This is a genomic window from Xanthomonas sp. NCPPB 4467 (assembly GCF_041475665.2).
GTDB classification, from domain to species: Bacteria; Pseudomonadota; Gammaproteobacteria; order Xanthomonadales; family Xanthomonadaceae; genus Xanthomonas; species Xanthomonas dyei.
In genome coordinates this window covers 344,571-401,179 of sequence record NZ_CM191260.1, presented here as the reverse complement: position 1 = coordinate 401,179, position 56,609 = coordinate 344,571, and the positions used below count along the sequence as shown (strand labels likewise).

The 56,609-nt window shown below is 64.3% G+C and carries 49 protein-coding genes, 2 other RNA genes and 1 pseudogene (1 of these 52 only partly in view); 23 read left to right on the top strand and 29 right to left on the bottom strand.

Translation table 11 applies throughout. The features are described 5' to 3' along the window. On the top strand, positions 1–330 hold the 3' end of the coding sequence (hrpB, locus tag ACCQ06_RS01655) for an ATP-dependent helicase HrpB (RefSeq protein WP_316689947.1). 2,172 nt of this gene lie to the left of the window's left edge; only the last 330 of its 2,502 coding nucleotides appear in the window; the start codon falls outside the window, past its left edge; its stop codon occupies positions 328–330. Between the two features lie 212 nt (positions 331–542). Continuing rightward, positions 543–974 carry a hypothetical protein gene (locus tag ACCQ06_RS01650; protein ID WP_316689946.1) on the top strand — a complete coding sequence of 144 codons (432 nt, stop codon included), beginning with the start codon at positions 543–545 and terminating at the stop codon, positions 972–974. A 402-nt stretch (positions 975–1,376) separates the two neighbouring features. Here the strand turns inward: ACCQ06_RS01650 and ACCQ06_RS01645 are convergent, their stop codons facing one another. Together ACCQ06_RS01645 and ACCQ06_RS01640 are read right to left on the bottom strand one after the other, a co-directional pair. Further along, positions 1,377–1,952, bottom strand: a complete 576-nt coding sequence (locus tag ACCQ06_RS01645) for a pseudouridine synthase (protein ID WP_228324930.1) — start codon at positions 1,950–1,952, stop codon at positions 1,377–1,379. A gap of 322 nt (positions 1,953–2,274) precedes the next feature. Further along, complete coding sequence (locus ACCQ06_RS01640) at positions 2,275–3,129, bottom strand: class I SAM-dependent methyltransferase (RefSeq protein ID WP_316689945.1); 855 nt, start codon at positions 3,127–3,129, stop codon at positions 2,275–2,277. 233 nt (positions 3,130–3,362) lie between these two features. Here ACCQ06_RS01640 and ACCQ06_RS01635 point away from each other — a divergent pair, with 233 nt between their 5' ends. The 4 genes from ACCQ06_RS01635 (at position 3,363) to ACCQ06_RS01620 (ending at position 6,919) form a co-directional block, all read left to right on the top strand. Next, positions 3,363–4,331, top strand: a complete 969-nt coding sequence (locus ACCQ06_RS01635) for an aldo/keto reductase (RefSeq protein ID WP_316689944.1) — start codon at positions 3,363–3,365, stop codon at positions 4,329–4,331. A 105-nt stretch (positions 4,332–4,436) separates the two neighbouring features. After that, positions 4,437–5,465, top strand: coding sequence for an NADPH-dependent curcumin/dihydrocurcumin reductase (gene curA / locus ACCQ06_RS01630; protein WP_316689943.1), 1,029 nt, complete (start codon positions 4,437–4,439; stop codon positions 5,463–5,465). A 62-nt stretch (positions 5,466–5,527) separates the two neighbouring features. Next, positions 5,528–6,331, top strand: coding sequence for a 2,5-didehydrogluconate reductase DkgB (gene dkgB / locus ACCQ06_RS01625; protein WP_228324927.1), 804 nt, complete (start codon positions 5,528–5,530; stop codon positions 6,329–6,331). A 285-nt stretch (positions 6,332–6,616) separates the two neighbouring features. Next, a complete protein-coding gene (locus ACCQ06_RS01620) occupies positions 6,617–6,919 on the top strand; it encodes a hypothetical protein (protein WP_228324926.1) in 303 nt (100 codons plus the stop codon). Between the two features lie 409 nt (positions 6,920–7,328). Here the strand turns inward: ACCQ06_RS01620 and ACCQ06_RS01615 are convergent, their stop codons facing one another. Then, on the bottom strand, positions 7,329–7,745 hold the full coding sequence (locus ACCQ06_RS01615; protein ID WP_104615279.1) for a hypothetical protein: 417 nt from the start codon (positions 7,743–7,745) through the stop codon (positions 7,329–7,331). A gap of 219 nt (positions 7,746–7,964) precedes the next feature. Between ACCQ06_RS01615 and ACCQ06_RS01610 the strand changes: the two are divergent. Beyond that, a pseudogene (locus ACCQ06_RS01610) lies at positions 7,965–8,767 on the top strand (DUF2884 family protein). A 407-nt stretch (positions 8,768–9,174) separates the two neighbouring features. Here ACCQ06_RS01610 and ACCQ06_RS01605 read toward each other — a convergent pair. From ACCQ06_RS01605 to ACCQ06_RS01580, 6 genes are all read right to left on the bottom strand, one after another. Continuing rightward, positions 9,175–10,206, bottom strand: a complete 1,032-nt coding sequence (locus ACCQ06_RS01605; protein ID WP_228324924.1) for an alpha/beta hydrolase — start codon at positions 10,204–10,206, stop codon at positions 9,175–9,177. A gap of 19 nt (positions 10,207–10,225) precedes the next feature. Then, positions 10,226–10,654 (bottom strand): organic hydroperoxide resistance protein, encoded by a 429-nt coding sequence (locus ACCQ06_RS01600; RefSeq protein WP_055853607.1) that lies wholly within the window; start codon positions 10,652–10,654, stop codon positions 10,226–10,228. Positions 10,655–10,753: 99 nt separating this feature from the next. Next, positions 10,754–11,215: a MarR family winged helix-turn-helix transcriptional regulator gene (locus ACCQ06_RS01595; protein ID WP_055853609.1), complete on the bottom strand. Its 462-nt coding sequence runs from the start codon at positions 11,213–11,215 to the stop codon at positions 10,754–10,756. 101 nt (positions 11,216–11,316) lie between these two features. Further along, positions 11,317–11,472, bottom strand: coding sequence for a hypothetical protein (locus ACCQ06_RS01590; protein ID WP_316689942.1), 156 nt, complete (start codon positions 11,470–11,472; stop codon positions 11,317–11,319). Between the two features lie 223 nt (positions 11,473–11,695). Next, positions 11,696–12,790, bottom strand: coding sequence for a cell division protein ZapE (zapE, locus tag ACCQ06_RS01585; protein WP_104615282.1), 1,095 nt, complete (start codon positions 12,788–12,790; stop codon positions 11,696–11,698). Positions 12,791–12,868: 78 nt separating this feature from the next. Then, the gene (locus tag ACCQ06_RS01580) at positions 12,869–13,531 is read right to left on the bottom strand and encodes an alpha/beta hydrolase (protein ID WP_316689941.1); all 663 of its coding nucleotides are present in this window, start codon (positions 13,529–13,531) and stop codon (positions 12,869–12,871) included. A 66-nt stretch (positions 13,532–13,597) separates the two neighbouring features. Here ACCQ06_RS01580 and ACCQ06_RS01575 point away from each other — a divergent pair, with 66 nt between their 5' ends. Further along, positions 13,598–14,473: an EamA family transporter gene (locus tag ACCQ06_RS01575; RefSeq protein WP_228324923.1), complete on the top strand. Its 876-nt coding sequence runs from the start codon at positions 13,598–13,600 to the stop codon at positions 14,471–14,473. A 382-nt stretch (positions 14,474–14,855) separates the two neighbouring features. Further along, positions 14,856–16,244: a hypothetical protein gene (locus tag ACCQ06_RS01570; RefSeq protein WP_316689940.1), complete on the top strand. Its 1,389-nt coding sequence runs from the start codon at positions 14,856–14,858 to the stop codon at positions 16,242–16,244. Between the two features lie 165 nt (positions 16,245–16,409). On the opposite strand, the gene ACCQ06_RS01565 is transcribed toward ACCQ06_RS01570, so the two are convergent. Continuing rightward, positions 16,410–17,735, bottom strand: coding sequence for a GTP-binding protein (locus ACCQ06_RS01565; RefSeq protein WP_104615285.1), 1,326 nt, complete (start codon positions 17,733–17,735; stop codon positions 16,410–16,412). A gap of 61 nt (positions 17,736–17,796) precedes the next feature. On the opposite strand from ACCQ06_RS01565, the gene ACCQ06_RS01560 reads away from it, so the two are divergent. Then, positions 17,797–18,183: a MerC family mercury resistance protein gene (locus ACCQ06_RS01560; RefSeq protein WP_228324921.1), complete on the top strand. Its 387-nt coding sequence runs from the start codon at positions 17,797–17,799 to the stop codon at positions 18,181–18,183. A 289-nt stretch (positions 18,184–18,472) separates the two neighbouring features. Here the strand turns inward: ACCQ06_RS01560 and ACCQ06_RS01555 are convergent, their stop codons facing one another. The 3 genes from ACCQ06_RS01555 to ACCQ06_RS01545 all read right to left on the bottom strand — a co-directional run bounded on the left by ACCQ06_RS01555 (position 18,473) and on the right by ACCQ06_RS01545 (position 21,147). Then, positions 18,473–20,191, bottom strand: coding sequence for an ExeM/NucH family extracellular endonuclease (locus tag ACCQ06_RS01555; RefSeq protein WP_316689939.1), 1,719 nt, complete (start codon positions 20,189–20,191; stop codon positions 18,473–18,475). Between the two features lie 300 nt (positions 20,192–20,491). Next, positions 20,492–20,567: non-coding RNA, sX9 sRNA (locus tag ACCQ06_RS01550), on the bottom strand. 61 nt (positions 20,568–20,628) lie between these two features. After that, entirely contained in the window at positions 20,629–21,147 is a 519-nt protein-coding gene (locus tag ACCQ06_RS01545; RefSeq protein ID WP_316689938.1) for a c-type cytochrome, read from the bottom strand. A 281-nt stretch (positions 21,148–21,428) separates the two neighbouring features. Between ACCQ06_RS01545 and ACCQ06_RS01540 the strand changes: the two genes are divergently transcribed. Genes ACCQ06_RS01540 through ACCQ06_RS01525 form a run of 4 tightly spaced genes read left to right on the top strand, consistent with a single transcriptional unit; the run spans position 21,429 to position 24,367 of the window. Continuing rightward, a complete protein-coding gene (locus ACCQ06_RS01540) occupies positions 21,429–22,073 on the top strand; it encodes a DUF4198 domain-containing protein (protein ID WP_104615289.1) in 645 nt (214 codons plus the stop codon). A 37-nt stretch (positions 22,074–22,110) separates the two neighbouring features. Beyond that, entirely contained in the window at positions 22,111–22,422 is a 312-nt protein-coding gene (locus tag ACCQ06_RS01535; protein WP_316689937.1) for a DUF3649 domain-containing protein, read from the top strand. Beyond that, complete coding sequence (locus ACCQ06_RS01530; RefSeq protein ID WP_228324916.1) at positions 22,419–24,035, top strand: PepSY-associated TM helix domain-containing protein; 1,617 nt, start codon at positions 22,419–22,421, stop codon at positions 24,033–24,035. The genes ACCQ06_RS01535 and ACCQ06_RS01530 overlap by 4 nt, the downstream gene beginning before the upstream one ends. Then, positions 24,032–24,367 carry a DUF3325 domain-containing protein gene (locus tag ACCQ06_RS01525; protein WP_228324915.1) on the top strand — a complete coding sequence of 112 codons (336 nt, stop codon included), beginning with the start codon at positions 24,032–24,034 and terminating at the stop codon, positions 24,365–24,367. Before ACCQ06_RS01530 ends, ACCQ06_RS01525 begins: the two co-directional genes overlap by 4 nt. 201 nt (positions 24,368–24,568) lie before the next feature. Here ACCQ06_RS01525 and ACCQ06_RS01520 read toward each other — a convergent pair whose 3' ends face one another. The 3 genes from ACCQ06_RS01520 to ACCQ06_RS01510 all read right to left on the bottom strand — a co-directional run bounded on the left by ACCQ06_RS01520 (position 24,569) and on the right by ACCQ06_RS01510 (position 26,172). After that, positions 24,569–25,096, bottom strand: coding sequence for an RES family NAD+ phosphorylase (locus tag ACCQ06_RS01520; RefSeq protein ID WP_104615293.1), 528 nt, complete (start codon positions 25,094–25,096; stop codon positions 24,569–24,571). Further along, positions 25,093–25,467, bottom strand: coding sequence for a hypothetical protein (locus ACCQ06_RS01515; RefSeq protein ID WP_039424385.1), 375 nt, complete (start codon positions 25,465–25,467; stop codon positions 25,093–25,095). Before ACCQ06_RS01515 ends, ACCQ06_RS01520 begins: the two co-directional genes overlap by 4 nt. An 87-nt stretch (positions 25,468–25,554) precedes the next feature. Next, on the bottom strand, positions 25,555–26,172 hold the full coding sequence (locus ACCQ06_RS01510; RefSeq protein ID WP_082473618.1) for a TetR/AcrR family transcriptional regulator: 618 nt from the start codon (positions 26,170–26,172) through the stop codon (positions 25,555–25,557). A gap of 129 nt (positions 26,173–26,301) precedes the next feature. Here ACCQ06_RS01510 and ACCQ06_RS01505 point away from each other — a divergent pair, with 129 nt between their 5' ends. The 4 genes from ACCQ06_RS01505 to ACCQ06_RS01490 all read left to right on the top strand — a co-directional run bounded on the left by ACCQ06_RS01505 (position 26,302) and on the right by ACCQ06_RS01490 (position 33,529). Continuing rightward, the gene (locus tag ACCQ06_RS01505; protein ID WP_104615295.1) at positions 26,302–27,465 is read left to right on the top strand and encodes an isovaleryl-CoA dehydrogenase; all 1,164 of its coding nucleotides are present in this window, start codon (positions 26,302–26,304) and stop codon (positions 27,463–27,465) included. 10 nt (positions 27,466–27,475) lie between these two features. Beyond that, positions 27,476–29,086 carry a carboxyl transferase domain-containing protein gene (locus ACCQ06_RS01500; protein ID WP_228324914.1) on the top strand — a complete coding sequence of 537 codons (1,611 nt, stop codon included), beginning with the start codon at positions 27,476–27,478 and terminating at the stop codon, positions 29,084–29,086. Positions 29,087–29,311: 225 nt separating this feature from the next. Continuing rightward, a complete protein-coding gene (locus ACCQ06_RS01495; protein WP_228324913.1) occupies positions 29,312–31,339 on the top strand; it encodes an acetyl/propionyl/methylcrotonyl-CoA carboxylase subunit alpha in 2,028 nt (675 codons plus the stop codon). 102 nt (positions 31,340–31,441) lie between these two features. Further along, positions 31,442–33,529, top strand: coding sequence for a S9 family peptidase (locus ACCQ06_RS01490; protein WP_228324912.1), 2,088 nt, complete (start codon positions 31,442–31,444; stop codon positions 33,527–33,529). 219 nt (positions 33,530–33,748) lie between these two features. On the opposite strand, the gene ACCQ06_RS01485 is transcribed toward ACCQ06_RS01490, so the two are convergent. Further along, positions 33,749–34,939: a putative peptide maturation dehydrogenase gene (locus ACCQ06_RS01485; RefSeq protein ID WP_228324911.1), complete on the bottom strand. Its 1,191-nt coding sequence runs from the start codon at positions 34,937–34,939 to the stop codon at positions 33,749–33,751. A gap of 89 nt (positions 34,940–35,028) precedes the next feature. Here ACCQ06_RS01485 and ACCQ06_RS01480 point away from each other — a divergent pair, with 89 nt between their 5' ends. Beyond that, on the top strand, positions 35,029–35,367 hold the full coding sequence (locus ACCQ06_RS01480; protein WP_104615300.1) for an NHLP-related RiPP peptide: 339 nt from the start codon (positions 35,029–35,031) through the stop codon (positions 35,365–35,367). Here ACCQ06_RS01480 and ACCQ06_RS01475 read toward each other — a convergent pair. The 4 genes from ACCQ06_RS01475 to aceB all read right to left on the bottom strand — a co-directional run bounded on the left by ACCQ06_RS01475 (position 35,307) and on the right by aceB (position 42,312). Then, on the bottom strand, positions 35,307–37,967 hold the full coding sequence (locus tag ACCQ06_RS01475) for a putative peptide modification system cyclase (RefSeq protein ID WP_316689936.1): 2,661 nt from the start codon (positions 37,965–37,967) through the stop codon (positions 35,307–35,309). The genes ACCQ06_RS01480 and ACCQ06_RS01475 overlap by 61 nt on opposite strands. A gap of 3 nt (positions 37,968–37,970) precedes the next feature. Beyond that, positions 37,971–39,038, bottom strand: coding sequence for a GGDEF domain-containing protein (locus ACCQ06_RS01470; RefSeq protein ID WP_316689935.1), 1,068 nt, complete (start codon positions 39,036–39,038; stop codon positions 37,971–37,973). A gap of 193 nt (positions 39,039–39,231) precedes the next feature. Continuing rightward, complete coding sequence (aceA, locus tag ACCQ06_RS01465; protein WP_228324908.1) at positions 39,232–40,527, bottom strand: isocitrate lyase; 1,296 nt, start codon at positions 40,525–40,527, stop codon at positions 39,232–39,234. Positions 40,528–40,695: 168 nt separating this feature from the next. After that, the gene (gene aceB, locus ACCQ06_RS01460) at positions 40,696–42,312 is read right to left on the bottom strand and encodes a malate synthase A (protein WP_228324907.1); all 1,617 of its coding nucleotides are present in this window, start codon (positions 42,310–42,312) and stop codon (positions 40,696–40,698) included. Between the two features lie 118 nt (positions 42,313–42,430). Here aceB and ACCQ06_RS01455 point away from each other — a divergent pair, with 118 nt between their 5' ends. After that, positions 42,431–43,387, top strand: a complete 957-nt coding sequence (locus ACCQ06_RS01455; RefSeq protein ID WP_228324906.1) for a LysR family transcriptional regulator — start codon at positions 42,431–42,433, stop codon at positions 43,385–43,387. A 279-nt stretch (positions 43,388–43,666) separates the two neighbouring features. Here the strand turns inward: ACCQ06_RS01455 and ACCQ06_RS01450 are convergent, their stop codons facing one another. After that, positions 43,667–44,299, bottom strand: a complete 633-nt coding sequence (locus ACCQ06_RS01450; RefSeq protein ID WP_228324905.1) for a TetR/AcrR family transcriptional regulator — start codon at positions 44,297–44,299, stop codon at positions 43,667–43,669. A 100-nt stretch (positions 44,300–44,399) separates the two neighbouring features. Here ACCQ06_RS01450 and ACCQ06_RS01445 point away from each other — a divergent pair, with 100 nt between their 5' ends. Beyond that, positions 44,400–45,479 (top strand): MBL fold metallo-hydrolase, encoded by a 1,080-nt coding sequence (locus ACCQ06_RS01445; protein ID WP_104615313.1) that lies wholly within the window; start codon positions 44,400–44,402, stop codon positions 45,477–45,479. A 12-nt stretch (positions 45,480–45,491) separates the two neighbouring features. Here ACCQ06_RS01445 and ACCQ06_RS01440 read toward each other — a convergent pair. Next, a non-coding RNA gene (locus tag ACCQ06_RS01440) (sX9 sRNA) lies at positions 45,492–45,567 on the bottom strand. Between the two features lie 464 nt (positions 45,568–46,031). Between ACCQ06_RS01440 and xopN the strand changes: the two genes are divergently transcribed. Continuing rightward, on the top strand, positions 46,032–48,185 hold the full coding sequence (xopN, locus tag ACCQ06_RS01435) for a type III secretion system effector XopN (RefSeq protein ID WP_228324932.1): 2,154 nt from the start codon (positions 46,032–46,034) through the stop codon (positions 48,183–48,185). A gap of 93 nt (positions 48,186–48,278) precedes the next feature. On the opposite strand, the gene ACCQ06_RS01430 is transcribed toward xopN, so the two are convergent. The 6 genes from ACCQ06_RS01430 to arfB all read right to left on the bottom strand — a co-directional run bounded on the left by ACCQ06_RS01430 (position 48,279) and on the right by arfB (position 55,754). After that, positions 48,279–50,447, bottom strand: a complete 2,169-nt coding sequence (locus ACCQ06_RS01430; protein ID WP_316689934.1) for a M3 family metallopeptidase — start codon at positions 50,445–50,447, stop codon at positions 48,279–48,281. 228 nt (positions 50,448–50,675) lie between these two features. After that, a complete protein-coding gene (dcp, locus tag ACCQ06_RS01425) occupies positions 50,676–52,856 on the bottom strand; it encodes a peptidyl-dipeptidase Dcp (protein ID WP_228324903.1) in 2,181 nt (726 codons plus the stop codon). Between the two features lie 253 nt (positions 52,857–53,109). Then, positions 53,110–54,120: an isoaspartyl peptidase/L-asparaginase family protein gene (locus ACCQ06_RS01420; RefSeq protein ID WP_228324902.1), complete on the bottom strand. Its 1,011-nt coding sequence runs from the start codon at positions 54,118–54,120 to the stop codon at positions 53,110–53,112. 178 nt (positions 54,121–54,298) lie between these two features. After that, the gene (locus tag ACCQ06_RS01415) at positions 54,299–54,568 is read right to left on the bottom strand and encodes a hypothetical protein (protein ID WP_115561431.1); all 270 of its coding nucleotides are present in this window, start codon (positions 54,566–54,568) and stop codon (positions 54,299–54,301) included. A gap of 122 nt (positions 54,569–54,690) precedes the next feature. Continuing rightward, positions 54,691–55,320, bottom strand: coding sequence for a lysophosphatidylcholine acyltransferase (locus ACCQ06_RS01410; RefSeq protein ID WP_104617211.1), 630 nt, complete (start codon positions 55,318–55,320; stop codon positions 54,691–54,693). A gap of 2 nt (positions 55,321–55,322) precedes the next feature. Beyond that, positions 55,323–55,754, bottom strand: coding sequence for an alternative ribosome rescue aminoacyl-tRNA hydrolase ArfB (gene arfB / locus ACCQ06_RS01405; protein WP_011257289.1), 432 nt, complete (start codon positions 55,752–55,754; stop codon positions 55,323–55,325). A 57-nt stretch (positions 55,755–55,811) separates the two neighbouring features. Here arfB and ACCQ06_RS01400 point away from each other — a divergent pair, with 57 nt between their 5' ends. Next, a complete protein-coding gene (locus tag ACCQ06_RS01400) occupies positions 55,812–56,387 on the top strand; it encodes a DUF2059 domain-containing protein (protein WP_193552417.1) in 576 nt (191 codons plus the stop codon). Positions 56,388–56,609: the final 222 nt, after the last annotated feature.

Sequence of the window (56,609 nt, the reverse complement as noted above, 5' to 3'; positions counted from 1 at the left end):
ATCAGCGTGCCGTCGGGCATGGAACGCCAGATCAGCTACGCAGTCGACCACACCCAGCAACCGCTGCCGCCGGTGCTGGCGGTCAAGCTGCAGGAACTGTTCGGCCTGGCCGAAACCCCGCGCATTGCCGATGGCCGCATCCCGCTGACCCTGCACCTGCTCTCGCCCGGCGGACGCCCACTGCAGGTCACCCAGGATCTGAAAAGCTTCTGGGCCACCACCTATCCGGACGTCAAAAAAGAAATGAAGGGGCGGTATCCCAGGCATCCATGGCCAGACGACCCCTGGACAGCCGCCGCAACCCATCGCGCAAAACCCCGCGGCACCTGATCCGCCTTGCTGTAGCCCCTCGCCCGCCAGGAGAGCGGCTGGGGTGAGGGGACGGCCGCGCGTTGGTCGTGCAATGCGAAGCGGCATCTCTCTTGCACGCAGGCAACAGCGCTTTTTAACCGTTAGCCAAACGGCGCTTACTGCCGCTAACGCCGCCTATACGCCATTGGCCACAGACTGCAGGTCACGTACTCGGAAAGGAAACGCCTTCAATGAGCAAGCTGACTGTGATCACCGAACGCGCCCTGGAGCGTGCCCTGGAACTGGCCGGCACCGCCGGCGACCAACTGCGTCATGCCGCATCCACTGCGGGCGACCAGGCACGTAGCGCCGGCAGCAGCCTGCGTCATTTCGGTCCGGGCGCCAGCGAATGGCTGAAGACCGGCGTGGCCCTGGGCGCAGTGCGCAGCGGCGGCAAGGCGGCCAGCAAGCTGGTCAAGCGCAACCCGGCCATCACCGTGGCAGCGGCCGTCGCCGGCCTTGGCCTGATCGGCTATGCGGTGTATCGCAAGCGTCAGCGTGGTCAGCAGGTGCTGGGTGGCAACGTGCATCGTCTGGATCGCGAACACGCCAGCAATGCCAATGCACGTCGCGCCGCCTACCAGCGCCGCGCTGCAGTGACGCCGAGCGACGGCGTCGAATAAGACACCGAGTCCGCCGAACAGGCGGATTGCACTCCAGAACGCCACGGCCTCTCGCCGTGGCGTTTTCGTTTGTGGGCAGGCATTGCACAGCGCCGTGTGGCACGCAGCCGCACAGCAACCCACTGCGTTGCCGGATCGCTACGCCGCTTTAGAGCAGCTAAGAAAACGACTGCGCCCATCGTCAGGCGGGCGCGGCCGGTGCTCGGTGCTCGGTGCTCGGTGCAGCATGGACTACCCGTGCACGTACACGCCGGATCCGAGTGCGGCATCCACACCCACGTGAGAGCTGCTCGCTACGTGTCGTCAGCCGCTCGTTGAACGAGGCATGCAATCGCCGCAGTTCGATCGCAGCACTGGCGATTGCAGCCATCGCGCCATCGAGGTGATCGCAACAGCCCAGCGCTATCTACGCGACCCACGCCCCTGTCGCGGGCCAGGCGTGTCATCCACACGCCACTGGCCAGGCGCGAGCGCATCCAGTCTCCAGTCGCCGATCGCCACCCGCACCAGACGCAAGGTGGGCAGACCGACCGATGCGGTCATCCGACGCACCTGACGGTTGCGGCCTTCGGTGATCTGCAGTTCCAGCCAGGCATCGGGCACGGTCTTGCGCGCACGCACCGGGGGATTGCGCGGCCACAGCTCCGGCGCGGGGTCGAGCTTGCGCACGGTTGCAGGCCGGGTCGGGCCATCGTTGAGCAGCACGCCATCGCGCAGGGCTTGCAGCTGTGTCTCCTGCGGCTCGCCTTCCACCTGCACCCAGTACGTCTTGGGCTGCTTGTGCCGCGGGTCGGTGAGCCGATGCGCCAATGCACCATCGTCGGTAAGCAACAACAGTCCTTCGCTATCGTGATCCAGGCGGCCCGCCGCGTACACGTCCGGCGGCAGGCCGAACTCGCCCAATGTGCGCTTGGGTGGCTGCGAGCGGTCGCTGAATTGCGACAGCACGCCATAGGGTTTGTTCAACAGCACCAACATGGACAGCCCTGTGACAAGGAGAGCGCTGCGCATGGCGATCGCCGCGCGTGGCTGTGTAGCGTAGGCAAGATGCGCGCAGCCAGCAGTGCGATCGCTGGCGTGCCATGACAGGGAAAGAACAGGTCTCTCAGATGTGCACATCGACCATGATCAGCGGCAACGGTTTGCCACGCATCGGGGACCGGATTTTTGAAAACCGCGCAAGAGACCTGCGTTGCGTTCTTGCGCAGCCGGTCATGCATACGTAACCGCAAGCCACAGACAGCTGTTATGCGTAGCAACCACTGCATGCCGGCCACCTCGCCGGCATGCAGACACGTGCTTACTGCTTGACGAACTTCAACGTCATGCGGTCGCTCTCGCCGATGGCCTTGTACTTGGCATCGTCGGCCTTGTCGTGGCTGTTGCTTGGCGGCAACGTCCATACGCCACCGGCGTAGTCCTTGGTATCGCGCGGGTTGGCGTTGAGCTCGCTTTTGCCTGCCAGCTTGAAGCCCGCCGCTTCGGCCATCGCGATCACCTGCGCCTGACCGACATAGCCGCTCTTGTCGTCGGCCGGCACGTCGGTCTTGGCGCGGTGCTCGACCACGCCCAGCACGCCACCGGGCTTGAGCACCTTGTAGAAGCCGGCGAACATCGCCTCGGCACTGCCGGCCATGCGCCAGTTGTGCACGTTACGGAAGGTCAGCACCAGGTCGGCCGAGTTGTCCACGCCGAACGACGGCGACTTGGGCACATACGACACGAACGCCGGCTTGCCATACACCTCGGGCTTGGCCTTGAACTTCTTTTCCAGATCGTCGCGCGCACGCTGGGCGTAATCGCGGTTACGGCCTTCGGGCGCCGACGCCGGGTCGACCACCGCTGCCACGTACTTGCCCTTCTCGCGCAGATACGGCGCCAGGATTTCCGAATACCAACCGCCGCCGGGCGTGATCTCGATAACGGTCTGGGTCGGCTTGATGCCGAAGAACGCCAGCGTCTGGCCCGGGTGACGGTACTGATCGCGCTGCACGTACACACGGTCGCGCCAGTTGCCGTTGATGGCCGCCTGCAACGCAGCATCGGGCGCCGGCAGGCTTGCGCTGTCGGCCGGCTTCATGGCCATCGCCAGCGGCGCACTCATCGCCACCATGACACTCATCACACACGCACAGGCCAGCTTGTTGCGGATCATCGCAGCGCCCTCTTCCGGGTAAAAGTAGCGCGAGCCTAGCACGCGGCCCGGGGCCTGCCATGTGCCCGAATCGCTGCGCTCAGCTGTGGTTCGTATCGCTGTGCATACGCGAGATGTTCATATCCTGTGAGCCGATGCACACGATCGGCGGAACGCTGAATCCACATCGATGTCACACGCATGATCGGTGCGCATGACTATCCTGTCGGCAGTTCGCATCAGGAGCTTGAACGATGACTCACCCCCGCGCACTGGGCCGCTCCGGCCTGCAGGTTCAACCGATCGTCTTTGGCGGCAATGTGTTCGGCTGGAGCGCCGATGAGGCGACCTCGTTCGCCTTGCTGGATGCATTCGTCGATGCCGGCTTCAATCTGATCGACACCGCCGATGCGTACTCCGGCTGGGTGCCAGGCAATCGCGGCGGCGAGTCGGAAACCATCATCGGGCGTTGGCTTGCACGCAGCGGCAAGCGCGACAAGGTGCTGATTGCGACCAAGGTCGCCAAGTGGAGCGAACATCCCGGCCTGTCGCCGGAGAACATCGCAGCGGCGGTGGAAGATTCGCTGACGCGTCTGCAGACCGATGTGATCGATCTGTACCAGGCGCACGAAGACGATGAGTCGGTTCCGCTGGAAGCCACGCTGGCCGCGTTCGGCCGTTTGATCGAACAAGGCAAGGTGCGCGCGATCGGCGCGTCCAATTACAGCGCGTCGCGCCTGCGCGATGCGCTGGATACTTCCGAGCAGTACTCGCTGCCGCGCTACGAAAGCCTGCAGCCCGAATACAACCTCTACGACCGCGCCGGCTATGAAGCCGAGCTGGAACCGCTGGTGCGCGAGCGCGGCCTGGGCGTGATCAGTTACTACTCGCTGGCCAGCGGCTTTCTGACCGGCAAGTACCGCAGCAATGAGGATGCCGGCAAGAGCAGCGCGCGCGGCGCCTCGGTGGTCAAGCAATACGTCAACCCGCGTGGCCTGCGCATTTTGCAGGCGCTGGACGACCTGGCCGCCACCCACAAGGCAACGCCGGCGCAGATCGCGCTGGCCTGGTTGATCGCACGCCCCGGCCTCACTGCGCCGATCGTCAGCGCCACCAGCGTGACCCAGCTGCACGATGTGCTGGCTGCGGCGCAGCTGTCGCTGAGCGCCGAGCAGATTGCGCAACTGGACGCGGCAAGCGCGCCGGAACCGGCTGCCGCGTAACGCCGCCGCAGCGCGAGATCGGCCTGTTTATTCATTCGCGCAGCCACTGCGGTGGCTGTGCTCCCTCGGCCGCGCACGCGCGGCTCCCCTGCGAGGATCTTCCGCATGACATCGATCACCAACCGCCGCATCGTGCTGGCGTCGCGCCCGCACGGCGAACCCAACGCAGGCAACTTCCGTCTCGAAGAAGTCGCCCTGCCGCCCACCGGACACGAGCAGATTCTGGTGCGCAACCGCTTCCTGTCGCTCGACCCGTACATGCGTGGCCGCATGGACGATGGCCCGTCGTATGCGGCGCCCGTGGCGATCGATGCGGTGATGGAAGGCGGCACCATCGGCGAAGTGGTCGAGTCGCATCATGCCGACTATCAGCCCGGCGACCTGCTGGTGCTGCACGGCGGTTGGCAGACCTATAGCCTGCTCACCCCGACAACACCGCTGCGCAAACTGCCCAAGGACGACAGCCTGCCGCTGAGCACCGCGCTAGGCGTCTACGGCATGCCCGGCTTTACCGCCTACGCCGGCCTGCACGAGATCGGCAAGCCGCAGCCCGGCGAGACGCTGGTGGTGGCCGCCGCCAGCGGGCCGGTTGGCGCCACGGTGGCGCAGTTGGCGCGCCTGCAAGGCTTGCGTGTGGTGGGCATTGCCGGTGGCGAAGAAAAGGTGCGCTACCTGCACGAGTCGTTGCAGGTGGATGTGGCACTGGATCACCGTGCCGACGACTTTGCCGCGCAGTTGCGCGCCGCCACGCCCGACGGCATCGATATCTATTTCGAAAATGTCGGCGGCAAGGTGTTCGATGCGGTGCTGCCGCAACTCAACGACTTTGCGCGCATTCCGGTCTGCGGCGTGATCGCCACCTACAACAGCCGTGGTCAGGTACTACCAGGGCCCGATCGCCTGCCGGACTTCATGGGCCAGGTGCTGCGCAAGCGGCTGACCGTGCGCGGCTTCATCCAGCACGATTTCATCCGCCTGATGCCAGCATTTCTGCGCGAAATGGGCCAGTGGCTACGCGAAGGCCGCATCCAGTACCGCGAGCATGTGCTGCATGGCCTGGATGCCGCACCGCAGGGGCTGATCAGCCTGTTGCGTGGCGAAAACTTCGGCAAAGCGGTCGTCGCACTCGACTGATCAATGCGCAGCGCTCTACCGGCTCTTACGATTCCCCATTCCCCATTCCCAAAAGGAACACAATGACTGTCCCCGCATTCGGCCTCGGCACCTTCCGTCTCAAGGATCAGGTCGTCATCGACTCGGTGCGCAACGCGCTGGCGTTGGGATATCGCGCGATCGATACCGCACAGATCTACGACAACGAAGCCCAGGTTGGTCAGGCGATCAGCGAATCCGGCGTGCCGCGCGACCAGCTGTACGTGACCACCAAGATCTGGGTCGACCGATTCAGCCGCGACACGCTGCAGCCCAGCCTGCAGGAAAGCCTGCGCAAACTCGGCACCGACCATGTCGACCTCACCCTGATCCATTGGCCATCGCCAAAGGATCAGGTACCGATGCGCGAGTATCTGGAAGCCTTGGCGCAGGCCAAGCAGCAGGGCCTGACACGTGCGATTGGCGTGTCCAACTTCACCATTGCCCTGATCAAGCAGGCGATCGAGATCCTGGGCGCCGAGGCGATTGCCACCAACCAGATCGAGGTGCACCCGTACCTGCAGAACCGCACGTTGATCGCCTTCTTGCGCGAGCAAGGCATCCACGTCACCTCTTACATGACGCTGGCGGTGGGCGAGGTGCTGAAAGATCCGGTGATCCTGGCCATTGCCGCGCGCCACGACGCCACCCCGGCGCAAGTCACGCTGGCCTGGGCACTGCAACAGGGATATTCGGTGATTCCATCGTCGACCAAGCGGGCGAATCTGGAAAGCAATCTCAAAGCGCAGGACCTGCGCCTGAGCGAGCAGGACATGGGCGAAATCGCCACGCTCGACCGCGGGCAGCGGCTGGCCAACCCGCACGCCATCGCGCCCGACTGGGATTGATGCCGCACCGACGCATGCAGCGGGCTGAGAGCGGCTGACAAAACCGCTGCGCTCGCCGCCAGGCGGGCGCAGCCGGTGCTCGGTGTGGCGGCTACCACGCGTCCACGCCGATCTGCGTGCGCCGTCCACACCTACCTGGTGACTGCTCGCCATGTTCTAGCCACGCCTATCGCTGCACGCCTGACCAGCCCCGCGACGACCGCTCGTCGTCGCGGGCTGGTGAGCGACAGGCGGCGCTGCTACGGTGCCCGCACAGGGGGGTAGCCCGGTCACGGAGTTCTACCCATGCACAGCGCAGCCGTTCTGACCCGCAGCACCGTCAATGTCGACGCAGAGATCGCCTACTGGCGCGACGTCCATGCCGAAGGGCATCTGGGCGGCTATGCGTTTGCCGATTACGCCCGCGTGCTGATGCTGGGTTACGACATCTACCTGGCGTATCCGCGCGCCACCGAAGCGCAGCTGTACCGGGTACTGCAGGATGCGTACTACCAGGACCAACCGCTACTGTCGGTGCCGTGGGACCAGGCGCGCTGGATCGTGCGACATGCCTGGCAACATCTGCAGGATACGAGCGTGCTGCACTGAAGGTACCGGTGCTTCGGCACATCACGAGAATTTTGCGGGCTGGACGGTCAGCGTGTTTCCTGGACGGTCAGCGTGTTTCGATCAAGAAGCGCGTGCTGCGTGTTGTGCTTGAGCGCCATGTGCCCGCGATGAACTGCACACCGCCACGTTGTTTGATTTGGAAAAAGATATTCTTCGCGAGCCGCATCAAATCAGGCCGGGCCCGTAAGCGCGAATCAGCCGCCGTTTTAAGCGCGCGTGACGCTACAAAACATCGAACACACGCTGGCGCGATAAGGCTGCTGACCACACCAATCGCACGCACCACACGGTGACACAGACGCACGGCCTGGCCCAGCGCACTACTCCGCAGCGTCATCAACCCGGTGACAGCTGGCCGCGCAGCAGCGCGCGGCATCTTGGGCAGCGATCAGTTCAACTGCCCCATCGCCATCGCCTGCCGATCGATACGGTGCTTTTCGGCCAACGCCTGCATGCCTTGCAGCGTCGAGGCGATCAGGCTTGCGTAACGCAGCCGCCACAGGTTGGCGCGGTCGTTGTCGTCCTGTGTGCTGCCCAGCCCATCCAGCACCTGCGGCAAGCGGCGGTCTGCCAAGGCGGACGCGGCCAGATAAGGCTTCGGCGGTGCGATCACATCCACCGGCGCGCGCCAGTCGTTGGCGACGTGGCGGGCGATGCCGGCCAGGTGCGACAACTGATGCATGCCGATCAGGGTTTCGTGCAGCATCTCGCGGCACGCCCATTGCCACAGCGCCACCTTTTCCGATGGGTCCTGGGCGATTTCGGTCAGCGCCAGGTCAACCTTTTCGATACGTGTGTCGAGCATTGCCGAGCTCCGATGCTGCTATGCAACATAATTCACACCATACGCCGTGAGAATCAAGTGAGCCAGTCGTTTGGATACCGTCATCGCGCCGATGCTCGACCCGGTTCACGCTTTGCGACGACCGCCGGTCGGAGCGGCACCGCCGGCACCCTGACTTCCTGCCCATGCAGCTCACGCGCCGCTGCGGGATGCTGCAAACCCCAGCCAGCGGTCACTCCCATGCGCCTTGCCATCCTTGTGCCGCTGCTTGTGTTGGCGACCTGCGCTGCGCAGGCCGAGACCGCCAAGCCGCAACTGTCTTCGCGGCAATGCGAGGTCAGCACCTCCTACGACGTGCTGGCCGACAGCGGCGGCATCTGGCTGCGTCGCAAGCAGGGCGCGCCACGCGAAATTTTCTTTCACGGTGGCGAGCTCAATGTCGACCGTCAGGCGCAACCGGTCAGCACAGCCGATGCGCAACGGCTGCGCGAGCTCGAACAACGCACCCGCGCGATGATGCCGGCGGTGACCTCCATCGCCCACTCGGTGGTCGACATCACCTTCGATGCGCTCGGCGGTGTGGTGCATGTGCTGTCCGGAAGCGCACGTCAGCAACGCAAGGTCGAGCAATTGCGCACCGGCGCACTGGCGCAGGTGGATGGCAGCCTGGGGCGTGGGCGCTGGGAGCAGCAACTCTATTCGACGAGCGCTTCGAGGCCAGCGTCGAAGCCGCAGCCGAGGATCTGGCCGGCAGCCTCACCCGCAGCGTGATGTGGACGGTGATGACCGGCCGCGCTGCGCAGCTGGAACGCCGTGGCGCGGAACTGGATGCGCGGCTGGAGCAGACCATGCAACAGCGCAATCAGGTGCTTGAGACACAGGCCCAGGCGGTGTGCGTGCATGCGCAGGCGCTGTATGCCATCCAGCAGGCGCTGGAATACCGCTTCCAGGGCGAACAGTTGCAGATGCTGGAACTCAACACGCCCGCGCCCAAGGACGACGCACCGGTCTCTGTCAGCGTGGTTGCCACCGCGGCGCATTGAACGCGTCACCCGTGTGCTGGGTTTGCTCGTCCAGGACCATCGCCTGATGCGCCGTGTCTTCATTCGGAAGAGTCACGCGCTAGCGGAAAGTCGCGTGGCGATCGACCGCGTTTGACCCATTGCTGCCTGGCGCAGAAGCCAGTTGCGTCACGCATCCGACACCGCCTGCGGCTGTTCCAGCTCCAGCACGGCACGCAAGACGACGCACACACATACGCCCGATGCGGCCGCACCGGGCGTATCTGCTGTGGCAATCCACACTCACACGAGGGCACCGAGCCGCGGGCACACACCTCCACCCGGCTCACCGTGAAGTGACCGCGGCAGTTCTCTTTAAGGGTGTACTTTCGGCTGCCGAACGCGCCGTCAACAGGGGCTGACGAACACCGAGCGGTCAACGACCACGGTTACTTGGCCAGATGCTGCTGCAACTCATCGCCCGCCTGACGGATGGCGGTGCGCACTGCCGGCACCTCGCTGAGCGCGTTGAGCAGGCCGTAATCGTGGATCAAGCCGTTGTAGCGGGTCACGGTGACGTCCACACCGGCCTGGTCCAGCTTGCGGCCGTAGGCTTCGCCTTCATCCCGCAACACATCCAGCTCGGCGGTCTGGATCAAGGTCGGCGGCAAGCCCTTGAGCTGCTCCACGCTGGCCTGCAACGGCGAGGCATAGATCTCGCGGCGCTGCTTCGGGTCGGTGGTGTAGCTGTCCCAGAACCAACGCATCATGTTGCGGCTGAGGAAATAGCCCTGCTGATACTGCTGGTAGGAGCCGTTGTCGAACGCGGCATCGGTCACCGGCCACAGCAGCACCTGGTAGCGGAGTGCCGGCGTGCCGGCCGCCTTGGCCTGCAAGGCCACCGAGGTCGCCATGTTGCCACCCACGCTGTTGCCGACCACCGCCAGGCGCGTGCCGTCCACGCCAAGCTCGGCGCCGTGCTCGGCGACCCACTTGGTGGCCGCATAAGCCTGGTGGATGGCGACCGGATAACGCGCTTCCGGCGACGGGCTGTAGTCCACGTAGACCGCTGCCGCGCCCGAGGCGCGCGCCAGATCGCGGATCAGCCGCTCATGGGTGGGGAAATCTCCCAATACCCAGCCGCCGCCGTGGAAGAACATGAACACCGGCAAGGTCTTGCCGGCGCTGCCCGGCGGCTTGACCACCACCAGGCCGAGCGGCTTGCCGTCGACGGTGATGGTCTTGCGGGTGACCTCGGCGGCCGGCAGCGTGGCGCCGGCCTGCGCGTCCACCAGTATCTTGCGGGCCTGCTGCGGGGTGAGCTGCTCCATCGGCTTGCCGCCGGAGGAGTTGAGCGCGTCCAGGAAGGCCTGGACCTTGGGTGAGGCGGCCGGTGCGCTGGAATCGGTCGGCGCGGCAAGCGCGCCGCCGATTGCCGACGCCAACGTGCCAACCAACAGCAACGATGCGTAGGGTTTCATGGGGATGTCCGGGGTGGAATCAGGCCAACGTCAGGGTGACGTCGATGTTGCCGCGGGTGGCATTGGAGTACGGGCAGACCTGGTGGGCCTTGTCGACCAACGCCTGCAGTTCGGCCTTGTCCATGCCCGGCACGGCAACGCGCAGTTCGACCGCGATGCCGAAGCCGCCAGGAATCTGGCCGATGCCGACGCTGCTGTCGATGCTGACTTCGCCCGGCAGCTTGAGCTTGTCCTGCGCGGCCACGGCCTTCATCGCACCGATGAAGCAGGCGGCGTAACCGGCAGCGAACAGCTGCTCCGGGTTGGTGCCGTCGCCGCCAGCGCCGCCGAGTTCGCGCGGGGTGGACAGCTTGGCGTCCAGTGCATTGTCCGAAGACACGGCACGGCCTTCGCGGCCGCCGGTGGCAGTGGCGTGGGCGGTGTAGAGGATCTTTTCGGGTGAGGCCATGGTGGTTCTCCTGAGTGAGCGCAGTGCGCGGTTAACAAATTGTTAGCGATTAAATAGTGTGCTATTTAACGAATCAAGCGATTGGATGCGAGGACAGGCTTATCCCGCACCCAGGCTGGAGCGTAGCTTTTCCAGTTCCTGCTTGAGTTGACGCAGTTCGTCCAACGAGCAGGCCGAGGCGCAAAACACCTGCTCCGGCACGCGGCCGGCCTTGCTGCGCAGCGCGCGCCCGGCATCGGTCAGCGCAATGATGACCTGGCGCTCGTCGCTGACGGCGCGCGTACGGGTGACCAGGCCCGCGCTCTGTAGCCGCTTGAGCAGCGGCGTCAGCGTGGCCGAATCCAGATACAGCCGCTCGCCAATTTCCGACACGCTGCGGCTATCGGTCTCCCACAGCACCAGCATCACCAGGTACTGCGGATAGGTCAGGTCCAGATCCTTCAGCAGCCCGCGGTAGAGCTTGTGCATCGCCAGGTTGGCCGAATACAGCGCGAAGCACAGCTGGTTATCCAGCTGCAGCAGGGCATTGGTGCGGTCGTTGGTGGCGGTGACAGTGTCCATGGGCTGCAATTTACATAGCGCACCATTTAATTGCAAGCGATTTTTTGAAATTAGTTTGCCATGGATTGCTGGAGCCTTGTCGCCATACGTTCGTCTGGCCCCTACCGGCGCCTGTCGACACCGGCAGGCCAGGTCTTGCCATGGCTCGACGCGATGGCGTGGCGTTCGTTCTGCCGATGGATGGCGAACGTGCCCAGCGCAACCTGGCTGTCGCCGTCGTCGCGCCGTTCGATCGCTGCAGACAGCGTCACGGCCATGCCGTCATGCAGCCAGTGGCTGGCAGGAACAGGTCATCCGGCATGACAGGCGGCAGCATCGGCTGGCGGGTCACAGGTCACGGGTCACGGGTCACGGGTCACGGGTAGATAGGCAACCATGGCATCTCGTTCAACAACGCGCCGCCGCCAAACTGGCTCTACCCGCGCACTTCTTCGATGGCGCCGATCTTGTAGCGCCCCGGCGCAGGACGCGCGCGTGCGCTCACGCCCGATGCGCAGTGGCCAGATACTCGGCGCTCTGCATTTCGATCAAACGCGAGGCGGTGCGCTCGAAGGCACCGGCCAGGCGCTGGCCGCTGTACAACGCTGGCGGTGCATCCTGCGCGGTGCAGACCAGATTGACGTGGCGGTCGTATAGCTCGTCGATCAGGTTGACGAAGCGCCGCGCGGCATCCTCGTTCATGCGATCGAAATGCGGAATGCCACCCAGCAACACGGTGGTGAATTCGCGGGCGATCTCGATGTAATCGGCCGGGCCGCGCGGGCCTTCGCACAGCGCAGCAAAGTCGAACCAGGCGATGCTCTTGCCGCGCGCGCGCACCGGGATCTTGCGCGCTTCGATTTCGATATTGCCGCCGCGTGCCTCGGCATTGCCGCTCAACTCGCTCCAGCGCTGCAGCAGCCAGTCGTCGGCCTGCACATCCAGCGGCGCGCGATACACCGGTGAGCGCGTGAGTGCGCGCATGCGGTAATCCTCGGTGCCTTCGGCGTAGAGCTCCACGCAGAATTTCTGCAGCAGCCCGATCGCCGGCATGAAGCTGTCGCGCTGCAGGCCGTTGGCGTAGAGGTTTTCCGGTGCGGTGTTGGAGGTGGTCACCAGGGTCACGCCTTCGGCGAACAGGCGCTCCAGCAGGCGCGCCAGCAACATCGCATCGCCGATGTCGGTGACGAAGAATTCGTCCAGCACCAGCACGCGCAGATTCTCGCGCCATTGCTGGGCGATCTTGGCCAATGGATCGCTTTGCCCGGCGTGTTCGCGTAACTGCTCGTGCACGCCGCGCATGAAACGGTGGAAGTGGGTGCGGTACTTCTGCTTGATCGGCAGGCCGTCGTAGAACAGATCGACCAGGAAGGTCTTGCCGCGCCCCACGCCACCCCAGAAATACAGGCCGCGCACCGGCTCGGGCTTTTTCCAGAACGCCGACAGCCGGTCCAGCCAGCCGTCCTGCGCGCTGTCCACCAAGGCCTCGTGGATCCGGTCCAGCTCCGCCAGTGCCGCCTGCTGCGCAGGATCGGCGCGCCAGTCGCCGCGTTGTACGCCGGCGGCGTAGCGCTGCGACGGGGTCATCTCACTCATTACCTTCTCCGCGGGCCGGCTGCTGCCCTGCCCGCTCAACGGCGCATCGCCAGGCGATACGCGTGGTCCATGCCGCGGTCAGATAGCGGCCGGCAACCAGCGCCGGACACCATGCTGGATCGCACCGCGCAGGTCGATCAATTTGCGGTGGAAGAAGTGGCTGGTGTCGGGCATGCGCACCAGCTCGGGCTGCTGCTCCAGGGTGTCCAGCCAGGCGTACACCGCCTGCGGGTCGACGATTTCGTCGGCATCGCCCTGCACCACCAACCACTGCGCCGGCGGTTGCACGTCGCTGAAATCCCAGCGTCCGGCCGGCGGTGCGATCGAGATCAGCACCTGCGGCGCCAGCGCGCGGGCAGCACGCAACGACACATACGCACCGAAGCTGAAGCCGCCCAGCCAGAGCGTGTCGCCGGGCCGCTGCGCACGCACCCAATCGGCCACCGCGCGCAGATCGTCCTGCTCGCCGTCGCCGTGATCGAAGCTGCCGGCCGAGGTGCCCACGCTGCGGAAATTGAAACGCACCACGGCGATGCCAAGCTCGCGCAGCGCGCGCGCGGCCATGGTGACGACCTTGTTGTGCATGCTGCCGCCCTCGGTGGAGAGCGGGTGGCAGAAAATAGCGGTGACCGGCTGGGCGACAACGTCCGGCTCGGGCAGGTCGACCGCGACATCGAGCGGACCGACCGGGCCGTCCAGCGTCAACGCTGCCGATTCGGTGGGGAATGGAGGATTGGACATGCCCTCATAATAGCCGCCCCGCCGGCCGCGTTCATCGCCCTGCCTGCACACTTCGTTGCGTTGCCCATGCATTTTCTGCTGTTTGCCGTTGTCTGCAGTGTTTTGGTGTCGGTGGTTCTCAAGCTGCTGCCGCACTATCGCGTGGACGCTGCGCAGGCGATCACCTGGAACTACGCCACCGCCGCGCTGCTGGCATGGCTGACCCTGCATCCGGCACTGGACACGCTGCGCGCCCCGACCACGCCCTGGCTGGCATTGTTTGCATTGGCGGGGGCATTGCCTTCGATTTTCATGCTGCTGGCACGCGCGGTGGCCACCGCCGGCATCGTACGTACCGATATTGCACAACGGCTGTCGCTCCTGCTCTCGCTGGCAGCGGCTTTCACCCTGTTTGGCGAGCCGGTCAACGGCTGGAAGCTGGCTGGACTGGGCCTTGGACTGCTGGCCATCGTCTGCATCCTGCAACGGCCACGTCACGGCGGCGGTGCAGATGCGGCGCCGCCGTCGATCGGCTGGCCGTGGCTGGCGGGGGTGTGGATGGGCTTTGCCCTCATCGATCTGCTGCTCAAGCACATCGCACAGGCCGGTACGCCGTCGTTGACGTCATTGACGCTGTGCTTTGCGCTGGCATTTGTGCTGATGCTTGGCGTTCAATGCATCCGCCGCGATCGTGTTGCGCGTCTGAGCTTTCGAAACCTGCTCGCCGGCGTACTCATCGGCGCGCTCAATTTCGGCAACATCCTGTGTTACGTGCGCGCCCATCAGCTGCTGCCGCATAGCCCGGCCACCGTCTTCGCCAGCATGAATCTGGGCGTGGTCATCCTGGGAGCGCTCGTGGGCAACTTGGGGTTTGGCGAGCGGATCGGCCGGCGTGGGTGGATGGGGCTGCTGTTGGCGGCCCCGGCGATTGCTGCCATTGCCTGGGGGATGCATTTGAGCTGATAAGCGCTTTCGGCTGGCGCGACGCTGGTTCGCAACTCGCCTCTGCGGGAGGTTGCAGCACTGGCTATTCTGAGAGCAGGTCCAGCAAAGGGAGTGTGTGATGCGCGTGAATCCATTCTCGAGCAGCCGTTATCGAGTCGCCCCTGAACCGCACGGCCCAGCCTCACCCGATACGCCAACGTCAAAGGCCAGCACGTCCCCCAAGCACGCGCTCTCTCAAGCCCCCAAGTCCGCAGCAGCGCAAGGCGTATCGAAATCTCAACGCGGCATGCTCGCCTCAGCGCGTAAATCGCTGACATTGCTACGCAAGCAGCTGTCTCTGACATGCATGGGCTCCCCGACACTTGAAACAGCAGAGAGTCCGTCACCGCGCACCACCCCCATGTCGCCCAACGCAATGCCCGGTCGCACCAAGCAGATGCAGGGGCGGCAAGACCGCGTCGATGAACGTTTTCAATCACCCATCCCCGAAACAATGCGCCGCGACAAGGAGCAACCGCCGCCGCAGCGCATGCCAGCATCGCATTCGATGCCGATCACGCCCAAGCCGTCGTCGGCGCCTTCGTCAGCCCTGCCGCCCAATCGGCAGCCCTCACTGCGCAGCCTGGATCGGGAGCTGGCAGAGATCACCCAGCACTGCCACGCAATTAGAAATCAGCTGCTACAGGAAGGCCGGAGGGCAACGCCGCACGAGCGGCAGCTGCTCGATAAGCGTCAGGCCCTGATCGCCCAGCGCAAGGAGGTCAGCGATAGTCAGCTCAATGCAATGTTGGTAGCGCTCGCACCGATGGAAGATATCCGTGCACCGCGAGCCACGACCAGCGGTCACTCCAGGGTCCAGATGGACGTCATGCAGCACAATCGACGCGAGTTACGCAAGATAAGAGAAAAATTCAGCGACAAAGAAGAAAGAAGCGTCGTGGACAGAAACTATGCGCGCGCACAACGGCGGCTGGAGTCTCTGAAGAAAGGCAACGCACCCCACGACCAGATAGCGCGGCTGGAACGCATGATGCAAGGCTATGAAAACATGCTTGCGCTGGAACGGATGGCTGAAAGCACCGACAATCAGCTGGAGCAAGCCCCACCTACAAGACATTCCTTGGCGATTCCACCCAAGCCAGCGCCGATGCCTTCTCCGGCCCCACAGCTCAGTCGGCAACGCTCGCTGCGCAGCCTGGATCGGCAGTTGCTAGAGATCAACCAGCACTGCAGAGCAGTTAAAAATCAGCTGCTGAAGGAACGCCGGAAGGCAACTCCAGAAGAGCAGCAGCTGCTCGTTGAGTTTGCGACCCTGATCGCCGAGCGCAATGAAGTCCGCAAGAGTCAGCTCGATGCATTGTTGGTCGGGCTTGCACCGATGCAAGACATCCGTGCACCGCGAACCACGACCAGCGGTTATTCCATGGTCCAGGGGGACGTCATGCAGCACAATCGACGCGAATTAATCAAACTGCGACAAATGTTCGCCGACAATAAAATCGAAAGAAGCGTCTTGGACGCAAACTACGCGCTCGCAGAACGCCGACTGGAGTCTCTGAAGAAAGGAAACACAGACGACCACCAGATAGAGCGTCTGGAACGCATGATGCACGGCTACCAAAACATGCTTGCGTTGGAACAGATCGTCAAAAGCACAGACGATCAACTGGAAAGGCTGGGAGCGCCACGCCTGATGGCAAGCATCCCAACCACTGCCGAAGAGCGTCGACAGGCCCTCGAGAAAGAAAGAGATGCCCATCAGGAGGCACTCGACAACGGCTACTACTGAAGATCCAAACGTCGGTTCAGCGCAAATTCACCCCGCCCGGATGCCGCACATCCGGCATCCGACACCACGGCACGTGGCGGCGCATTCCGCACGCCACGCCGGGAGCCGCCAGCCCGCGTCCGGGCGACGAGCACACAGATGGCGATGGCGTGATTGACGCCGCCATCAACGCTCCCACTGCGGGAACGGATCCTCCAGCAGTTGCCATTGCGCCGGGCCCTGGCGCAGTTCGTGATCGCTGAGCAGGCACGCGTCCAGCGCAGCGCGCGTGCGCGTCGTATCCATCTCCACACCGATCACGGCGAGCTCCTGGCGACGATCTCCCCATAGCGGGTGCCAGAGCCGCTGCATGGCGACGTACTCGATGGCATCGCCCACTTCATGCAGCTGCGGCAGCGGCGCGGTCCAGCATTGGGTCTGCTGCCGCTGCCAACCGATGTCGGTGTACGGCAGCGGCGTGATGCTGGTCTGCAGCCGCTCGCCGATCGATTGCGCATCCACGCGATGACGTGCGGCAAACCAGAAGCCGGCGGCATTGGTCTGGGTGGCGCCACCCACGCTGGACAACTCGCCTACCCAATCCATGCGGCTGGCCAACCAGAAAAATCCCTTGCTGCGGATCACCTGCGGCAGCCCGTTGTGCACCATGCGCGCAAACCGCTGCGGGTGGAACGGCCGACGTGCGCGATACACGAAACTGCTGATGCCGTATTCCTCGGTCTCCGGCGTGTGCTCACCGCGCAGTTCCTGCATCCAGCCCGGCGCCAGCTGCGCACGGGTGAAATCGAACCGCTTGGTATCGAGCAACTGATGCAAGGGCACATCCCCGTGCGCCGCATCCACCATCGCCGCCTCGCGATTGAGCGCACGCAGCACCGCGCGCAGACGTTGCAGCTGCGATGCATCGATACGGTCGCACTTGCTGATCACCAGCACATCGGCGAACTCGACTTGTTCGCCCAGCAGTTGGACAACGCCGCGCGTATCGTCCGGCCCGGCTTGCTGACCCAGCTCGGCCAGCGTGGCGGCCGAGCCAAAATCCTCCAAGAACCGGCTGCCGTCCACCACCGTCACCATGGTGTCCAGGCGCGCGACATCCGACAGGCTGAAGCCGTCCGCATCGCGTACTGCAAAGGTGGCCGCCACCGGCATCGGTTCGGCGATGCCGGTCGATTCGATCAGCAGATAGTCGTAGCGGCGCTGCTCGGCCAGCCTGCGCACTTCCTGCAGCAGGTCGTCGCGCAGCGTGCAGCAGATGCAGCCGTTACTGAACTCCACCAGCGTCTCTTCGGTCCGCCGCAATGCGGCGCCGCCGTCGCGCACCAGCTGCGCATCGATGTTGATCTCGCTCATGTCGTTGACGATCACCGCCACCCGCAGGCCCTGTCGGTTGTGGAGGATGCGGTTGAGCAAGGTGGTCTTGCCGGCACCCAGAAAACCGGACAACACGGTGACGGGAAGACGCGGATCGCGGGCGGGGGACAGGGACATCCGGACAACCTCGGGAGAGTGAAGTGTTACTATATAACAATTACTCAACGAGACCGTGTCCATGCGTGCAACCGCTTCGTTACTGGATACCTCGGCCATCGCCTTGTCCGGCCTGTGCCTGCTGCATTGCCTGGCACTGCCTCTGCTGGCCGTTGCGCTGCCACTGCTGGGTGCCTGGAGCCGGGCCGAATGGGTGCACGTGGTGTTTGCCGCTGCGGCGGTGCCGCTGAGCGGTTTCGCGCTGTGGAGCACGCATCGACGCCACGCGCTACCGGCGCCGGTGTGGGCGTTGGCGGGACTTGGACTGGCCGGCCTGGCGTTGGGCGCCAGCGGCATTGCAGGCGGTACCCTGGAAACCCCCATCACGGTCACCGGCAGCCTGCTGCTGGCCAGCGCGCATCTGCTCAATCTGCGGCTGCGCCGCCGCGTGGGGCGGTGTGAGAGCTAAACCTGCTGCGGCCCGGCCCGGCCTAGACAGCGTTGTAGACGATGGCGTTCAAACTGCGCGCAGGCGGTGCAATCACACGCGCTGATGGCCGTTTTGGCGAAGACTCGCCGCTGCGATCGCTGCACCGGCTATCGGCGCGATGGCGTTTGCCGGCGTCGCTGCTGCACACGCGCCTGATCGCAGGCATCGGCGACAACATGCCTTCGTGATCCGGCAACACGGCGACGTATGTAGTTGGCCGCTGCATGCGCGCACCAGCACCGCTGCGATCACCGCGCCCCGGCGTCGCCTACAACGAAAAGCCCAACAACACCGGGTCGTGATCGGAGCTGCGCCACGGGCCGGGAAGGTTGCGCTTGGCGTAGCCGGCGGCGTCCATCGCATCGGCATTGACGTGCCATTCCACTGCGCCGCGCAGTTGCTTGGCCATCGCCGGGCTGAGCAGCGCATGGTCCAGGCGCCCGCTCATGCCGTCGTAGACGTAGCTGTAGGGCTGCTTCACCCCAGCCACCGCAAAGGCGTCCTGCCAGCCGCTGGCGCGCAGGCTGCGCATCGGCGTTTCCATTGCGTAGGCGTTGAAGTCGCCCAGCAACACGGCCAGCTTGGTCTGCGCGCCGGTCGGGTCGGTCTGCAGCCATTGGTGCAGGCGCTTGGCCGATTCGGTGCGCGTGGCATTCCAGCACGCTTGGCCGTCCTGCTGGTCGGCATCGGCGCCGCTGGCGTTGCCGCAGCCCTTGGACTTGAAGTGGTTGGCGACCACCACGAAGGTGGCGCCGCGGCTGCTGCGGAACGCCTGCGCCAGCGGCACACGGCTGTGGTTGTCGAACGGCCCGCCGGTTAGCGTGGCCGGCTTGCCCACCGGGGTAACCTGCGAGCTGCGATAGAGCATGCCGACCCGGATCGCGTCTTCGCCCGGGCCGCTGGCGGTATCGACAAACTGCCAGTCCTTGTCCTTGCCGGCGGCGTTGAGCGCGGCCACCAGCTGCGCGATGGCCGCGTCGGGGCCGTTGCCGTCGTTTTCCAGCTCCATCAGCGCAGCCACGTCGGCCTGCAGCGGCACGATGGTGGCAACCAGCTTGGCCAGCTGGGCCTGGAATTGCTCATGCGTGCGCGCGCCGCGCTTGGTCGGGAAACCGCCGCCGCGGCCATTGCCGTTGAAGAAGTTCTCCAGATTGAATGAGGCAATGCGCAGATCGCCGCCGACCTGCGGCGCCACCGCCGTCGGCATGGCCGGCAGCGTGAGCGAGTTCAGCACCTGGATGCGGTATTGGCCGTCGTAGCGCTGGTCGACGATGCCGTCGACCGACTTGAGCAGGCTGCCGCTGCGCAGCACCGCCTCGGGTTGCAGATATGACACCGTCTTGGGGCTGCGTCCATTGCGCGCATCGTCCAGCAGCACGCGGCGGCGCGCGTTCTCGGTTTCGACCTGGGCAAAGGCCGGGGTGCCGGCGGCGGCCACTTCGCTCGGCTGCCACAGCCGCCCGCCGAATGCGGCGACCAGCTCGCCGTAGGTGTCAAGACGGTCGCTGCCGTTGAGCGTCAGCGCGGCGATGCGCACGTGCTCGCCTTCCAGCGCTTCCCAATTGGATGGCGGCCCGCTGAGCATCCGCACCGGCACCGGCTGGCCGCTGGCGAGCCGTTCGATGCTGCTGGCATCCACCGACGTCAGACTCGCCTCGCCGCCTGCCGAGACCTCGCGCACTGTGCCGACGATGCGGACGCGATCGCCCACCGCCACCTCGGCATTGCCGGCACCGGTGACGAACAGCCCATGCGAGCGCCGCGGCTCGAAGCCGGGCTGCTGCACGAACAGGCCGGCCAGCCCGGCACGCGTATCGGCGGTGACGATGCCTTCCACGTCGACCACGCGGCCGTCGTAAGGACTGCGGGTGTCCTCGCCCTGTACATCGGCAATCGACAAACGCTGCGGCGCGCTATCTGCCGCGCTGCATAGCAGCGGCGCCAGCACACCGATCACACCGAGCACAAGCAGCGGGCAACGCGACATCGAAACACTCCAGAAAATGGATCAAACGCAAACGCCGCCCCAAAGGCGGCGCGTGATGGCAGGGGCGCAGAGGCAGGCTAACAAACCGCAGTGAAGTGCCGCCAGATCATCCGTCGGCAGATGATGCAGAACAGATGGTGCAAACCAATGGCCGCGGGTGAGCGCGGTTGTCGTGCGGCGCTGACTGGCCGACCGTGCAACGAAGCGCAATCGACCCGACAAGCCGCCTCAGCAGACGCCCCCACCGCAGTGGACACGGGCCGGCCTTCAGCCAGGCCCGATCCCGCAACGACTTGAAGCGGTTAGCAAAACGTAGCGAACAGTCGTCAGCTGGGTGTGGACGGCGCGGAGGAACCGGAGTGGACGCGTGGACCATGCCGCACCCAGCACCGGCCGCGCTCGCCTGGCGGTGAGTACAGTCGGTTTGTTAGCTGCTCTTATTTCAGATTGCCCAGCATCCAGTCGACAGTGGCGCGCACCTGTTCTTCGGTCAGCCCCGGGTTGCCACCCTTGGGCGGCATGATGCCGCCATCCGGGCCGGTGTAGCCCTCGATCGCGTGCTTGTACAAGGTGTCCTTGCCCTGGGCGATACGCGCGTCCCAATGCGAATGGTCCAGCGTCGGCGCCTTGCCCACGCCGGTGGTGTGGCAGGCGGTGCACAGGTTGTTGAAGATGGTCTTGCCGTCGGTGGTGCCACCGTAGGCGGACTGCGAGGATGCCTTGGCCAGCGCGGCCGCCTGGGCCGCAGCCTGTGCGGCTGCACCGGTGGTGCCGGCATACACCGCGCCAGCCGGTGCGATGCGCTGCTGTACGCGCTTGGCGGCAGTCGGCGAGACATCATCGGGAATGGCACGTTGCAAATAGGCTGCCAGGGCGATCAAGCCCAGGGTGATCACCACCAGTAAACCGATCACCATCGAGAATTTTTTCAGGAACTCGAGGTCGTAATTCCGCACGCGCTCACCCCTGGCTGTTGGTCGAAGACCTCTGCTAGCGCCGGAGTATAGAGCACAGTTCATGCCAGTCTGACCAGCGTGCATGACAGTTTTTGCCGCGATGTGCGCTGCGCCCTGACGGGCTGTCGCTCCCGTGCGCGGCCACGCTCGCGCCCGCCGACGAATTGCCGCAATGCCGCATGACACGTTGGTCTCTGCGAAGGGAATTGCGTATCATTCCCATCAACCCACGGTGACGCGCCTGCTGCCTCGCCCGGTCCCGTCTACGAGGAGTCGCCGCCATGAAGTCCTTCCTGCTGTCCTGCCTGGCTTTGGCCAGCATCAGTGTGTCCGCCCAGGCCCACGAAATCTGGATCGAACGCGATGGCAGCGGCCCGGTCCGCATCTTCTTCGGCGAGCCCGCGCAGGAGACCCTCGACCACGGCCAGGACGAGATCAAGCGCGTGGTCAAGCCGAGCGTGTTCGGCACCGCCGGCAAGGCTGGCGCCCTGACGCGCGGCAACGACGTCCTGACCGCGCCGCTGGCTGGCGCCGGCGATGCATGGCTGCGCGATGACAGCGTGTTCGAGCCGTGGAAGGGCGAAGCCGGCGGGTTCGAGACGGTGAGCTATTACGCTCGTGCCGGGCGCAGCACGCCGGCGGGCAAGCTCGATCTGGAGCTAGTGCCCACCGCCGCCAACGGCAGCACGCTGACCGTGCTCTATCGCAACAAGCCGCTGCCCAAGGCCGAGGTCACCGTGATCGACCCGCAGAAGTGGCAAAAGACCCTGACCTCCGACGACAACGGCCAGGTCACCCTGCCCGCGCTGCGCGCCGGTCGCCACATCCTGGTGGTCAACAACAAGGAGCCGGTGACGCGTGAGATCGCCGGCAAGCAGGTGTCGATGGTGCATCACATCAGCACACTCACCTTCGTCGCCGAATAAGCATCGCTCCCGCTCATCCACGTCTGCCGCCCGCCTGATGTCCAGCGCATCGCCCCTGTCGCTTCCGTGGTTCCGGCGCCCGTGGCTGGGCGTGCTTGCGCGCACGCTGGCGGCGATTTTCGGCGGCTACGCGCTGGCCAGCGCGACTAATCTCTTGCTTGCACTGGTCTTGCCGTTGCCGCGTAGCGAAGCGGTGCTGACCAGCATGCTGGTGGGCATTGTGGTGTGTGCGTGCGCGCCGCTGTGGGCATTCGCCACCGCCAACGTCTGGCGTGCCTGGGCCGGCATTGCAGTGCCGGCAGCGCTGATGTTTGCGCTGGCGGGCTGGCTGCAACGGGGTATGGCATGAAGCAGGGATTCCGTCAGTCGATGGCTTGGTTGCATACCTGGACCGGGCTGCTGGTCGGCTGGGTGTTGCTGCTGATCTTCATGGGCGGCACGGCCAGTTATTACCGCGACGAAATCAGCCGCTGGATGCGCCCGGAGCTGCCCACCACCACGGTGAGCACAGAGATCGCACTGCGCAGCGCCGAACGCTATCTGCAAACGCATGCGGCCGATGCGTTGAGCTGGAACATCACCTTGCCGGAAACGCGCAACCCGGTGGTGAGCATGTACTGGCAAAACCCTGCGCCCGCCGACGGCAAACCGGCAGGCCGTGGGCAGCTGTACGGCAATGCCATCATCGACCCGACCACCGGCCAGGAGATCGCCGCGCGCGACACGCTCGGCGGCGAATTCTTCTACCGGCTGCATTTCGATCTGCATTATCTGCCGGTGCTGTGGGCGCGCTATATCGTGGGGTTCTGCGCGATGTTCATGCTGGTGGCGATCATCAGCGGCGTGATCACGCACAAGAAGATCTTCAAGGACTTCTTTACCTTCCGCCCGGGCAAAGGCCTGCGCTCGTGGCTGGATTTCCATAACGTCAGCGCGGTGACCGCGTTGCCTTACCACGCGATGATCACCTATACCGGCATCGTGACCTTGATGTTCATGTACCTGCCGTGGGGCATCAAGGCACGCTACGCCGACGACGAGATGCGCTTCTACGACGAGTCGGCCAACCGCGTAGCAGACACGCGGCAAGCGGCCGGTACGCGGGCGCCAATGCTGCCGTTGGGGCAGTTTGTGGAGCGTGCGCGCCGCGATCTGCATGGGGCCGACATCGGCAACGTGGCGGTGTCGCTGCCCAACGATGCGCATGCCGCCGTTGGCGTGAGCCAGTTGGCAGCCAAGCTGTCCACCACCGCGCCGTCGATGCTGTACGACGCGGTCAGCGGCGAGCGCTTGCAACGCAGTCGCGTGCCCGGTGGCGCGAGCGAAACACGCGGCGTGATGGTCGGCCTGCATATCGCGCACTTCGCCGGCCCCTGGTTACGCGTGCTGTTTTTCAGTTCCGGACTGCTGGGCTGTTTGATGGTGGCCAGCGGCGTGGTGATGTGGGCGGTGAAAGAACGGCCCAAGCATCTGAAGGCCGGCCGTATCGGGTTTGGATTGCGCCTGGTCGATGCACTCAATATCGGCACGGTAGCCGGCTTGCCGATCGCCTTTGCCAGTTTCTTCTGGGCCAACCGACTGTTGCCGGTGACGCTGGAATCGCGCGCGGCGATGGAAGCGAACCTGTTCTTCGCCGCCTGGGGCACTGCGTTGCTGGCCGCCTTTGTGTGGCCGCGTCGCGCGATGTGGAGCTGGCAGCTGTACATAGGCGCCGCCTTGTTCGCGCTGGTGCCGCTAGTCAACGCACTGACCACCGACGTGCATCTGGGCGTGACGCTGCCGGCCGGGCAATGGGCGCTGGCCGGTGTCGATCTGGTCTGCCTGGGCCTGGGCGTGTGCCTGGGTATCGCCGGCTGGCGCCTGCAACGGTGGAAGGCGCCGCAATCGGCAGCCGCGCGCCGCGCACGCACCAAGACTGCGACTGCGGTGCAAAACAACGTCCCCGTGCAGGAAGGCGCATGAGCGTGCTGCTGTTGCTGACGCTGAATTTTTCCGGATTCGCCGCGCTATGCCTGTCCATGGAAAAACATAAGCACGAGGTGCGCGGCCGCAACCTGGACGCGGCCCGCACGCGGCAGCTGCGCATCGTTGGTTGGGTGCTGTTGCTGTGCACGTTTGGCCTCGCGGTGCGTGCGCAGGGCTGGGGCATCGGGCCGGTGCTGTGGCTGGGGACATTGACCGCTGCAGCGGCACCGTTATCGCTGTGGCTGCTGCCGTATCGACGTGGAGCGATCCTGCCTGCCGCGCTCGTCGCACCAATGCTGGCCGGCATGGCACAGCTGCTGGCTGGTTGAAGTAGGGCGCGATGTGGTCGCGGTGGCAGTACGCTGATTCGTGATGGTTGCCGATGCCATTCGCGCACCCGGCATTGCTGCATCCGTGTGCAATACCAGGCAATCTGCAGGACATTGATGGGCCGCGTATTCGCAGCAGCGCAACCACAAGTACACCCGGTGAGCTCGATGCAGGGTCTGCACCTGCCGCGCATCTCGCCGCTACGCCGATGTAGGCGGGTCGCCCCAACTGCGGCCATCGCGCGGCAGGCGCCCATCGTCGAGCACGCGCAGCACCTCATCGGGCTGCAGCATGTCCAGGAACAGCACCACGTTGACGCCGTTGGGCGCCGCCATGCTGGGGAAGATCACGCCGGGAATCAGCGCCTCGCGCAGCATGTCGCCAAGCACCCAGCTGACCGGCTCGACCTTGTTGACCAGGGCCTTGCGCCAGTCGTCGGTCCAGTCGGCCCATAGCGCGTCCCAGCTTGCGTCGAGCAGGCGCAGGTCGGCCAGCGCAGGCAACGCGGCCGCATAACTGACCAGCGTAAACGGCGGCAGAAACGGCGCCGCCTGCGCATATTCGGCAGCGGCGGTGTCCAGTTCCATGGCCAGATACAGCGCCGGCTGACCGAAGCGGTTGAAGCGCCCGCCGGATCGCGCGGCGCCCGCACCACTCAGCGGTTCGGCGGCCCAGCGCGGAGTGAAGGCGCGATACAGCGTGCAGTGCGCCGGGGCGCTCAGCCTCAACCCGCGGCCCCGGCGGCGACGGTGCGCAGATACGTCAGCGCGTCGTCGGTGCGGCCCTGCTTGACCACTTCCAGCAGCGTGGCGAATTCGAACGCCGGGATCGGCGTGTTTTTGAGATGGAACACCACTTGGTGCTCGTCCGGCTGGATCTGTGCCATCGCCACCAACAGGCGCGACAGGTTGCGCAGCAGATCCTGCACGCGCGGACTCTCCGGGTGCACGCGCAGGCTGTTGCGATGCACGCCGGCAAGCTCGGCCAGCTCCTGCTGCGACAACTCCAGCAGGCCTGCCATGGCCGACGGCGAGAGGATGGTGCGATCGGGCGCGCGTAGCCGCTCGGTCAGGGACAGCGGATTGAGGACGGCGACCATGATATGTGCTTCGATAAGGAGTGCGCACAGTATATGCACAGTAATCCGCCTCCATCCAGCACAGCCGGACACATGGTCAGTGCATGCTCAGGCGGGCGCGGCTGCGCCCACGGCGCGCAGGCAGAAGCCGCAGATCGCCTCCACCAAGTGCTCGCCCTGCTGCGGGTCGCCCCGGCTGGGGGCAATCGGCCCGACCAGGGCTTCGGTAAAGGCGCCGACGATGCAGGCCGCGGCCGCATCCAGCGACTGCTCGGGGAACTCTCCGGCTGCCACGCCTTCGGCGAGCAGCTGACGAAACACCTCGCCAAACAGGCGACGGCCACGGATACGTTCGGCATCCACCTCGCTCTCCACCGGCTCGGCGATGAAGGCGTACGCGAGCGCCGGGCCGGCCAGCGCACGTCGCACAAAGGTGGCGATGGCGCTGCGCAGGCGCTCGGCCGCGCTGGCATCGGTGGTGGCGATGGCGCGCAGGATGGCCATCTCGCGCTGCACCGCCGCGTCGAGAACTTCGACGAAAAGCTCGGCTTTGGATGGGAAATGCCGATAAATCTGCCCGGTCGAGACCCCGGCGGCGGCGGCGACCGCAGTGATCGGGGCATTGCGATAGCCGCCTTCGGCGATCAGGGCGCGGGCCGCGTGCAGGATGCGTTCGCGATTGCCGGCCAGGCGTTCTTCCATCAGGGCGGAGCGTCGATAAGCCATGGTGTGATTCTGGGTTCAATAGTTGAATTTTAGTTCACTTTTTTGTCGCGGACCGCTAGGCTGCCCCACATACGCCGTGCGGCTCGCCCGCTCCCACCCGGCACGTCCCGATCCTTGTGGAGTCGCTCCATGCATGTGCCGTCCTTGAACTTCGAGCTTGGCGAAGAGATCGATCTGCTGCGCGAAAGCGTCGCGGCGTTCGCCAGCCACCATATCGCCCCGCTCGCCGCCGCGGCCGATCACGACAATGTGTTTCCGTCGCAGCTATGGCGCCTGTTCGGCGAACAGGGCCTGCTCGGGCTCACCGTGGAAGAAGCATACGGCGGCAGCGGCATGGGCTACTTGGCGCATGTGGTGGCGATGGAAGAAATCTCGCGCGCCGGCGGCGCCATCGGGCTGTCCTACGGCGCGCATTCAAACCTGTGCCTCAACCAGCTGCGCAAGAACGCCAGTGACGAACAGAAGCAGCGCTACCTGCCCAAGTTGTGCACTGGCGAACACGTGGGCGCGCTGGCGATGAGCGAGGCCGGCTCCGGCTCGGACGTGGTGTCGATGAAGCTGCGCGCCGACGCGCGCGGCGACCGCTTCGTGCTCAACGGCAGCAAGATGTGGATCACCAACGGCCCCGATGCCGATGTGCTGGTGGTGTACGCCAAGACCGACCCGGATGCAGGCGCACGCGGCATCACCGCGTTCATCGTCGAAAAGGGCATGCCCGGGTTTTCGACCGCGCAGAAACTCGACAAGTTGGGCATGCGTGGCTCCAACACTTGCGAATTGGTGTTCACCGACTGCGAGGTGCCCGCCGAAAACGTGCTGGGCACGCTCAACGGTGGCGTGCGCGTGCTGATGTCCGGGCTGGATTTCGAACGCGTGGTGCTGGCCGGTGGCCCGCTTGGACTGATGGCCGCCGCGATGGATGTGGTGTTTCCGTATGTGCATGAGCGCAAGCAGTTCGGCGAGCCGATCGGTACCTTCCAGTTGATGCAGGCCAAGCTGGCCGACATGTACGTCGGGCTCAATGCCTGCCGCGCGTACGTGTATGCGGTGGCGCGCGCCTGCGATGCGGGGCGCACGACGCGCCAGGATGCAGCCGGGGCGATCTTGTACGCTGCCGAAAAGGCGACCTGGCTCACCGGCCAGGCAATCCAGGTGCTGGGCGGCAACGGCTACATCAACGACTACCCCACCGGGCGCTTGTGGCGCGATGCGAAACTGTACGAGATCGGCGCGGGCACCTCGGAGATCCGCCGTATGTTGATCGGCCGCGAGCTGTTCGAACGCACCGCCTGACGGAGCCACCATGAGCGTGATCACCAGCCAGCTGCAGATCAGCAGCGACAGCTTTCAGGCCAATGCCGCTGCGATGCGCGTCGTCGTGGATGACTTACGCCGCACCTTGGCGCACACAGCGCTCGGCGGCAGCGAGGCCGCGCGTGAAAAGCATGTCGCACGCGGCAAGCTGCTGGTGCGCGCACGCATCGACGCGCTGCTCGACCCCGGCAGCGCCCTGCTGGAAATCGCGCCCTTGGCGGCGCATGGACTGTACGACGATCAGGTGCCGTGTGCGGGCGTGGTGGCCGGCATTGGCCGCGTCTCCGGCGTGGAATGCGTGATCGTGGCCAACGATGCCACCGTCAAGGGCGGAACGTATTACCCGATGACGGTAAAAAAGCATCTGCGCGCGCAGGAAATCGCGCAACAGAATCGCCTGCCTTGCATCTATCTGGTCGATTCCGGCGGCGCATTCTTGCCACTGCAGGATGAAGTGTTCCCCGATCGCGATCACTTCGGGCGCATCTTCTACAACCAGGCCAACCTGTCGGCGCAGGGCATCCCGCAGATCGCCTGCGTGATGGGGTCATGCACCGCCGGCGGTGCGTATGTGCCGGCCATGAGCGATGAAACAGTGATCGTCCGCGAACAGGGCACGATCTTTCTCGGTGGCCCGCCGTTGGTCAAGGCCGCCACCGGCGAAGAAGTCAGCGCCGAAGAGTTGGGCGGCGCCGATGTGCACACGCGCATCTCCGGGGTGGCCGACCATTTTGCCGACAACGATCTGCAGGCGCTGGCGCGCGTGCGCGCGATCATTGCGCAGCTCAACTGGCGCAAACCGGCTGCATCGTTGGCGCTGCAGCCGCCATTGCCGCCGCGGCATGCCGCCGACGAGTTGTATGGCGTGATCCCCGCCGATACGCGCAAGCCGTTCGATGTGCGCGAAGTGATCGCGCGCATCGTCGACGACTCGCAGTTCGACGAATTCAAACCGCGCTATGGCAGCACTATGGTCACCGGCTTTGCGCACCTGCACGGCTACCCGGTGGGCATCATCGCCAACAACGGCATCCTGTTTTCCGAGTCCGCGTTGAAGGGCGCACACTTCATCGAGTTGTGCACGCAACGTGGCATTCCGCTGGTATTCCTGCAGAACATCACCGGCTTCATGGTGGGCCGCAAATACGAACATGGCGGCATCGCCAAAGACGGCGCCAAGCTGGTGATGGCGGTCGCCTGCGCCAAGGTGCCCAAGTTCACCGTGGTGATCGGCGGCTCGTTCGGTGCCGGCAATTACGGCATGTGCGGCCGCGCATATTCGCCCAATTTCCTGTGGATGTGGCCGAACGCGCGCATCGGCGTGATGGGTGGCGAGCAGGCCGCAAGCGTGTTGGCCACGGTGCGCCGCGACGGCATCGAAGCAAAGGGTGGCGCGTGGTCGGGCGACGACGAAGATGCCTTCAAGGCGCCGATCCGCGCGCAGTTCGAGCAGCAGGGCCATCCGTACTACGCTAGCGCTCGGCTGTGGGACGACGGCATCATCGATCCGGCCGATACACGCCGTGTGCTGGGCCTGGGCTTGTCGGCGGCGTTGAATGCGCCGATCGAGCCAACGCGTTTTGGCGTATTTCGCATGTAAGCGGCAGCGTGTGCTGGCAGGCACTGCAGGTGTTGCCGGCTGCGCGCTGCGCTTGCTCCATCGCCAGACAGGTAGCGTGTTCGACCAGATGTCAGCGTCACCCGTCCGTCTCCAACGCATGCATCGCACCTGCTGTCTTCGCACAACGACACATCCGCGCTTTTAATCGCACGACTTTAATCGCACGACTGCCGGCCACGCTGGCGATGTGCAGAGACCGACCCGATGACACAGCACGACTCCATCGCCACAGCACCGCAGCGGCCGTTCGACAAGATCCTGATCGCCAATCGCGGCGAGATCGCGTGCCGGATCATGGCGACCTGCCGCAAGCTCGGTATTGCCACGGTGGCGGTGTATTCGGACGCCGACCGCGATGCGCGGCATGTGCGTCTGGCCGACGAAGCGATCCATCTCGGCCCGGCACCGGCGCAACAGAGCTATCTGCGCGGCGATGCGATTATCGATGCGGCACGCGTCAGCGGTGCCCAGGCGATTCACCCCGGTTACGGATTTCTTTCTGAAAACGCCGCGTTTGCCGAGGCCTGCGCGCGGGCCGGCATTGTGTTCATCGGCCCGCCTGCGAGCGCGATTCGTGCGATGGGCGACAAGAGCGCCGCCAAGGCCTTGATGGAACGTGCGGGCGTGCCGTTGACGCCGGGCTATCACGGCGACGAACAAGCGCCTGCGTTTTTGCGTGCGCAAGCCGATGCCATCGGCTACCCGGTGTTGATCAAGGCCAGCGCCGGCGGTGGCGGCAAGGGCATGCGGCGGGTCGATACCAGCGCCGCGTTCGACGAGGCATTGGCCAGCTGCCAGCGTGAGGCGCAATCGGCGTTCGGCAATGCGCACGTGCTGGTGGAGAAATATGTCGAGCGTCCGCGGCATATCGAGATCCAGGTGTTCGGCGATACGCAGGGCGAGGTGGTGTATCTGTTCGAACGCGATTGCTCGGTGCAACGCCGGCACCAGAAGGTGCTGGAAGAAGCACCGGCACCCGGCATGACCGAAGATCGCCGCGCGGCGATGGGCAAGGCAGCGGTGGATGCGGCGCGCGCGGTGGGATACGTCGGCGCAGGCACGGTGGAATTCATCGCCGGGCCGGATGGCGATTTTTACTTCATGGAAATGAATACCCGGCTGCAGGTGGAACACCCGGTGACCGAGTTGATCACCGGCACCGATCTGGTCGAATGGCAACTGCGCGTGGCCGCAGGCGGGCCACTACCGCAACGCCAGGATGCGCTGCGTATCCACGGCCATGCATTGGAAGCGCGTCTGTATGCCGAAGATGCCGACCGCGGTTTTCTGCCGTCCACCGGTACCCTGCGCCAGCTGGAGTTGCCGGCTGCCAGCGCGCATGTGCGCATCGATGCAGGCGTGGAGCAAGGCGACACCATCAGCCCGTATTACGACCCGATGATCGCCAAACTCATTGTCTGGGATGTCGACCGCCCCGCCGCACTGGCGCGTATGCGCGAGGCGCTGGCACAGGTGCATGCAGTGGGCGTCACCACCAACAGCGCGTTCCTTGCGCGTCTGGTCGGCACCCACGCGTTTGCGACGGCCGATCTGGATACCGCGCTGATCGAACGCGAGCAGGCGGCGCTGTTTCCGCAGGTAACCGCACCGCAGCTTGCATGGTGGTGCCTGGCAGCGGTGTTGTTTGCCGAACACGCGCCAGTCGCCAGCACTGATCCGGCCGACCCTTACTCGCCGTGGCAGGCCCGCGACGGATGGCGCATCGGCCTGCAGGCTGCACGCAGCGTGACACTAGAGGCCGCCGGCGAGCGCCGCGTGCTTGCATTGCGCCCAACCGCCGATGCCTGGCAGGTCACGCACGCAGGCGCCACACACACGCTGCGCTACCACGCACACGACAGCGCGCTGCGCGTGGAGCTGGACGGCCGGCAATGGCGCGTAGAAGCGCTGCACGACGGCTCCGCGGTGACCTTGCGCGATGCCACGCGCAGTGCGCTCTTCCGTCATCACGATGCCCTGGTCGAGGCCGATCAACCGGCGCACGCCGGAGGTGGCCTGACTGCGCCAATGCCCGGCCGCATCGTGTCGCTGACCGCACCGGTAGGCGAACCGGTGACGCGTGGGCAGGCACTCGTGGTCATGGAGGCGATGAAGATGGAGCACACCTTGCACGCCCCCAGCGACGGCACGGTGCAGGCCTACCTGGTGACCGAAGGCGATCTGGTCGCCGATGGCACCTTGCTGGTGGAATTCGTGTCCGCGAAAGCGTAGCCCCACCCGGCAGGGTGACCAACGGCACGTCCGCGCGCGTCGGTCCTGGTCTTAGCGTGGCAGTATCGGCTGGATTGGCCGCGATCCCCACCGGAGACTTTCATGCAACGCCTGCTTCTTGTTTCCAGCATGCTGCTGGCCTTGTCCGCCTGCAGCGACAAGACCGCACCGGCCGACAGCACTGCGGCGACCCCGACGCCGGCTGCCACGCCTGCACCAGCGGCGGCGCCGGAACTGATCACCCGCGACGCGCTGTTCGGCAATCCCGAGCGCGCAAACGTGAGCATCAGTCCGGATGGCAAATACCTCAGCTGGGTGGCTCCGCTGAACGGCGTGCTTAACGTCTGGGTCGCGCCGGTGGATGCACCGGATCAGGCACGCGCCATTACCAAAGACACCGCGCGCGGCATCCGCAGCTATTTCTGGACCCATCACACCGACACCTTGTTGTACCTGCGCGACAACGGCGGCGACGAGGATTTCCATCTGTTCTCGGTCAACCTGAGCGATGGCAGCAGCAAGGATCTCACCCCGTTCCAGAAAACCAATGCCGAGGTGTTCGGGGTCAGCGCGCATCACCCGGAATCGATCATGGTCGGCATGAACGACCGCGACGCCAAGTGGCATGACCTATATCGGGTCGATCTGGCATCGGGGAAGCGCACCCTGGTACAGAAGAATACCGACAATCTGGACACCTATCTGCTCGACGGCGATTACCAGCTGCGCTACGCAACCCGTGCCACCGACGATGCCGGCAGGGAGTTGCTGGTGGCCGATGGCAAGGCGTGGAAGAGCGTGGATCGCATTCCGTTCGAGGATGTCACCAACACCTCCCCGCAAGGACTGACCGACGACGGCAAGACGCTGTACATGCAGGATTCGCGCAACCGCGATACGTCCGCGTTGTACGCCATCGACACCGCCAGCAATGCACGCACGCTACTGTTCGAGAACGCGAAGGTCGACGTCGGCAGTACCTTGAGCGACCCCAAGACCGGCGTGGTACAGGCGGTGTCTACCGATTATCTGCGCGAAGAATGGAAGGCGCTGGACACCGGGATCGCTGCCGACCTGCAGAAACTCAAATCGCTCGGACCCGGCGATGCCGCCGTGGCCGCACGCACGCTCGACGATCGCACCTGGATCGTCGCCTACTCGGCCGCGGAAACGCCGACGACTTATTACCGCTACGACCGTGGCGACGGCGGCAAGCTGAGCAAGCTGTTCTCCGCCCGCCCCGCGCTCGAGGGCAAGCCGCTGGTGCCGATGTGGCCGCAGGCACTGACCGCGCGCGATGGTCTCACCCTGGTCAGCTACCTCACTCTCCCCGCCGAAGCCGACGCCAACCACGACGGCAAGGCCGACAAACCGGTGCCGTTGGTGCTGTTCGTGCATGGCGGGCCTTGGGCGCGCGACAGCTATGGCTACGGTCCTTACGAACAATGGCTGGCCAATCGCGGCTACGCGGTGCTGTCGGTGAATTTCCGCGGCTCCACCGGCTTCGGCAAGGCCTTTACCAACGCCGGTAACGGCGAGTGGGCCGCCAAGATGCACGACGACCTGCTCGACGCGGTGCAGTGGGCGGTCAAGCAGGGCGTCACCAAGCCCGACCAGGTCGCCATCATGGGCGGCAGCTACGGCGGCTACGCCACACTGGTGGGCATGACCTTCACGCCGGACGCATTCAAGTGCGGCGTGGATATCGTCGGGCCTGCCAACCTCAATACCCTGCTCGGCACCGTGCCACCGTACTGGGCCAGCTTCTACAAACAGCTGACCAAGCGCATGGGCGACCCCGCCACCGAAGCCGGCAAACAATGGCTGACCGAACGCTCACCGCTGACCCATGTCGAGAAGATCAGCAAGCCGTTGCTGATCGGCCAGGGCGCCAACGACCCACGCGTCAAACAGGCCGAGAGCGACCAGATCGTCAACGCGATGAAGGCCAAGAATATCCCGGTGACCTACGTGCTGTTCCCCGACGAAGGCCACGGCTTCAGGCGCCCGGAAAACAGCAAGGCCTTTAACGCGGTGACCGAAGCGTTCCTGAGCCAATGCCTGGGCGGCCGCGCGCAACCGATCGGCGCCGACTTCGAAGGCTCCAGCATCACCGTCCCGGAAGGCGCCGACAAGGTCACCGGCCTGAGCGACGCGTTGAAGACGCATACGCAGGCGATTCGGAAGTAGGCCGGAACGTCACTCTTACGTCACGCTTTGCATCTGTGAGAGCGCTCGCCTGTCCGGCGGGCGCCGATCGCAGTCTCCGGCAGAACCGGTGAATCATGGCCCGAATTGCGTGATCGTCGAATGGAACATCAACAGGCGATCCCGGCAGCACATGCATGTGAAAGACGACCAGCTCAAAGCCTTGCGCTGTCACCGCCCGCCATGTCGATGCCCTGCAGATCAACCCTCCGTTTGATCGCGACTGGTCGACCAAACCACACCAGCGGGATCCAGCTCGGTGTGCTTCATCTGCTCGGTGCGCCAACCGAATCCACAGATGGCCAACGGGCCATCTTGCAGCCCATCCAAGCCAAGCGCCTGTTCGATGTCCACTTCGTTGATTGCCGAGGTGACAAATGCGCCAAGTCCCAGATCGGTCGCGCTTAAATAGAGTGTTTGTGCGATGTGGCCGACATCCAGAATCATTGCGCGATACGCCTTGGCGTGATTTCGATATTTCCAGAAGCTACGTAGAAAACGCGGCGCAAGAATTAGCAGGACCGGCGCATCGGCAAACCAGTGCTGCCCAGACAGCGCTTGGCGTGCGATATCTGCCAGTGGCTGCGAAGGCAACGGCAGTGGCTGCAATGCATGCTCCATCGGACGGTAGTGATAGAGGCCACTCGCAACGCCCTCGACACGCTGTACCAGCAAATAGGTTTCGGTGGGATGCAGACTCCCTCCCGAAGGCACCGGCTTCTTCAAGAATGCGGTGCCGTGCCCAACCTCGACTCGTCCACTCGCCATGACGCTACGTTCGAGCATCTGCGCCAATAAGGCACGCGACAGTGAGCGATCGACATCGAAATTACGGCACGTGACGCGGCGGGACAGCAGGTCATCGAACACACCGGGAACCGCGCGCGGCAGCATAATGCGCGCTTGCATGCCTCCCTCACCGCGATCGATCACCTCCGCCGGCGGCGCTCCCAGCCGCTCGGCCATGCCTTCTGCTGTCGTCAGGCCCTGCGCCTCCATCGTTGCGACGCTGTCTTCGCCTTTCCAGCGTGCGAACCGGTGCCACAGCGCAGCCAAAGGCCACCATCGCTGTTGCTTGACCTGCTCGTCATTCTCGCGATGCAACGCGTGCTCTGGCTGATCGCTGATGACAAGGCCCTGCTCGATCAGACGATCGAGCCAAGCCGGTGGCGGCTGCGCCTGATCGATGGATTGCCAATGTGTTGGACTCAGCTCGCTCAGCCACTCGCGCTCAGCGCTTGCCACACCCACTTCTGCATCAAGATGAGGTGCAAGTGCCAACCATCGTGTACGTCGGTTCAAGCCGTCGCCGCCGACAAGCAATTTCGCTAGATCAAACACTGCATCGTCGCGAAGTTCAAAGAACAGCGTGCTACACCGACGGATCTGCATGGAACATCTCAAGGACGGATGAGTACGGTCGATATTGTGTCAGTTCACCTGTCACATCACATTCCCTCACTTCGCAGACAAGACAGACCATGACCGTTTCAGCCGACAATGCCCACCCCTCGTTTGATGCATCGACTGCCGACAGACTTCTGGAGCTATTGTCTACCGATGACGATTTCCGCGATTGTTTTCAGTGCAATCCGGCACAGGCGCTCGCCCAGATTGGTGCAGCTGGAGCAAGTGCCGACAACGCCGTGCCCGCTGCTGGAGACGCTTATTACTGCATGACCACCAATCAGCTTGCTTCGAAGGAAGACATTGCATTGGCGCGCACAGAGTTACAGAGCTATCTGACCGAGAAAACCAATCACACCGTGGTTTTCGCCTTAGACTCTGACAGTATCCGCTCTACCCTGCTACGCAGATAAGCGGGCAGGCGCGAAAGAGGCCACGCGCGAACAAACGTTTGCGCGTGCTCGCGCGCCTCGTTGCTGCGCCCCAATGCGTATAACGATTCGGCCACCCAAAGCTGGGCAAGACGTGTATCTGCGACGTTTAGCGGCTGCAGTGTCTGAGATGCATTTGCCTCGATATAGGCGCGCCCTCTATGAAGAGATAGCCAGCGTGCTTGCTCGATCGCTTCAGCATGCCGCCCAGCACCGCTCAGCAGGTGGTACAGCGCGACCCGCTTTTGAAACAGGTCGCCGTTGTTGGGTGATAGGCGCGCCACCGCCGCCGCGCGATCCCCCGACAACGCTAGGTGCTGGGCTTCGACAATGGCTCGCAGATCCGCGAGCACAGGCGTTTCGTGCTTGAGCGCTGGCGCAATTGCCTTCAGTGCCCGCACAGTCAGGCTGTCGTCTCCATTGCGCTGCGCCTGGCTGGCGATGATCAAGATCATCGCAGCACTATCTTGCAGGTTTGCAATCGCCGCGCCGTCGGGCGCAAGCGATGAAATCAACCGGTCCAACACTGGCTGCAACATCGCTGCCGTCGATCTGGAAGGATCGCTCAACGCTTGCGTCGTTGCTGCAATGACGGCGAACTGACGAAGGTTGAAGTCATCGCCCTGCTTGCTGCGCTCAAGACCCTGGGCGATCGCAGCATGCATGGCAGTCCAATCGGCGCGATCGATCGCGATACTGGTACGGTCGATCAACGGCACGACATCGTCGTTGGTGTAGCCATTTGGCACGATCCTGTCGAGCGCCTGCTGCGCTTCGGCATAACGGTTCAACACCGCGAGCGCATTCGCTTGCCGTCGTAACGGACCCGCACGATCGGCATCGCCGGACCTTGCAAAAAACTGCAAGGCGGCCTGGGGATTTTCTTGCGCAAGCATAATGCGCCCTACCCGATCGGTAGCAATCGAGCGTAGTGGGTCCTGTGCGACATCGGCTGCCTGTGCATAGGGCAAGGCATCGGCAAAACGATTGGCCACGAATAGATGCCAGGATGCATTGGCAGTTCCGGCGAAGTTATCCGGATACAGCGAGGCCAAGGTTCTCCAGAGCGGTAGCGCCTTGTCGGGCGCAAGCAATTCGGCGGACCAAGCGTCCAGATAAAGCTGGTCGCGCTCTGGTAGACGCTGGCGGAATTGAACGGCTTTCTCAAGATAGGGAAGCGCACCGCTGCGGTCGGAGATCGCCACCTTGATCCGCGCCGCCCCCAGATAGGCGAGCGCAAATTCCGGATCGATGCGCACAGCGCGTTCGAACAACTCCAGACCTTCTCGCCATTGGCCTTTCACAGTGGCATCCACGCCCAGGGCGTAGGCACGCAGCGCATCCAGGCTCGCTGTGGTAACGGAGGGAAGTGGCGCCGAATGCTTGTCGATCGAGGCCACCACCTCGCCTAATCCACGACGCAAATTGCGAGTGATCTGATCCACCGAAGACAGCGCGGACGGCAAACCATCGCCCTGGACGAATTCCGAATAGACCGTCGTCTGAGTCCGCGGATCCACCAACTCGACGCTGAAACGCAGCTTGCCACCGATTTCTGCCACGGTCGGGAGCAACACGACAGAAGCACCGTCGCGCAGGGCAACCTCCGAGGCGATTGCACGATCGACAACGACCCGATCGGGATTCCGTTTCATACGCTTGACGGTGTCACGCACTTTCATGTCGCTCAGCACATTCACGTACCGCGACTGCTCCAGGCTGATGCGCAGCGCTTGCTCCAGAGAATTATCGAGCAGCGTATTGCCGGTGAGATTTCGCAGATCTCCCATGACGACCCAGCCGCGTTCCGCGAACGCGATCGCTGGTTCGGAACGGGTGAAGAACCATAACGAAAGACAGGCAACGGCAATCAGCAGCGACTCCGCCAGTAACGCCGCCGGCCGACGCCACAACGGCACATCGCGCCACGCCTTGGCCGAGTTTTTCGGGGTGCGCAGCGGGGTCAGGCCGACTTCGCCGACTTCGTAGATTTCCATCGGCGTGGGCACGCCTTTGAAGCGCCAGCGGCCGTGGGATTTCCACAGGATGCGCTCGACCCGGTCGCCCAGTTCGCGCGCGGCGCGGTGGGTCAACGATTCGGCCACGGCCGAGATCAGGATCTGCCCGGGCCGTGCCATCGACATGAGGCGTGCGGCCGTCGGTTTGGCCAGGCCTTCGACTTCCAGCGGTTTGGCGCCGATGCTCACCGCCTCGTCGCTGTTGCGCCAGGTCAGCACTTCGCCGACGTGCAGGCCTTGGCGCGCACACAGGGTGAGCGCATGGGCATCGCTCATCGTCTTGAGCCCGCGCGCGTAATCCAGTGCAAACCCCAGCCCGTCGATCGGGCGGTCGAACAACAGCAGCAAACCGTCGGAGCGGTCGATCAGGCGGCCGCGCCACTGCTGCTGCAGCTTGACCACCAAGCGGTCGTGTTCGCGAAACAGCGCGGCGGCGGCGTTGTCGCCGATGCGTTCGACCAGTGCGGTCGAATCGCACAGGTCGGTGAGCAACAGGGTCCGCAGACGGGGCGCCTGCATCGCTTCCGACGACGCGTCCTTGCGTGCGTGGGTGCGGGCGCTCATGCCTCAGCGATGCTCCGGTGCAGGCGGGGCGGCAGAGGGCGGCGGGGCGAGCGCTTCATGCATCGCTAACACATTGCCGCCCTGGCGCTTGGCTTCGTACAGCGCGCTGTCGGCGAGCGTGTACCAATCGTTCCACGCGGCATCGGCATCGATCATGCACAGACCAACACTGACCGAGCAGCCCTGCTCGCTCTGGCCGTTGCACAGGCGGGCCTCCACCGCGCGCACGATGCACTCGCCGATGTGGTGCACCAGTTCCGGGGTGCCTTGTGCGACCAGCACGCAGAATTCGTCACCGCCGAGACGGCAGGCAAGGTCACCTTCGGCGATGACCGAACGCAACGCATGCGCCACGTTCTGCAACACGCGGTCGCCGGCAAGATGACCGAACTCGTCGTTGATGCGCTTGAAGCGGTCGCAGTCGATCAGGATCAGGCCAACGCCCGGCACGTTGCCGGCACGTCGGCATTCCTGCAGGTACAGCGTCAGACCGCGCCGGTTGTGCAACCCGGTCAGCTCGTCGGTACGGCTGAGTTCTTCGGTGTGGTTGAGTTGATGCGAGGTGACGTAGAGATTGTCCAGCGCCGCTTCCAGATCGTGGTTGCGACGGCGCAGCTGGCGGATCAGCAACTGCTCGTTGTTGACCACACGCACGATGGAGCGGCGCAGAAAATGCGCCACCATCGAAGGATCGTGGTCGACCAGGCGCTGAAAATCGTCGTGCGCCAGTTCGATCAGGCGGCTGTCCATGGATGCGCTGGCACCGGCACTGCGCGCGTGATCGCCGATCAGCAGCCCGAGTTCGCCAAAAAATTCGCCCGGGCCCAGATGCTTGAGCATCAGATCCTCGCCGAAATCCAGGTCGATCTGGCCGCTGACCACGATGAACATCTGCGTGCCGATCGCACCGCGCTCGAACAGCGCCTGGCCGGCGGCAAGCGCACGGGCACGGCCAAAACGGGCGAAAAACGCCAGTTCGTCAGCGGTCATCAACGCATGCAGCCCGTCCGAGAGCGTCTTGGCAACGCTTCCCGTTGGCTCGACTGCGCCTGCGGTGTTGTGGCAAGTCATCCTGTTTCCTTAGGCCGGCCTGCAACATTAGCCCATGGATAAATCCTACAGGACCCCCTTGTTCAGTACCAGGTCACACTGTTTCTCATGGATAAAGAGACGAAATGTCGGGTCTTGCCGCGAAAAAAAGGGCCCGGTTTCCCGAGCCCTCTCCCCCTCCCGGGGTGGCGAAACGTGGGCAGCCCGCTGCAGGCTAGGCCGCCTTCTCGCCGTGAAACTGTTCTTCTTCGGTAGAGCCGCGCAGCGCGGTGGTGGACGACTGCCCCTGCTGGATCGCCTGCGTCACCGCATCGAAGTAGCCGGTGCCCACTTCGCGTTGATGCTTGACCGCGGTGAAGCCCATTTCCGCCGCCTCGAATTCGGCTTGCTGCAATTCGACGAAGGCGCTCATCTGGCGGCGCGCATAGCCGTGCGCCAGATGGAACATGCCGTAGTTGAGCGCGTGGAAACCGGCCAGGGTGATGAACTGGAATTTGTAGCCATAGCTCGCCAGCTCGGTCTGGAATGTGGCAATGGTGGCATCGTCGAGATTCTTCTTCCAGTTGAAGCTGGGCGAGCAGTTATAGGCCAGCAACTTGCCTGGAAACTTGGCATGGATGGCCTGTGCAAATGCACGCGCGAATTCCAGATCCGGCTTGCCGGTTTCGCACCAGATCAGATCCGCATACGGTGCGTACGCCAGCCCGCGGCTGATGGCTTGATCCAGCCCGTTGCGGGTCTTGAAGAAACCTTCGACCGTGCGCTCGCCGGTGGTGAATGGCTGATCGTTGGCATCCACGTCGCTGGTGATCAGATCGGCCGCTTCGGCGTCGGTGCGCGCAATCAGCAGCGTCGGCACACCCAGGACATCGGCGGCCAGGCGCGCGGCGTTCAATTTTTCGATGGCTTCGCGCGTGGGCACCAGTACCTTGCCACCCATGTGGCCGCACTTCTTGACCGATGCCAGCTGATCTTCGAAATGCACGCCGGCAGCGCCAGCTTCGATCATCGCCTTCATCAGTTCGAACGCATTGAGCACGCCGCCAAAACCGGCTTCTGCATCGGCCACGATGGGCTGCAGGAAGTCGATGGCGTCGTTGCCTTCGGCATGATGCAGTTGATCGGCGCGCAGCAAGGTGTTGTTGATGCGCTTGACCACCGCAGGCACCGAATCGGCCGGGTACAACGACTGATCCGGATACATCTGCCCGGCCAGGTTGGCATCGGCTGCCACCTGCCAGCCGCTCAGATAGATCGCCTTCAAGCCGGCCTTGACCTGCTGCATCGCCTGGTTGCCGGTCAATGCGCCCAGGGCGTTGACGAACGGAGTGGCGTGCAACGAGGTCCATAACTTGTCCGCGCCCAGGCGCGCCAGCGAGTGCTCGACATGCACGGTGCCGCGCAGGCGCACCACATCGGCGGCGGTGTAGTTGCGGGTGATGCCGGCCCAGCGCGGGTTGCTGGTCCAGTCCTGCTGCAGTTGTTCGGCGCTTTGCAGTGCGGTGCTCATCTTGCGTTCTCCTGAAGAGGGACGACGGATGGAACGAGGAAACAAGGCCGTGCATGACACGGCATGCGGCATGGCGAGGCCGTCGTTGCGCATGCGCGCAACGGGCGGTGTGCTGCGTGGAGGTGAGGCGTGCAGCGACCCGTGCGAGGTGTCGCTGCAACGCGGTGATTAATCGATCAGCTGGTACGCCGGCACGGTAAGAAAGTCCGCCAGTTCATCGGCGCGGCTGAGTTCTTCCAGCAATGCAATGGCTTCATCGATTCGCGCTGCGCCGGGGAGCGCCGTGGTTGTGCCCAAGCGTGCCGGCAATGCGCGCAAGGTTGCCTGCAGCAGCTGTTGATCGATGGCGGTGCCGTCGTCCAGATGCTGGCCGTGATGCAGCCACTGCCACAGCTGCGCGCGGCTGATTTCGGCGGTGGCGGCGTCTTCCATCAGGTTGTGGATCGGCACGCAACCGTTGCCGTCCAGCCAGGCGGCCAGATACCGCACGCAGACTTCGACATTGCCTTCGAAGCCGGCGCGGGTAACGCTGCCGGCGGACGGTGCGATCAACATGTCGCGCGTTACCTGCACATCGTTGCGCAACACATGCTGCTGATGCGCGGTGGGCATGTGTTCGTCGAACAGTTTCATCGCCACCGGAATCAAGGCCGGATGCGCCACCCAGGTGCCATCGTGGCCGGCGGTGACCTCGCGCAGCTTGTCGGCGCGCACGCGGGCCATGGCCTGCTCGTTGGCGGCCTCGTCGTGGTTGATCGGAATCTGTGCGGCCATCCCGCCCATCGCATGCGCGCCGCGGCGGTGGCAGGTCTTGATCAGCAGTTCCGAATACGCCTTCAAAAACGGCTGGGTCATGGTGACTTGGCCACGCTCCGGCAACACGCGGTCGCGGTGCGCGCGAAAGGTCTTGAGATACGAAAAGATGTAGTCCCAGCGCCCGCAATTGAGCCCGACGATGCGCTCGCGCAGCGCGTGCAAAATCTCGTCCATCTCGAACACCGCCGGCAGCGTTTCGATCAGTACGGTGACCTTGATCTGGCCATGCGGCAGACCCAGCATCGCTTCGATATGCGCCAGCGCGGTGTCCCACAGCGCGGCCTCTTCCATGCTCTGCAACTTGGGCAGATACAGGTACGGGCCGCGGTCCTTGGCCAGCAGTGCGCGGCCGTTATGAAAGGCGAACAGTGCCGCATCGAACAGGCCGCCGCCCAGCGGCTGGCCATCGATGTGGACGTGTTTTTCGTCCAGGTGCCAGCCGCGCGGGCGGACGATCAGCACCGCACGCTCGGCTTCCGGACGCAGCGCGTAGTGCTTGCCAGTGGGCGCATCGAAGCTGAGATCGCCGCGCACGGCGGCGGCCAGGGTGCGCTGGCCGGCCAGCAGGTTGCGCCAGGTCGGCGCGGTGGAATCCTCGAAGTCGGCCATGAACACCTTGGCGCCGGAGTTCAGTGCGTTGATCACCATCTTCGGATCGGTCGGGCCGGTGATCTCGACACGACGGTCCTGCAAGGCGGCCGGCAACGCAGCCACCCGCCAGTCGCCCTCGCGGATGGCGCGGGTGTCGGCACGGAAGTCCGGCAGCTGGCCGGCGTCGAAGGCGGCCTGGCGGGCACGTCGCTGGGCCAGCCGCTGCTGGCGGCCGGGCTCGATCGCCCGATGCAGCGACACCAGCAGCGCCAGCGCGGCCGGCGGCAGCAGCTCCGCCTGCCCTGCGACCTGGGTGGTCAGCGACAGACCGGGCGTGGCGTGGGCGGTGGGACGTGAAGCGAAAGCGGTGGCAGACATGTGGAGGTCCTTGTGCATCCGGACCTGCACCGTGCGCCCCCACCAACTATTTGACAAAGCAGTTTTATCAATGCTGTAAATAAGCTGGACTTATACTCATGCTGGAAGCCTGCTCGACGTGGCGCCAACCCCTCGATTTTCCTACAAATCCGATCGCCTCAAGCCGCTGCGGGCGTTCTGTCAGACGGTCCGTCTGGGCTCGGTCTCACGGGCTGCTGAGGCGCTATACGTCAGCCAGCCGGCGGTGACGCTGCAATTGCAGGCGCTGGAGCGCGACCTGGGGGTGGCCTTGTTCGAGCGCTCCGGGCGACGCCTGGCGCCCAGCCGCGAGGGCCAGTTGCTCTACGACATGGCACTGCCGCTGGTGGAAAGCCTGGACGGCCTGGAAGCGAGCTTTCGCGAGAAGGTGCGCGGGCTGGATGCCGGCGAGCTCAACATCGCCGCCAACAGCTCCACCATCCTGTATCTGCTGCCGCGCATCGTGGCGAACTTTCGCGCGCGCCATCCGGACGTGCGGCTGACCCTGCACAACGCGATCAGCGCCGACGGCACCGACCTGTTGCGCGAGGATGCGGTGGACCTGGCGGTCGGCTCGATGCTGGACGTGCCGGCCGACCTCAACTACGCGCCGGTGTATCGCTTCGAACAGTTGTTGATCACCCCACCCGATCACCCGCTGGCGCACAAGGCCACGGTGTCGCTGCAGGATCTCTCGCCCTATCCGCTGATCCTGCCACCACGTCGGCAGGTGACCTATCGCCTGGTCGATCTGATTTTTCAGCAGGCGCGCGTGCCGTACACGGTTGCGCTGGAAGTGGGCGGCTGGGAAGTGATCAAGCAGTACGTGGCGATGGGCATGGGCATTTCCATCGTCACCGCGATCTGCGTGACCGAGGCCGATCGCGACAAGCTGGCAACACGCTCGCTCAAGGAATATTTCCCCACCCGCAGCTATGGCGTGGTGGTGCGCAAGGGCAAGTATCTGTCGCCGCAGGCACGCGCCTTTATCGAATTGATCCAGCCGGATCTGTTTACGCCGCGCGGATATGACGAGAGCGGCGATTCGGAGCGCTAGCAACATCGCTCTCGCAGCGAGCGATGTTGCTAGCGATAACTGCTTTAGCGGCCCCCTGCGCACCGTCGCCTTCGCACCGTGCCGGACGCTGAGATACTGCCCAGTAGCGTGACAACAACGCCTGCCCGTGGCCACAGGCCCAGCTGAAGGTCAACAACTAGAGCGCGTTGGTCAGATGCGCGCGGACAGCGCGAATGAACTGCCGTGTGCGGGCAGCAGTGCCGATTGCAGGCACCGCCCACGCCGCCCGATGAACGCTACGCCGTGCTGCCACAGCGCTTACTCGCGCCCGTAAAGCCCCAGAAACATCTCCACCGCCGAGGCGGCCACCTGCGCCTGCTGGGCAGGCGACAGCGGCGGTTGGCCCATCGCCAACTGCGGCCAGAATGCGAACCCCTTCACCAGCGCCTGCAGCTGTTGCGAGGCGAAGTCCGGATCGACCTCGGCCAGGCGACCATCGGCCAGCGCGGCGCGCAGCCAGGTGGTGGTGCCCTCTTCCTTGCTACCCAGCTGCGCCAGCAGCGCACGGGCGCGTTCGGGCGAGTGGATGCCTTCGGCAATCGCCACGCGCGACAGATCGATAAAAGCCGCATCGTCGAGCAGCCGCAGTTTTTGCTGCAGCAATTGCGTCAACTGCACGCGCAATGATTGGTCGGGGCGATAGGGCAGACTCACCGCCTCGGCACTGCGTTGCCACAACCGGCGCAGGATCTCACCGAACAATGCGTCCTTGCTGGGGAAATGGTTGTAGACGGTGCGCTTGGACACGCCCGCCGTGGCGGCCACGCGGTCCATGCTGGTGGCATCGAAACCGTGCTGGCGGAACTCGGCGATGGCCGCTTCGAGAATGGCGTGGCGCTTGCGGTCGGTCAGCCGCTGCTGCACCGGCGGCGCGTCGGATGAACTGAGCATGGCGCAATGTTACACCGTCCAGTTTACATTCCCCAAGATAAAACTACACTGTGCAGTGTAACTACAGCGCCGGCGCAGCCGGTTCGCCCTGCCCACAACGATGGATAGCGTCGTGCTCACCCAGTTCCGCCACCTGCCACCTACCGCTTCGCATGCCGCCTCGCCGCAGTTCCGTCACGGCCGGTTTCGCAACGCACTGCCCACCAACTTGAGTCAGCCCGGCGTGTTGGGTGGGTTGCGCCTGTTGTGGGAGGTGCTGTTCAACAAGCCCGCGAACACGGTGCCGTCGCAGGCGCTGCCGGTGCTGCCATTGAGTGCGGCGCAGCTGCGCGACGCCCCTGACCGCAGCCTGTTCCGGCTGGGTCATTCCACGGTGCTGATGAAACTGCGGGGCGGCCTGTGGCTGACCGACCCGGTGTTCTCCAAGCGCGCCTCGCCGTTCGCGTTTGCAGGGCCCAAACGCTTCCATGCGCCGCCGATCGCGCTGGACGAGCTGCCGCCCCTGGCCGGCGTCCTGCTGTCGCACAACCATTACGACCACCTGGACCGCGCCACCATCCGCGCCCTGGCCGACCGCGTCGGCGTATTCGTCGCGCCACTGGGCGTGGGCGATCTGCTGGTGCGCTGGGGCGTGGACCCGGGCAAGGTGCGGCAGTTGGATTGGTGGCAATCGGTGGACGTGGCTGGCCTCACCCTCACCGCCACCCCGTCGCGGCACTTTTCCGGCCGCGGCCTGTTCGACCGCGACCGCACGCTGTGGTGCTCGTGGGCGATCCAGGACGCCGATCTGCGGGTGTTCTTCAGCGGCGACGGCGGCTATGGCCCGCACTTCAAGACGATCGGCCAACGTCTGGGTCCGTTCGATGTAGCGCTGATCGAAAACGGCGCCTACGACCAGATGTGGCCGGACGTGCACATGCAACCGGAGCAGAGCCTGCAGGCGTTTATCGATGTCGGCGGCCGCACCTTGCTGCCGATCCACAACGGCACCTTCGATCTGGCCATGCACGCGTGGCAGGAACCGCTGGACCGGATCGTCGCCCTGGCCGATAGCGCCAACGTCGCTTTGGCCACGCCGTGCATGGGCGAGCGTGTGGCGTTGACTGCGCCTGGAAATCAGGTGCGCTGGTGGCGGGACACGGCAGTCACGGCGCCGAACGCATGGGTGGCGTCGCCGTAACTGGCTTAGAGCGGCTAACAAAACAGAGCGAGCAGCCGTCAGGTGGGTGTGGACAGCGCACTCACAACCGAGTGTACGCGTGGTACATGCCGCACCGATCACCTGCCGCGCCCGCCTGGCGGCTGCGCAGCAGTGTTGTCAGCCGCTCTGAAGGCATGCCGCCGCGTGCCATCGTGTTGGGGGCGCGCACGCGGATGCGCGCGACACCCTTGCTGTGTGACGACCTCACCCGCCCGGCGATCGGCGAGCAGCGCGCACGACCTCGGTACAGGCAACCCACGGGGCCGCTTCGGGTACGGCGACATCGGTTCTGCTGTCCAGCAGAGATGCTGCGCCCACGCTGATTCAATCCATGCGCAATGGGGCATGCGGTTGGATCTTTTCTCTCGCCAACGGCTGCGTCGCGTGCTTGAACTCGATGTTCCCTTGTACTGATCGCCACCGCGCCGTCCGTCGACACTGCACACAGTGCCGGACTGCGTGGCGATCGCGTTCTTCTCTCACCAGACATTGATCGACGACGCCACTTCATACAGCTCCAGGAGCTACCTAATGAAGACTGCCGCATCCGCCAGCCAACTCAATCGCAGTGCGTCGAGCTCAAGCCCGACTATCCACGAGATAGAAGAGGAGGCGTCGCCGAACGCCTCACCCAGCCATTCCGATGCACCACCCGATGACGCATTGACCGGGCTATCGCGTCGCCCGAGCAAGCGCGGCAAACAGACCGAAAGCGCCACGGCACTGACGCCTCAGACGGCCAGCCATCTGGATGCGGTCGATCTGCAGGTGTCGCAGCCTGCAGTGTCATGGAGCCCTAACAAGGAGCGGCTGACGCGACTCAAGCAGAAACTGGCTGCTGACAAACTGCGCACGGTAGATCCGCAACTGGCCGCCGACCTTATCAACAAGATCAGGCCGATGAAATTGCAGGGCAGCGCTGACGAGAAGGAACGCGCGGCAACGCAGGCAGATCTGTTGAGCCGCATCGGCGAAACAGAGGCGATAGATTGGTACAAGGCGCAGGGATTGAGCGAAGGCGAGGTTTCAAGCTTGCGACGCAGTGCACTGCTGTCCGGCATGCTTAACCCCACCGGCAGTTTTATCAACAATGCCATGCAGTACATCGCCTCGCCCTGGATCAACTACGCGACCCGTCAGCCGTGGGCAGGCGCGGGATTCGGCGTTGCGACGGCAGCGATCGGCGCGCCGATGAATGCGTTCCAGCAGTCGGCGGTGGTCAGCCTGTGCGACTCGATCCGCGAGCATGGCGGTCACGTCATCGTGCCGGACAAGAATCAGATCAACGACAAGCATTGGCTGCCCGACCTTGCGAAGGCGTTGGAACGTCACATCACGGAATTTAGCGGGTGCTGCGACGGGTTCCGCGAACTCAAGAACGCCGCAGACCAGAACCCCGCGGCAGCGCCAAGCGCCGAGCTCACCACTGCTGCCCACCAATTACTGCAAGCCGAAAAGCGCCTGCATCAAGCGCAGCACGACTTCGTCATGACCCAGGGCGCGCACGAGCGGCAATGGATGGGCAATCGCTGGCAGGCCGTCCCACGCATCCTGCGTTCGCCATTTGCGGGCACGCTGGGCCTGCTCAGCAAGACCGGTGCAATGCGGGCGCTGTCGCCGACAGCGCAGACCGTCTGCGCCATGATGATGACGGCTGCGCAGCATGTCGCCGCCGGCTTCGACGAACAGGCAAAACAGGATTACAACAACAAGCTCAATCTGTTGTACGCCGATATAGTCACCGAGACAGGTAAGTCGAAACTTGCAGTTGGCGAGCCGATCGCGGCAGATGAGATCGATCAGAGCAAGCTCCGCAAACTGATCCAATCCCCCACGCAGGCCCTGGTGAAACGCGTCACCAACGCACTGGAGGAGATGGAGAAAGCGCTTAGGGCGGAAGTGGCCGCATCGCCCTTGCCGCAGGGTGCGGCAGATGCCGACGACCTGGATCTGGAGTCGGGCCACGGCGCCGGCCCTGCGAAGGCCCTGAACCTGCTGAGTCAGGACATAAAAGCATTAAGTGACGGCAAATTGGACCACATTGACCCCAACGGTGCCGCTGCGGCATTACTGCTCGGCGCAGAAAAGTCGGTGGTGTCGTATCAACTGATCAAAGATATCGCCAAGAAGTACACCTCGCGCGAGTTCTCCGCACAGACCGCACAACGCATTGGCCAGATGTTCCACCTAGGCGTACTGGGCAGTGCGGTGTCCTCGGTGATGGGCAAGGCCACCTCGGCAGCGCAGGGCGGAACGCGCAACGTGCCGACCGCGCAGACGTTGGCGATCTCCGCCCTGTCGGGAGCCATGGCGACGGTCGGCGCGCTGAATCAGCACATTGCCATCACCGTCAAGAACAATCGCCGCGAAGGCGACACCGACATCGGATTCAAGCAGCAAGTCTTGCGTGGCGTGATGGGGGGAGCCAACGAAGCGCTGTCCCAGCGTCGCGCGACCAAGGCGAGTCGAACGATCAACACGCTTCTGCAGAACAACGATGTGGAGCAGTTGCTGGGTCGGGCCAAGGAGCTCACCCTCGGTGCCACGTCCTCGGCAGCGCCGGACGCGCCGTCGCTGACCCTGCCACAGGCGGTGGAACAGCTGCGTCCGGGCGTGGCGTCAGCATCGCAGTCGCACGAGGTGATCGTGCAGATCGGAGACGATCAGGCGCCGCGACCGGCATGATGCCAACCGAGCAATGCAACGATAAAGGATGGCCGCAAGGCCATCCGGTTTCGATGATTGCAATCATCCGCGCGCCTCATGCGCGCGGTTGCCTCACTCCGTCAACCCCCGGTCTTTCAGCAGCGCCTTGACGCTGGGATCCCTGCCACGAAAATCGCGATACAGCTTGGTCACATCCACCGAATTGCCAGGCGCGAGAATTCTGGCGCGGAACAGATCCCCGTTCTTCCGGGTCAAACCGCCGTTCTCGCTGATCCAGTCGAACGCGTCATCGTCGATGACCTCCGACCAAAAGTATGCGTAGTAACTTGCCGCATACCCACGGCTCCAGATATGGTCGAAATAACTGGCGCCATAGCGGGGCGGAACCTCGGGCAGGTCCACCTTGAAGCGTTTCAGTGTGTCGGCCTGCAATGCATCCACGTCCTGCAATGGCGCCGTCGCCGGTTGACCATGCAAGGCAAGGTCCACGATCTGCGCCGAGAGCGATTCGGTCATCAGATAGCCGCTGTTGAAGGTCTTTGCCTCCTTCAGCTTCTTGACCAGTGCCTCAGGCATCCTCGCGCCGGTCTTGTAGTGCCTTGCGTAGTGCGCGAAAACCGCTGGATCGGTCGCCCAGTGCTCATTGAACTGCGAGGGGAATTCGGCAAAATCCCGTGGCGTATAGGCGCTGTCCAACGAGGGATACTTCACCGTCGACAACATGTAGTGCAGGGCATGCCCGAACTCGTGGAACATGGCGGTGACTTCTTCCATGCTCAGCAGCGCGGGCTCCCCGTTGGCCGGCTTGGTGAAGTTGCACACGTTGTAGACCACCGACTTGGTGCCAGTGGACCCGTTACGCTGGACCAGGGAGCCCGCCCACGAACCACCGGACTTGCTCTCCCGCTGAAAGTAGTCCGTATAGAACAACGCCAGTGAGGTGCCGTCTACGTCGAAGACCTCATAGACCTTCACGTCGGGGTGATAGGTGGGGATGTCGGTGCGCTGCTTGAAGGTGATCCCATACAGCTGCGTGGCCGCGTAGAAGACGCCATCAGTGAGGACGGTGTCCAGAGCAAAGTACGGCTTGATCTGCGATGCATCCAGATCGTATTTGGCCTTGCGCACCTGCTCGGCGTAAAAATCCCAATCCGATGCAGCCAGCTTGAAGCCGCCATGCTGCGCATCGATCAAGGCCTGGATCTGTGCCGCTTCGCGGCGTGCCTGGGCGGTGGCAGCAGGTACGGTGTCGGTCAGCAGTTTCAGTGCCGCCTGCGGCGTTGCGGCCATCTGGTTGCGCAGACTGTAGGCCGCATAGCTGTCGTAACCAAGCAGCTTGGCATGGTCCGCACGCACCTGCAGCAAGCGCTTGATGGTGTCGCGGGTGTCATTGGCATCGCCCTGCTCGGCACGGTGTTCCGAGGCCTGCAAGATCTGCGCACGCAATGCGCGATCCTTGAGCGAGGCCAGCATCGGTTGCTGGGTGGTGCTTTGCAGACTGAGCAGATACTTGCCATCAAGCTTGCGCGCCTTGGCGGCAGCGGCGGCGGCGGCGATATCGCCCTCGCTCATGCCATCGAGCCTTGCCTTATCGTCGACGACCACCGCAGCCGCCAACGCCGCAGCCGTCAATTTCTTGTGGTACTGCGTGGTGAGGTTGGTCTCTTCCAGATTGAGTTTGCGCAAGGTGGCTTTGTCGGCATCGGACAGTTGCGCGCCGGCCTTGATGAAGCTGTCGTAGCTGCGCTCGAGCAGGCGACGCTGTTCCGGCGTCAGTGCGAGCGTATCGCGCTTGTCGTAAATGGCTTTGAAACGCGCAAACAGCGTTGCATCCAGTGCGATCTCATCGACAAGTGCGGCCAGCTTGGGGCCGATGTCCTCTTCGATTTTCTGCCGCGCATCGTTGGTATCGGCAGTCGAAATGCCGAAGAAGATGTTGGAGACGTAGCCGAGCGTTGCGCCGCTGCGCTCCAGCGCCTCAACCGTGTTCTCAAAGGTGGGTGGCGCCGGGTTGTCGGTAATGGTGTGCACCTCGTCCCGGGCCTGACGAATGCCTTCTTCAAAGGCCGGCAGATAATCGCTGTCCCGAATCTTGTCGAATGGCGGCGCATGAAATGGCAGCGTGCTGGGCACAAGCAGCGGATTGGACGCAAGATCCGCAGGTATGTTGGCTGCTGTCGAGGTCCCTGCAACGGCGGAGGGGCTGCGCGGGGAATTCTTTTCCGAACATGCGGCCAGCGCGAAGGTGACCGCAGCAGCCAGAACAAGTGAACGTCGCATGGTGTCTTGATCCTGCAGAACATGTAACCGGACACAGGACCGATGCCTCGACGTCCGGCATCGGGCCCTGAATGAAGAGAGCGCCACAGCTGCGCTACCGCGCGTTAGCGGTCGCCGAGTATCTGGGCGATGCCTGCATGAGATCCGGCGGGAACGGAATCAGCGGCCGCAAAAACGAAACGGGATGGCACTGCCATCCCGTTTCGTTCACCGATTAAAGATTGCCGGTCACTCGGTCAAACCGCGATTTTCCAACAGCGCCTTGACGCTTGGGTCCTTGCCGCGGAAGTCGCGGTACAACGTGGCCAGATCGACCGTGTTGCCGCGCGAGAGGATCTTGGCGCGGAAGGTGTCGCCGTTCTTGCGGCTCAGGCCGCCGTTTTCCTTGAACCATTCGAAGGCGTCGTCGTCGAGCACTTCCGACCAGAAATAGGCGTAGTAACCGGCCGAATAGCCGCCGCCCCAGATGTGATCGAAATAGCTGCTGCGGTAACGCGGCGGCACTTCGGCCAGGTCCACCTTGAAGCGCTTGAGCGCATCGGCTTCGAATTTGCTCACGTCCTGCAACGGCGCATCCGCCGGCTGGGTGTGCCAGGCCAGATCCAGCAGTGCCGCCGACAGATATTCGGTAGTGGCGTAGCCGCTGTTGAAGGTCTTGGCCTTCTTGATCTTTTCCACCAGTTCGGCCGGCATCGCCGCGCCGGTCTGGTAGTGCTTGGCGTAGTTGGCGAAGACCTTCGGATCCGAGGCCCAGTGCTCGTTGAACTGCGACGGGAACTCGACAAAATCGCGCGAGGTACTGGTGCCTGCGATCGAGGGGTATTTCACCTTGGAGAACATGCCGTGCAGCGCGTGGCCGAACTCATGGAACAGCGTGGTGACATCGTCGAAGCTCAGCAACGCCGGCTGGCCGGCAGCGGGCTTGGTGAAGTTGCAGACGTTGTAGACCACCGGCTTGGTGCCGGTGAGGCCATCCTGTTCGACGAACACGTCCATCCACGCGCCACCGGACTTGCTGTCGCGCTTGAAGTAGTCGGTGTAGAACAGCGCCATCGAGGTGCCGTCGGCATCGAAGACTTCGTACACCTTCATGTCGGCGTGGTAGGTCGGGATGTCGGTGCGCTGCTTGAAGGTGATGCCGTACAGCTGCGTGGCCGCGTAGAAAACGCCATTCTGCAGCACATTATCCAGTTCGAAATACGGCTTGATCTGCGATTCGTCCAGATCGTACTTGGCCTTGCGCACCTGCTCGGCGTAAAAGTCCCAATCGGAGGCGGCAAGCTTGAAATCGCCGCTCTTTGCATCGGCACGTTGCGCGTCGATGACCTTCTGCATCTCGCCCACTTCGCGGCGCGCCTTGGCGGTGGCCGCCGGCACGGTGTCGGTCAGCAGTTTCAGCGCCGCCTCCGGAGTCTTGGCCATCTGGTCGCCCAGGCTATAGGCGGCGTAATTGTCGAAGCCGAGCAACTTGGCTTTTTGCGCACGCAGCTGCGCCAGACGCTGGATGGTCTGACGGGTATCGTTGGCATCGCCCTTTTCTGCGCGGGTTTCGGAAGCCTTCAACACCTCGGCGCGCAGCGCGCGATCCTTCAACGACGCCAGTACCGGCTGCTGGGTGGTGTTCTGCAAGGTCAGAAGATACTTGCCATCGAGCTTGCGTGCCTTGGCGGCATCGGCGGCGGCGGCAATGTCGCCTTCGCTCAGGCCGTCGAGTTTGGCCTTGTCATCCACCACCACTGCACCGGCAGCGGAGGCTGCAACCAGGCGCGTATGGAACTGGGTGGACAGCGTGGTTTCTTCCACGTTGAGCTTGCGCAGGCTGTCCTTGTCGGCATCGGAGAGCTGCGCGCCGGCGCGCACCAGGTCTTCGTAATCGTGCTCGACCAGACGCTTTTGTTCCGGCTCCAGGTTCAGCGTGTCGCGCTGGTCGTACAGGGTTTTGACGCGCGCGAACAGCTTCGGGTCGAGGTTGATCTCGTCCTTGTGCGCGGCCAGCTTGGGCGCGATCTCTTCCTGGATTTTCTGGCGTGCGTCGCTGGTATCGGCCTGCACCAGCCCGAAGAAGATGCGCGACACGCGCGTCAGCGTTTCGCCGCTGCGCTCCATCGCTTCAATGGTGTTGTCGAAGGTGGGCGCTTCGGTGTTGTCGGCGATCTTGCGCACGTCGGCCAGATGCAGGCGCATGCCTTCTTCGAACGCGGGGAGGTAATCGCTGTCCTTGATCTTGTCGAACGGCGGCGCCTGGAACGGCAGGGTGCTCGCGCTCAACAACGGATTCGGCGCCGCGTCGGCGGCCGGCATGGTGGTCTTTTCGGGCACGGTGGTGGGCTCCTTACCGGATGGCTCTTTTCCAGAACATGCGGCCAATGCCAGGGTGATGGCGGCGGCCAGAACGACGGTACGCGACATGGCGTGTGATTCCTGAGTGGGTGCGGCAGCCGATCACGCTAGCGGGTTTGCGTGATGCTGGCATGTGCCGTTGGATTGGGTGGATGCAGCGGTTTGGGGATGGTGCAGGCAAGCGCGCAGCCGCAGGCTCGGCGCACCTGGCCGGTGTGAGCGACACGGTGCAGCATTGGGTTTACGGCTTTTCTGTGTTCGATCGCGAGGCAGCGCTCAGTCGAAACGGTTAGCGGGTCCGGGACCCGGCCGACCCCGTCCGTCAGAGCGTCTCGTCCTTGAAGATGGCCACATGCGGGCTGCCGTCGACGCCGATCCAGCCGCGGTACATGCCTTCGGTATTGAACGGGAAGGCGATGTTGCCTTGCGCATCCAGCGCGATGGCACCGCCATCGCCGCCGGCCTTGGGAATCTGCTGATCGATGACCGCCTCGGCCGCCTGTTGCAGCGATTGACCGGCGTATTTCATGCGCGCACAGATGTCGTAGGCCGCCACCGCACGGATATAGAACTCGCCCCAGCCAGTGCCGGACACCGCGCACTGCGCATTGGCATAGGTGCCGGCGCCGATGATGGGCGCATCGCCGACGCGGCCGTAGCGCTTGTTGGTCATGCCGCCGGTGGACGTGCCGGCAGCCAGATGGCCGTCGCGATCCACCGCGAGCGCGCCGACGGTGCCGAAGTGCTTGGCGGTTTCCAGGTCGAGCGCGGCCTGGGCCTGGCGGTCGCCGCTTTCGGCCTTGAGCGCTTTTTGCAGCTGTTGCCAACGCTTGTCGGTACGGAAATAGCTGGGCTCGACCAAGGTGACGCCCTGCTCGCGCGCAAACTGCTCGGCACCGTCGCCGACCAGCATCACGTGCTTGGAGCGGTCCATGACGCTGCGCGCCAGCAGAATCGGGTTCTTGACCGTGTGCACGCCGGCAATCGCGCCGGCCTTGCCGCTGGCGCCATCCATGATCGCCGCATCCAACTCGTTCTTGCCGTCGTGAGTGAACACCGCACCGCGCCCGGCGTTGAACTGCGGCGCGTCCTCCAGCACGGTGATGGTGGCGGCCACCGCATCCACCGCGCTGCCGCCGCGCGTCAACACCGCATGGCCGGCACGCAGCGCGCGTTGCATCGCCTCACGTGCCTGCGCTTGTTCGTCGGGCGAAAGACTGGATTTTTCCACGCCCGCACCCCCATGGATCACCAGCATCGGCGTGGCGGCCAGCGCCGGGCCGGTACAGAGCAGTAGTGAGAGGCATAGCGCGCGGGCGGACGAAGCGATCATGGTGTTTCCTCACTGCAAGTTGATGGAGTGACCGGCGGTGTTGGGCAAGCGGCGAAGACGGCAGGTTCGCCGCAGGCAATGCACGACCTCGGCTACATCCGCGCCAGTGGGTCGCCATGCCGGGTACTGATCTACTGCCCGCATCAGCTAAGCGTCGCCAACATCCGGCGTGATGGTGTCAGGCATCATCGCGCGTTGCTTCGGCAAGACGACGCTGGAAGTCTGTTCCGAGCATCTTATCCACCACCCCAAGTCTGACGACAACGCTGTCAGGATCGAATACGCCGCCGCGCAGCACTGTCTCGGCCTCGTTGTGCATCGCGTACGCCAGGTGCGCAGCGGCACGGATGGAAAGAGGCGACTCGTTCTGGCTTCCGAGGTGCCCAGCCAGCAGGCAGCGAATCTCGTAGAGCGCGAAGGCGAACAGCTGCTCCTGTGTCGCGGTCATTCAGGCACTCCTCCAATGACGCCTAAGTCCGATCCACCGATGCGAGCCGCAGCATGCCTAAACAGCGCGGCGCAGCGCATCGTTAGGCTCACCATGCATGTTCAAGGCACGCGGTCGCCTAGCTACAACGTATCGCGATGCTTACCGCGCCATGGCCGGTACCAGGTGCGGATGGCGGCGATGTCGGCGGCCATGTCGGTGCCGGTCCAGAACGGTTCGCCGATGCCCACGGTCTTGCTGGGGTAGTCGAAATACACCGGCAGGATCGGCACCTTGGCATCGGAAGCGATCTTCCAGAAACCGGCCTTCCACTGCTCCACACGCTTGCGCGTGCCTTCGGGGGTGATCACGTACCACATCTGTTCGGAGTTGCGGATCAACCGCACCGCCTGGCCGATGGTGCCCTGCGGCGAGCTGCGATCCAGCGGAATGGCGCCCAGCTTGCGCAGCAGCGGCCCCAGCGGCCACCAGAACAGCTGCGCCTTGCCCAGCACACGCACATCGAAGCCGAGCGCGAACTTGGCGGCAAAGCCCACAAAGCCATCCCAGTTGGACGAGTGAGGCGCCACGATCATTACCAACTTGGGCTCGTCGGGCAGCCGCCCGAGCAGCCGCCAGCCGGTCAGGCGCAGGGCGGTACGGCCCAGCCAGCGGCCGAAGCGACCGTGCGCACGCGGCATTCTGGGCGGGGTTGACTGCAGCAGGATGTTGGCCTGTGTGACCGGCGGCAACGACGGGTCGGCTTGACTCACGCTTACTCCCAGTGGGACGCAGAGCGTCCACGCTTGATATGGCTGCGCTCACGCTTGGCATCCAGCCGCCGCAGCTTGGCACCGTGACTCGGTTTGGTGGCGACCCGCCGCTTGGGCACCGACAGGCATGCACTGATGATCTCGGCCAGCCGCTCGCGCGCATCGTCGCGGTTGCGGTCCTGGGTGCGAAAGCGCTGCGCGTCGATCACCAGCACGCCCTCGGCGGTCATGCGGCGGTCGCGGCGCGACAGCAGCCGCGCGCGCAACGGCTCGGGCAGCGAGGGCGAGCCGGCCACGTCGAAACGCAGTTCCACCGCGGTGGACACCTTGTTGACGTTCTGCCCGCCCGCGCCGCTGGCGCGCACGAAGCGTTCGACGAGTTCGCTGGGCGGAATCGTCAGGCTGGGGGTGATCTGGATCGGGTCGCTGGCCATTAGCCCGCGATTGTATCGGCAGCGGCGTGGACGCGCGCGCGAACGCCTGCTTCCCGTATCCTGCGGCCGGTTCCCCGATCGCAGGATGCTCCGATGACACCTCATTCGTTCGCCGCCGCAGGCGCGCTTGCCCGCCGCCTGCTACTGCTCGCCCTGCTGGCAGTGGCCGCCCCGGCCGCGCTGGCGCAGGCACCCACCGATGCCGACGTCAACCGTCTGCTGGCCGCCTCGCGCGCGCAGACCATGCTCGACACCATGCTGCCGCAGATCGAAGCGATGCAGCAGCAGCAATTCGCCCAGCTCACCGCACAGCGCCAGTTCGACGCCGATCAGCAGGCGCAGCTGCAACGCATCCAGGAACGCACCCGCCAGACCGTGCGCAAGGCGCTGTCGTGGTCGGAGCTGCGCCCGATGTACGTGGACATCTACAAGCGCTCGTTCTCGCGCGAGGACGTGCTGGCGATGGCCGAGTTCTACGAGAGCTCGGCCGGCCAGAGCCTGCTGGACAAGACCCCGGCGCTGACCCAGAACCTGATGGGCGCCATCCAGCAGAAGATGCTGCCGCTGTTTGCCGATCTGCAAAAGGATCTGGAGAAGATCGTCAACGAGCCTGCTGCAGCCAAGAAACCCTGAAGGGACGGCAGCCGGGAATGAGGAGTGGAAATTGGTCGGTGCGCGATTCCTGCAACGGTTGCCGATGCGGGTGGCGTGCGTTGCCGGTTACGGGAGTGCTTCACCTTTTCAGCTGGTGGAAGACGACTGTCTTAGCGCTTCTGCCGCCGGAGGAACTGCTGTCTTGAGCCAGCAGCGGCGAGCGTACCCCCATCCGCCCTTCGGGCACCTTCCCCCGCAGGC

What these genes read in the sequence shown, in the direction of transcription:
- ACCQ06_RS01575 (WP_228324923.1), top strand. Translation starts at nt 13,598, where the DNA reads ATGCATTTTCTGCTGTTTGCCGTTGTCTGCAGTGTTTTGGTGTCGGTG.
- ACCQ06_RS01445 (WP_104615313.1), top strand. Translation starts at nt 44,400, where the DNA reads ATGGATAGCGTCGTGCTCACCCAGTTCCGCCACCTGCCACCTACCGCT.
- dcp (WP_228324903.1), bottom strand. Translation starts at nt 52,856, where the DNA reads ATGTCGCGTACCGTCGTTCTGGCCGCCGCCATCACCCTGGCATTGGCC.
- ACCQ06_RS01485 (WP_228324911.1), bottom strand. Translation starts at nt 34,939, where the DNA reads ATGCAGATCCGTCGGTGTAGCACGCTGTTCTTTGAACTTCGCGACGAT.
- zapE (WP_104615282.1), bottom strand. Translation starts at nt 12,790, where the DNA reads ATGAGTGAGATGACCCCGTCGCAGCGCTACGCCGCCGGCGTACAACGC.
- curA (WP_316689943.1), top strand. Translation starts at nt 4,437, where the DNA reads ATGACATCGATCACCAACCGCCGCATCGTGCTGGCGTCGCGCCCGCAC.
- ACCQ06_RS01505 (WP_104615295.1), top strand. Translation starts at nt 26,302, where the DNA reads ATGCATGTGCCGTCCTTGAACTTCGAGCTTGGCGAAGAGATCGATCTG.
- ACCQ06_RS01495 (WP_228324913.1), top strand. Translation starts at nt 29,312, where the DNA reads ATGACACAGCACGACTCCATCGCCACAGCACCGCAGCGGCCGTTCGAC.
- ACCQ06_RS01470 (WP_316689935.1), bottom strand. Translation starts at nt 39,038, where the DNA reads ATGACTTGCCACAACACCGCAGGCGCAGTCGAGCCAACGGGAAGCGTT.
- ACCQ06_RS01650 (WP_316689946.1), top strand. Translation starts at nt 543, where the DNA reads ATGAGCAAGCTGACTGTGATCACCGAACGCGCCCTGGAGCGTGCCCTG.
- ACCQ06_RS01580 (WP_316689941.1), bottom strand. Translation starts at nt 13,531, where the DNA reads ATGTCCAATCCTCCATTCCCCACCGAATCGGCAGCGTTGACGCTGGAC.
- ACCQ06_RS01535 (WP_316689937.1), top strand. Translation starts at nt 22,111, where the DNA reads ATGTCCAGCGCATCGCCCCTGTCGCTTCCGTGGTTCCGGCGCCCGTGG.
- ACCQ06_RS01560 (WP_228324921.1), top strand. Translation starts at nt 17,797, where the DNA reads ATGCGTGCAACCGCTTCGTTACTGGATACCTCGGCCATCGCCTTGTCC.
- aceB (WP_228324907.1), bottom strand. Translation starts at nt 42,312, where the DNA reads ATGTCTGCCACCGCTTTCGCTTCACGTCCCACCGCCCACGCCACGCCC.
- ACCQ06_RS01500 (WP_228324914.1), top strand. Translation starts at nt 27,476, where the DNA reads ATGAGCGTGATCACCAGCCAGCTGCAGATCAGCAGCGACAGCTTTCAG.
- ACCQ06_RS01490 (WP_228324912.1), top strand. Translation starts at nt 31,442, where the DNA reads ATGCAACGCCTGCTTCTTGTTTCCAGCATGCTGCTGGCCTTGTCCGCC.
- ACCQ06_RS01555 (WP_316689939.1), bottom strand. Translation starts at nt 20,191, where the DNA reads ATGTCGCGTTGCCCGCTGCTTGTGCTCGGTGTGATCGGTGTGCTGGCG.
- ACCQ06_RS01615 (WP_104615279.1), bottom strand. Translation starts at nt 7,745, where the DNA reads ATGCTCGACACACGTATCGAAAAGGTTGACCTGGCGCTGACCGAAATC.
- ACCQ06_RS01450 (WP_228324905.1), bottom strand. Translation starts at nt 44,299, where the DNA reads ATGCTCAGTTCATCCGACGCGCCGCCGGTGCAGCAGCGGCTGACCGAC.
- ACCQ06_RS01645 (WP_228324930.1), bottom strand. Translation starts at nt 1,952, where the DNA reads ATGTTGGTGCTGTTGAACAAACCCTATGGCGTGCTGTCGCAATTCAGC.
- ACCQ06_RS01595 (WP_055853609.1), bottom strand. Translation starts at nt 11,215, where the DNA reads ATGGACACTGTCACCGCCACCAACGACCGCACCAATGCCCTGCTGCAG.
- ACCQ06_RS01635 (WP_316689944.1), top strand. Translation starts at nt 3,363, where the DNA reads ATGACTCACCCCCGCGCACTGGGCCGCTCCGGCCTGCAGGTTCAACCG.
- ACCQ06_RS01515 (WP_039424385.1), bottom strand. Translation starts at nt 25,467, where the DNA reads ATGGTCGCCGTCCTCAATCCGCTGTCCCTGACCGAGCGGCTACGCGCG.
- ACCQ06_RS01640 (WP_316689945.1), bottom strand. Translation starts at nt 3,129, where the DNA reads ATGATCCGCAACAAGCTGGCCTGTGCGTGTGTGATGAGTGTCATGGTG.
- ACCQ06_RS01605 (WP_228324924.1), bottom strand. Translation starts at nt 10,206, where the DNA reads ATGAAACCCTACGCATCGTTGCTGTTGGTTGGCACGTTGGCGTCGGCA.
- ACCQ06_RS01530 (WP_228324916.1), top strand. Translation starts at nt 22,419, where the DNA reads ATGAAGCAGGGATTCCGTCAGTCGATGGCTTGGTTGCATACCTGGACC.
- ACCQ06_RS01480 (WP_104615300.1), top strand. Translation starts at nt 35,029, where the DNA reads ATGACCGTTTCAGCCGACAATGCCCACCCCTCGTTTGATGCATCGACT.
- arfB (WP_011257289.1), bottom strand. Translation starts at nt 55,754, where the DNA reads ATGGCCAGCGACCCGATCCAGATCACCCCCAGCCTGACGATTCCGCCC.
- ACCQ06_RS01600 (WP_055853607.1), bottom strand. Translation starts at nt 10,654, where the DNA reads ATGGCCTCACCCGAAAAGATCCTCTACACCGCCCACGCCACTGCCACC.
- ACCQ06_RS01475 (WP_316689936.1), bottom strand. Translation starts at nt 37,967, where the DNA reads ATGAGCGCCCGCACCCACGCACGCAAGGACGCGTCGTCGGAAGCGATG.
- ACCQ06_RS01430 (WP_316689934.1), bottom strand. Translation starts at nt 50,447, where the DNA reads ATGCGACGTTCACTTGTTCTGGCTGCTGCGGTCACCTTCGCGCTGGCC.
- ACCQ06_RS01570 (WP_316689940.1), top strand. Translation starts at nt 14,856, where the DNA reads ATGTCGCCCAACGCAATGCCCGGTCGCACCAAGCAGATGCAGGGGCGG.
- ACCQ06_RS01565 (WP_104615285.1), bottom strand. Translation starts at nt 17,735, where the DNA reads ATGTCCCTGTCCCCCGCCCGCGATCCGCGTCTTCCCGTCACCGTGTTG.
- ACCQ06_RS01415 (WP_115561431.1), bottom strand. Translation starts at nt 54,568, where the DNA reads ATGACCGCGACACAGGAGCAGCTGTTCGCCTTCGCGCTCTACGAGATT.
- ACCQ06_RS01540 (WP_104615289.1), top strand. Translation starts at nt 21,429, where the DNA reads ATGAAGTCCTTCCTGCTGTCCTGCCTGGCTTTGGCCAGCATCAGTGTG.
- xopN (WP_228324932.1), top strand. Translation starts at nt 46,032, where the DNA reads ATGAAGACTGCCGCATCCGCCAGCCAACTCAATCGCAGTGCGTCGAGC.
- dkgB (WP_228324927.1), top strand. Translation starts at nt 5,528, where the DNA reads ATGACTGTCCCCGCATTCGGCCTCGGCACCTTCCGTCTCAAGGATCAG.
- ACCQ06_RS01420 (WP_228324902.1), bottom strand. Translation starts at nt 54,120, where the DNA reads ATGATCGCTTCGTCCGCCCGCGCGCTATGCCTCTCACTACTGCTCTGT.
- ACCQ06_RS01510 (WP_082473618.1), bottom strand. Translation starts at nt 26,172, where the DNA reads ATGGCTTATCGACGCTCCGCCCTGATGGAAGAACGCCTGGCCGGCAAT.
- ACCQ06_RS01620 (WP_228324926.1), top strand. Translation starts at nt 6,617, where the DNA reads ATGCACAGCGCAGCCGTTCTGACCCGCAGCACCGTCAATGTCGACGCA.
- aceA (WP_228324908.1), bottom strand. Translation starts at nt 40,527, where the DNA reads ATGAGCACCGCACTGCAAAGCGCCGAACAACTGCAGCAGGACTGGACC.
- ACCQ06_RS01525 (WP_228324915.1), top strand. Translation starts at nt 24,032, where the DNA reads ATGAGCGTGCTGCTGTTGCTGACGCTGAATTTTTCCGGATTCGCCGCG.
- ACCQ06_RS01590 (WP_316689942.1), bottom strand. Translation starts at nt 11,472, where the DNA reads ATGGCCGTGACGCTGTCTGCAGCGATCGAACGGCGCGACGACGGCGAC.